The 56,555-nt window shown below is 70.3% G+C and carries 52 protein-coding genes and 1 tRNA gene (1 of these 53 running past the window's edge); 24 read left to right on the top strand and 29 right to left on the bottom strand.

Going from position 1 to position 56,555, the window contains the following annotated elements:
- The 9 genes from ACQ0O7_RS37465 to ACQ0O7_RS37425 form a co-directional block, all read right to left on the bottom strand.
- Positions 1-516, bottom strand: the 5' portion of a protein-coding gene (locus ACQ0O7_RS37465; protein ID WP_430789727.1) for a hypothetical protein. It extends 234 nt beyond the left edge of the window; 516 of the gene's 750 nt are visible here — the first part of the coding sequence; it begins with the start codon at positions 514-516; its stop codon lies beyond the left edge, outside the window.
- Between the two features lie 184 nt (positions 517-700).
- The gene (mctP, locus tag ACQ0O7_RS37460) at positions 701-2,332 is read right to left on the bottom strand and encodes a monocarboxylate uptake permease MctP (protein ID WP_430789725.1); all 1,632 of its coding nucleotides are present in this window, start codon (positions 2,330-2,332) and stop codon (positions 701-703) included.
- Complete coding sequence (locus ACQ0O7_RS37455) at positions 2,329-2,544, bottom strand: DUF3311 domain-containing protein (RefSeq protein ID WP_430789723.1); 216 nt, start codon at positions 2,542-2,544, stop codon at positions 2,329-2,331. Before ACQ0O7_RS37455 ends, mctP begins: the two co-directional genes overlap by 4 nt.
- 128 nt (positions 2,545-2,672) lie before the next feature.
- Complete coding sequence (locus tag ACQ0O7_RS37450) at positions 2,673-3,953, bottom strand: glycoside hydrolase family 18 protein (protein ID WP_430789721.1); 1,281 nt, start codon at positions 3,951-3,953, stop codon at positions 2,673-2,675.
- 80 nt (positions 3,954-4,033) lie between these two features.
- On the bottom strand, positions 4,034-5,140 hold the full coding sequence (locus ACQ0O7_RS37445) for a bifunctional RNase H/acid phosphatase (protein ID WP_430789719.1): 1,107 nt from the start codon (positions 5,138-5,140) through the stop codon (positions 4,034-4,036).
- Entirely contained in the window at positions 5,137-5,871 is a 735-nt protein-coding gene (locus ACQ0O7_RS37440) for a zinc ribbon domain-containing protein (RefSeq protein WP_430789717.1), read from the bottom strand. Before ACQ0O7_RS37440 ends, ACQ0O7_RS37445 begins: the two co-directional genes overlap by 4 nt.
- Positions 5,868-6,707: a Nif3-like dinuclear metal center hexameric protein gene (locus ACQ0O7_RS37435; RefSeq protein ID WP_430789715.1), complete on the bottom strand. Its 840-nt coding sequence runs from the start codon at positions 6,705-6,707 to the stop codon at positions 5,868-5,870. The genes ACQ0O7_RS37440 and ACQ0O7_RS37435 overlap by 4 nt, the downstream gene beginning before the upstream one ends.
- 19 nt (positions 6,708-6,726) lie before the next feature.
- Positions 6,727-7,314 carry a flavoprotein gene (locus ACQ0O7_RS37430; protein ID WP_430789713.1) on the bottom strand — a complete coding sequence of 196 codons (588 nt, stop codon included), beginning with the start codon at positions 7,312-7,314 and terminating at the stop codon, positions 6,727-6,729.
- 16 nt (positions 7,315-7,330) lie between these two features.
- The gene (locus ACQ0O7_RS37425) at positions 7,331-8,560 is read right to left on the bottom strand and encodes a helix-turn-helix domain-containing protein (protein ID WP_430789711.1); all 1,230 of its coding nucleotides are present in this window, start codon (positions 8,558-8,560) and stop codon (positions 7,331-7,333) included.
- A gap of 223 nt (positions 8,561-8,783) precedes the next feature.
- Here ACQ0O7_RS37425 and ACQ0O7_RS37420 point away from each other — a divergent pair, with 223 nt between their 5' ends.
- Entirely contained in the window at positions 8,784-9,422 is a 639-nt protein-coding gene (locus ACQ0O7_RS37420) for a bifunctional DNA primase/polymerase (RefSeq protein WP_430789709.1), read from the top strand.
- A gap of 178 nt (positions 9,423-9,600) precedes the next feature.
- Here ACQ0O7_RS37420 and ACQ0O7_RS37415 read toward each other — a convergent pair whose 3' ends face one another.
- The 5 genes from ACQ0O7_RS37415 to ACQ0O7_RS37395 form a co-directional block, all read right to left on the bottom strand.
- On the bottom strand, positions 9,601-10,497 hold the full coding sequence (locus ACQ0O7_RS37415) for a hypothetical protein (protein ID WP_430789707.1): 897 nt from the start codon (positions 10,495-10,497) through the stop codon (positions 9,601-9,603).
- Between the two features lie 1,079 nt (positions 10,498-11,576).
- Positions 11,577-11,648: transfer RNA gene (locus tag ACQ0O7_RS37410), tRNA-Val, on the bottom strand.
- 23 nt (positions 11,649-11,671) lie between these two features.
- Positions 11,672-12,157, bottom strand: coding sequence for a peroxiredoxin (locus tag ACQ0O7_RS37405; protein WP_430789705.1), 486 nt, complete (start codon positions 12,155-12,157; stop codon positions 11,672-11,674).
- Positions 12,158-12,229: 72 nt separating this feature from the next.
- Complete coding sequence (locus ACQ0O7_RS37400; RefSeq protein ID WP_430789703.1) at positions 12,230-12,661, bottom strand: DUF3052 domain-containing protein; 432 nt, start codon at positions 12,659-12,661, stop codon at positions 12,230-12,232.
- Between the two features lie 113 nt (positions 12,662-12,774).
- Positions 12,775-14,970: a transketolase C-terminal domain-containing protein gene (locus ACQ0O7_RS37395; RefSeq protein ID WP_430789891.1), complete on the bottom strand. Its 2,196-nt coding sequence runs from the start codon at positions 14,968-14,970 to the stop codon at positions 12,775-12,777.
- Between the two features lie 204 nt (positions 14,971-15,174).
- Here ACQ0O7_RS37395 and ACQ0O7_RS37390 point away from each other — a divergent pair, with 204 nt between their 5' ends.
- Positions 15,175-15,579 (top strand): YjbQ family protein, encoded by a 405-nt coding sequence (locus tag ACQ0O7_RS37390; protein ID WP_430789701.1) that lies wholly within the window; start codon positions 15,175-15,177, stop codon positions 15,577-15,579.
- Here ACQ0O7_RS37390 and ACQ0O7_RS37385 read toward each other — a convergent pair.
- Together ACQ0O7_RS37385 and ACQ0O7_RS37380 are read right to left on the bottom strand one after the other, a co-directional pair.
- Positions 15,566-16,744: a hypothetical protein gene (locus ACQ0O7_RS37385; RefSeq protein ID WP_430789699.1), complete on the bottom strand. Its 1,179-nt coding sequence runs from the start codon at positions 16,742-16,744 to the stop codon at positions 15,566-15,568. The genes ACQ0O7_RS37390 and ACQ0O7_RS37385 overlap by 14 nt on opposite strands.
- Positions 16,745-16,794: 50 nt before the next feature.
- Positions 16,795-17,373, bottom strand: a complete 579-nt coding sequence (locus tag ACQ0O7_RS37380; RefSeq protein ID WP_430789696.1) for a TetR/AcrR family transcriptional regulator — start codon at positions 17,371-17,373, stop codon at positions 16,795-16,797.
- Positions 17,374-17,626: 253 nt separating this feature from the next.
- Between ACQ0O7_RS37380 and aceE the strand changes: the two genes are divergently transcribed.
- Complete coding sequence (gene aceE, locus ACQ0O7_RS37375) at positions 17,627-20,365, top strand: pyruvate dehydrogenase (acetyl-transferring), homodimeric type (RefSeq protein ID WP_430789694.1); 2,739 nt, start codon at positions 17,627-17,629, stop codon at positions 20,363-20,365.
- A gap of 47 nt (positions 20,366-20,412) precedes the next feature.
- On the opposite strand, the gene ACQ0O7_RS37370 is transcribed toward aceE, so the two are convergent.
- On the bottom strand, positions 20,413-20,946 hold the full coding sequence (locus ACQ0O7_RS37370) for a dihydrofolate reductase family protein (protein ID WP_430789692.1): 534 nt from the start codon (positions 20,944-20,946) through the stop codon (positions 20,413-20,415).
- A 107-nt stretch (positions 20,947-21,053) separates the two neighbouring features.
- Here ACQ0O7_RS37370 and ACQ0O7_RS37365 point away from each other — a divergent pair, with 107 nt between their 5' ends.
- The 3 genes from ACQ0O7_RS37365 to ACQ0O7_RS37355 all read left to right on the top strand — a co-directional run bounded on the left by ACQ0O7_RS37365 (position 21,054) and on the right by ACQ0O7_RS37355 (position 25,567).
- Positions 21,054-23,171, top strand: a complete 2,118-nt coding sequence (locus ACQ0O7_RS37365) for a Cache 3/Cache 2 fusion domain-containing protein (protein WP_430789690.1) — start codon at positions 21,054-21,056, stop codon at positions 23,169-23,171.
- Positions 23,172-23,215: 44 nt separating this feature from the next.
- Positions 23,216-24,622: a glutamate--tRNA ligase gene (gene gltX, locus ACQ0O7_RS37360; RefSeq protein WP_430789688.1), complete on the top strand. Its 1,407-nt coding sequence runs from the start codon at positions 23,216-23,218 to the stop codon at positions 24,620-24,622.
- A 282-nt stretch (positions 24,623-24,904) separates the two neighbouring features.
- Entirely contained in the window at positions 24,905-25,567 is a 663-nt protein-coding gene (locus ACQ0O7_RS37355; protein ID WP_430789686.1) for a hypothetical protein, read from the top strand.
- On the opposite strand, the gene ACQ0O7_RS37350 is transcribed toward ACQ0O7_RS37355, so the two are convergent.
- Together ACQ0O7_RS37350 and ACQ0O7_RS37345 are read right to left on the bottom strand one after the other, a co-directional pair.
- On the bottom strand, positions 25,548-26,150 hold the full coding sequence (locus ACQ0O7_RS37350; RefSeq protein WP_430789684.1) for a TetR/AcrR family transcriptional regulator: 603 nt from the start codon (positions 26,148-26,150) through the stop codon (positions 25,548-25,550). The genes ACQ0O7_RS37355 and ACQ0O7_RS37350 overlap by 20 nt on opposite strands.
- A 226-nt stretch (positions 26,151-26,376) precedes the next feature.
- A complete protein-coding gene (locus tag ACQ0O7_RS37345) occupies positions 26,377-26,601 on the bottom strand; it encodes a hypothetical protein (protein ID WP_430789682.1) in 225 nt (74 codons plus the stop codon).
- Positions 26,602-26,900: 299 nt separating this feature from the next.
- Between ACQ0O7_RS37345 and ACQ0O7_RS37340 the strand changes: the two genes are divergently transcribed.
- The 5 genes from ACQ0O7_RS37340 to fabF all read left to right on the top strand — a co-directional run bounded on the left by ACQ0O7_RS37340 (position 26,901) and on the right by fabF (position 31,618).
- A complete protein-coding gene (locus ACQ0O7_RS37340) occupies positions 26,901-28,055 on the top strand; it encodes a PucR family transcriptional regulator (protein WP_430789889.1) in 1,155 nt (384 codons plus the stop codon).
- 159 nt (positions 28,056-28,214) lie between these two features.
- Positions 28,215-29,144 (top strand): ACP S-malonyltransferase, encoded by a 930-nt coding sequence (locus tag ACQ0O7_RS37335; protein WP_430789680.1) that lies wholly within the window; start codon positions 28,215-28,217, stop codon positions 29,142-29,144.
- A complete protein-coding gene (locus ACQ0O7_RS37330; protein ID WP_430789678.1) occupies positions 29,141-30,091 on the top strand; it encodes a beta-ketoacyl-ACP synthase III in 951 nt (316 codons plus the stop codon). Before ACQ0O7_RS37335 ends, ACQ0O7_RS37330 begins: the two co-directional genes overlap by 4 nt.
- Before the next feature lie 56 nt (positions 30,092-30,147).
- Positions 30,148-30,390: an acyl carrier protein gene (locus ACQ0O7_RS37325; RefSeq protein WP_430789676.1), complete on the top strand. Its 243-nt coding sequence runs from the start codon at positions 30,148-30,150 to the stop codon at positions 30,388-30,390.
- Between the two features lies 1 nt (position 30,391).
- Positions 30,392-31,618 carry a beta-ketoacyl-ACP synthase II gene (gene fabF, locus ACQ0O7_RS37320; protein WP_430789674.1) on the top strand — a complete coding sequence of 409 codons (1,227 nt, stop codon included), beginning with the start codon at positions 30,392-30,394 and terminating at the stop codon, positions 31,616-31,618.
- A 395-nt stretch (positions 31,619-32,013) separates the two neighbouring features.
- Here the strand turns inward: fabF and ACQ0O7_RS37315 are convergent, their stop codons facing one another.
- Positions 32,014-33,750 (bottom strand): glycoside hydrolase family 3 protein, encoded by a 1,737-nt coding sequence (locus ACQ0O7_RS37315; RefSeq protein ID WP_430789672.1) that lies wholly within the window; start codon positions 33,748-33,750, stop codon positions 32,014-32,016.
- Positions 33,751-33,800: 50 nt separating this feature from the next.
- On the bottom strand, positions 33,801-34,292 hold the full coding sequence (locus ACQ0O7_RS37310) for a DUF3145 domain-containing protein (protein WP_092547091.1): 492 nt from the start codon (positions 34,290-34,292) through the stop codon (positions 33,801-33,803).
- Between the two features lie 245 nt (positions 34,293-34,537).
- Here ACQ0O7_RS37310 and ACQ0O7_RS37305 point away from each other — a divergent pair, with 245 nt between their 5' ends.
- On the top strand, positions 34,538-34,864 hold the full coding sequence (locus tag ACQ0O7_RS37305) for a hypothetical protein (protein ID WP_430789669.1): 327 nt from the start codon (positions 34,538-34,540) through the stop codon (positions 34,862-34,864).
- Positions 34,865-34,925: 61 nt separating this feature from the next.
- On the opposite strand, the gene ACQ0O7_RS37300 is transcribed toward ACQ0O7_RS37305, so the two are convergent.
- Complete coding sequence (locus ACQ0O7_RS37300) at positions 34,926-35,543, bottom strand: carbonic anhydrase (RefSeq protein WP_430789667.1); 618 nt, start codon at positions 35,541-35,543, stop codon at positions 34,926-34,928.
- Between the two features lie 183 nt (positions 35,544-35,726).
- Here ACQ0O7_RS37300 and ACQ0O7_RS37295 point away from each other — a divergent pair, with 183 nt between their 5' ends.
- Both ACQ0O7_RS37295 and ACQ0O7_RS37290 read left to right on the top strand, forming a co-directional pair.
- Positions 35,727-36,653, top strand: a complete 927-nt coding sequence (locus tag ACQ0O7_RS37295) for an alpha/beta fold hydrolase (protein WP_430789665.1) — start codon at positions 35,727-35,729, stop codon at positions 36,651-36,653.
- A gap of 178 nt (positions 36,654-36,831) precedes the next feature.
- Positions 36,832-38,961 (top strand): HelD family protein, encoded by a 2,130-nt coding sequence (locus ACQ0O7_RS37290; RefSeq protein WP_430789663.1) that lies wholly within the window; start codon positions 36,832-36,834, stop codon positions 38,959-38,961.
- 51 nt (positions 38,962-39,012) lie between these two features.
- On the opposite strand, the gene ACQ0O7_RS37285 is transcribed toward ACQ0O7_RS37290, so the two are convergent.
- Positions 39,013-39,882: an SMP-30/gluconolactonase/LRE family protein gene (locus tag ACQ0O7_RS37285; RefSeq protein ID WP_430789661.1), complete on the bottom strand. Its 870-nt coding sequence runs from the start codon at positions 39,880-39,882 to the stop codon at positions 39,013-39,015.
- A gap of 153 nt (positions 39,883-40,035) precedes the next feature.
- Here ACQ0O7_RS37285 and ACQ0O7_RS37280 point away from each other — a divergent pair, with 153 nt between their 5' ends.
- The 3 genes from ACQ0O7_RS37280 to surE all read left to right on the top strand — a co-directional run bounded on the left by ACQ0O7_RS37280 (position 40,036) and on the right by surE (position 42,834).
- Positions 40,036-40,965: a cation diffusion facilitator family transporter gene (locus ACQ0O7_RS37280; RefSeq protein WP_430789659.1), complete on the top strand. Its 930-nt coding sequence runs from the start codon at positions 40,036-40,038 to the stop codon at positions 40,963-40,965.
- Between the two features lie 61 nt (positions 40,966-41,026).
- Positions 41,027-41,971 (top strand): PfkB family carbohydrate kinase, encoded by a 945-nt coding sequence (locus ACQ0O7_RS37275; protein WP_430789657.1) that lies wholly within the window; start codon positions 41,027-41,029, stop codon positions 41,969-41,971.
- Between the two features lie 26 nt (positions 41,972-41,997).
- Positions 41,998-42,834 carry a 5'/3'-nucleotidase SurE gene (gene surE / locus ACQ0O7_RS37270; RefSeq protein WP_430789655.1) on the top strand — a complete coding sequence of 279 codons (837 nt, stop codon included), beginning with the start codon at positions 41,998-42,000 and terminating at the stop codon, positions 42,832-42,834.
- A gap of 72 nt (positions 42,835-42,906) precedes the next feature.
- Here surE and ACQ0O7_RS37265 read toward each other — a convergent pair whose 3' ends face one another.
- Positions 42,907-43,248 carry an STAS domain-containing protein gene (locus ACQ0O7_RS37265; RefSeq protein WP_430789653.1) on the bottom strand — a complete coding sequence of 114 codons (342 nt, stop codon included), beginning with the start codon at positions 43,246-43,248 and terminating at the stop codon, positions 42,907-42,909.
- A gap of 296 nt (positions 43,249-43,544) precedes the next feature.
- On the opposite strand from ACQ0O7_RS37265, the gene ACQ0O7_RS37260 reads away from it, so the two are divergent.
- From ACQ0O7_RS37260 to ACQ0O7_RS37250, 3 genes are all read left to right on the top strand, one after another.
- Positions 43,545-43,889, top strand: a complete 345-nt coding sequence (locus tag ACQ0O7_RS37260; protein WP_430789651.1) for a hypothetical protein — start codon at positions 43,545-43,547, stop codon at positions 43,887-43,889.
- A 100-nt stretch (positions 43,890-43,989) separates the two neighbouring features.
- Entirely contained in the window at positions 43,990-45,525 is a 1,536-nt protein-coding gene (locus ACQ0O7_RS37255; protein ID WP_430789649.1) for a serine/threonine-protein kinase, read from the top strand.
- 67 nt (positions 45,526-45,592) lie between these two features.
- Positions 45,593-46,192, top strand: coding sequence for a hypothetical protein (locus tag ACQ0O7_RS37250; RefSeq protein WP_430789647.1), 600 nt, complete (start codon positions 45,593-45,595; stop codon positions 46,190-46,192).
- Between the two features lie 9 nt (positions 46,193-46,201).
- Here the strand turns inward: ACQ0O7_RS37250 and ACQ0O7_RS37245 are convergent, their stop codons facing one another.
- Together ACQ0O7_RS37245 and argS are read right to left on the bottom strand one after the other, a co-directional pair.
- A complete protein-coding gene (locus ACQ0O7_RS37245) occupies positions 46,202-47,977 on the bottom strand; it encodes a bifunctional metallophosphatase/5'-nucleotidase (protein WP_430789645.1) in 1,776 nt (591 codons plus the stop codon).
- A gap of 98 nt (positions 47,978-48,075) precedes the next feature.
- Entirely contained in the window at positions 48,076-49,725 is a 1,650-nt protein-coding gene (gene argS, locus ACQ0O7_RS37240; RefSeq protein WP_430789643.1) for an arginine--tRNA ligase, read from the bottom strand.
- A gap of 159 nt (positions 49,726-49,884) precedes the next feature.
- Between argS and ACQ0O7_RS37235 the strand changes: the two genes are divergently transcribed.
- The 3 genes from ACQ0O7_RS37235 to ACQ0O7_RS37225 are packed head-to-tail and all read left to right on the top strand — an operon-like array spanning position 49,885 to position 50,900.
- A complete protein-coding gene (locus ACQ0O7_RS37235; RefSeq protein ID WP_430789641.1) occupies positions 49,885-50,316 on the top strand; it encodes a protein-tyrosine phosphatase family protein in 432 nt (143 codons plus the stop codon).
- A 39-nt stretch (positions 50,317-50,355) separates the two neighbouring features.
- Positions 50,356-50,640, top strand: a complete 285-nt coding sequence (locus ACQ0O7_RS37230; RefSeq protein ID WP_430789639.1) for a type II toxin-antitoxin system Phd/YefM family antitoxin — start codon at positions 50,356-50,358, stop codon at positions 50,638-50,640.
- Positions 50,637-50,900 carry a Txe/YoeB family addiction module toxin gene (locus ACQ0O7_RS37225; protein WP_430789637.1) on the top strand — a complete coding sequence of 88 codons (264 nt, stop codon included), beginning with the start codon at positions 50,637-50,639 and terminating at the stop codon, positions 50,898-50,900. Before ACQ0O7_RS37230 ends, ACQ0O7_RS37225 begins: the two co-directional genes overlap by 4 nt.
- Here ACQ0O7_RS37225 and ACQ0O7_RS37220 read toward each other — a convergent pair.
- The 3 genes from ACQ0O7_RS37220 to ACQ0O7_RS37210 are packed head-to-tail and all read right to left on the bottom strand — an operon-like array spanning position 50,860 to position 54,968.
- Complete coding sequence (locus ACQ0O7_RS37220; RefSeq protein WP_430789635.1) at positions 50,860-51,264, bottom strand: hypothetical protein; 405 nt, start codon at positions 51,262-51,264, stop codon at positions 50,860-50,862. The genes ACQ0O7_RS37225 and ACQ0O7_RS37220 overlap by 41 nt on opposite strands.
- Positions 51,261-52,448, bottom strand: a complete 1,188-nt coding sequence (locus ACQ0O7_RS37215) for an ABC transporter-binding protein (RefSeq protein ID WP_430789633.1) — start codon at positions 52,446-52,448, stop codon at positions 51,261-51,263. Before ACQ0O7_RS37215 ends, ACQ0O7_RS37220 begins: the two co-directional genes overlap by 4 nt.
- A 57-nt stretch (positions 52,449-52,505) precedes the next feature.
- On the bottom strand, positions 52,506-54,968 hold the full coding sequence (locus tag ACQ0O7_RS37210; RefSeq protein ID WP_430789631.1) for a DUF6250 domain-containing protein: 2,463 nt from the start codon (positions 54,966-54,968) through the stop codon (positions 52,506-52,508).
- 279 nt (positions 54,969-55,247) lie between these two features.
- Here ACQ0O7_RS37210 and urtA point away from each other — a divergent pair, with 279 nt between their 5' ends.
- Positions 55,248-56,543: an urea ABC transporter substrate-binding protein gene (urtA, locus tag ACQ0O7_RS37205; protein WP_430789629.1), complete on the top strand. Its 1,296-nt coding sequence runs from the start codon at positions 55,248-55,250 to the stop codon at positions 56,541-56,543.
- Positions 56,544-56,555: the final 12 nt, after the last annotated feature.

Below are 56,555 nucleotides of genomic sequence, written 5' to 3'. Positions count from 1 at the left end.
CTTGGCGGCGCGGGCGCGGGCCACCTCCGGGTCCAGTTTGCCCTTCGGGCGGACCTCGGTGATCACCTCGACCTCGTGGGCCTCGATCGCGGCGAAGTCCGGGCGGATCTTGGCGGCTACCCATTCGACGCCGGCTACCAGGCCGACCACCAGGGCGAAGATGATCCGCAGGCCGAGAGGGCCGGGGGCGGCGAAGTTCACCGCCGCCGAGATGACCACCACGATGGAGAGGATCTTCATGGCGGCGCGTTTGGCGTCGACCGCCATGCCGGGGGTCTGGGTGATGGTCAGCATGGAGAGCATGGCCAGGTCGAAGACGGCCGGCACGATCCAGGCGAACATGCCGGCGCCGAGCGTGGCCAGGTAGTGGGCCTGATGCAGGTAGCTGGCGGCGAGCGCGCCGATCAGGATCAGGTTGTTGGCGCGTTTGATGGTCCGGATGGCCCTGATCATGCCGGGTACCGCGCCCTTGGCGTATTCGGTGGCGAACTGCTGCGTCAGGGTATGAGTCGGCAACGCTGTAGCTCCTCCGCGGTGACGGCCGGGGCAGGGCGGCCGTCCGGGGCAGGTGGGGCGGCGCCGGACACGACGCTACCGGAGCATCCGTACGATCCGGGCGAATACCGAAATTCATCTCGCGTCCGAAAAGTCCGGAAATCGGAGAGAAGGGCCGGGCACCATCGTGCCCGGCGCCAGGACCTCAGGTAGAGGACACGCTGTCGATCGGCTTGACCCGCGGATCACCCTCGTCGGCGAAGTAGTCGTCGGGAGCCGTACCGTCCGTGCCCTCAGGTGTCTTCGCGGCCCGCAGGGCGAGTGTGACGACCACCGCGACCAGCGCGTTGACCAGCACCGCGACGAACCCCACGTAGATCGTCTTGGTGGTGTCGAAGCCGAACTCGGCGAGCGGGAACGCCGATCCCCCGAAGTGCAGCCGCCCGGTGGCCGCGTTGGGGATCTGCCACAGCATCCAGAATCCGAGCCCCATCCCGGCCGCCCACCCGGCGATCAGCGCGCCCCGGTGCAGCCAGCGGGTGTAGAGCCCGACCACCACGGCCGGCGCCGTCTGCAGGATGATCACACCGCCGATCAGCTGGAGGTCGATGGAGAACTGCGGGTCGAGGAAGACGATGCAGGCGACCGCCCCGATCTTCACCACCAGTGACGTGATCTTGGCGATGTTGGCCTCCTGCGCCGGGGTGGCGTCCTTGCGCAGGTACTCCTTGTAGATGTTGCGGGTGAACAGGTTGGCCGCGGCGATCGACATGATGGCGGCCGGGACCAGCGCGCCGATGCCGATGGCGGCGAAGGCGACGCCGGTGAACCAGGCCGGGAACTGCTGGTCGAACAGCAGCGGCACGACGGTGTTGCTGTCCACGCTGCCGGGGCTGTTGCCGGGCAGCGGTTTCACCCCGGCGGCGACGGCCATGTAGCCGAGGAGCGCGATCAGACCCAGGAGCAGGCTGTACGCCGGGAGAGCGCTCATGTTCCGCTTGATCACGTCCCGGTTCCGGCTGGCCAGCACACCGGTGATGCTGTGCGGGTAGAGGAACAGGGCGAGCGCCGACCCGAGGGCCAGGGTGAAGTACTGCACCTGGTTGTTGGCGTTGAGGATGATCCCGTCGTTGGGGTTGGGACTGGCCTGGAACTTCGCGTCGGCGGCGTCGAAGATGGCACCCCAGCCGCCGAGTTTGTACGGCAGCCAGAGCACCGCCACCAGGATCACGATGTAGATCAGGGTGTCCTTGACGAACGCGATCAGGGCGGGCGCCCGCAGCCCGGACTGGTAGGTGTAGGCGGCCAGGATCGCGAACGCCACGATGATCGGCAGATGCCGCGCGAAGGCGCTCTCCCCGGTGACGCCCATCGTCTTGAGCACGGCTTCGATGCCGACGAGCTGGAGCGCGATGTACGGCATCGTCGCCACGATCCCGGTGACCGCGATGACCAGGGCGAGGGTCGGCGAGTCGAACCGGGTGCGGACGAAGTCGGCGGGGGTGACGAAGCCGTGCCGGTGGGACACCGACCAGAGCCGGATCAGGATGAGGAAGAAGAGCGGATAGATCACCACGGTGTACGGCACGGCGAAGAACCCGGCGGCCCCCGCCCCGAAGATCAGCGCGGGCACGGCCACGAAGGTGTACGCGGTGTAGAGGTCGCCGCCGACCAGGAACCAGGTGATCCAGCCGCCGAAGCTGCGACCGCCCAGCCCCCACTCGTCGAGGTGGGCCATGTCCTTGGGCGCCCGCCACTTCGACGCGACGAAGCCCATCACGCTGACCAGCAGGAACAGGAAGGTGAAGACGACGATCTCGGTGATGTGATCGCTCATGACCGGCCCCGCTTGGTCATCTGATAGACGATCGTCGTGGTGGTGACGCCGAGCAGGATGAAGGCGAACTGGAGCCAGTAGAAGAGCGGGAAGCCGCCGATCCGCGGTTCGTCGTGATTGAACAGGAAGGTCATCAGCGGTACCACGATCGGCACCACCAGCAGCCAGTTCCAGGGGCTGCTGTCGCTACGGGGCTGTTGCGGTTCAGTCATGAGAACTCCAACATTTCGTGTGCGTTACGTCACGCTAACGAGACATTGGACGGTCGGGCGATCCCAAGTGCGCCGAACGGGTGCGGCGGTGCGCCGAACGGGCACACCGCCGCGGAGATCGACGTATGTCAGCGCAGACCGGTGGCGATGGTCCTGGTGAGCGTGGCCTTCTCGTCATCGCCGTCGAGCGACCACATCATCGCGCCGCCCAGTCCCTTGGCACGGATGTAGAGGGTCTTCTGGAGCAGGACCGCGGGGTCGTCGTACGTCCAGAAGGTGGTGCCGTCGAACAGCCACGCGTGCCCGTTACGCAGGTCCCGGTGCACGGTGAAGCCCTGGGCCGGAAGTTTCCTGAGCGTCTTCCAGTCCTCGGTGCCGGCCGCGAAGACACCCGGGGCGGGACCGGCGGCCGACTGGAACAGGCCCCGGCCGCCGCCGGTGACCCCGGTCCAGCCCTGGCCGTAATACGGCACACCGAGCACCAGTTTGCGCTTCGGGGCACCCCCGGCGATCCAGGCGTTGATGGTGTTCTCCACCGAGAAGTCCGGGTTGTCCGGCGCGCCCGCCGGTACCCGCAGCGCCGACTGCTGATTGGTGCGCGGCTCCCAGGTGCCGTGGAAGTCGTACCCCTGGACCGTACCGAAATCCAGGTATTTGAAGATCTTGTGGGCCTCGAATCCCGCCTCGATCTTGGCGGGGGCGGCCGGGAGGAACGCGGTGAGCAGGTACTTCTTCTTGTTCCGCTGACCGAGCTGGTCGAGCTGCGTGCGGAATTCGGCGAGTGCCAGGGTGAAGTTCCGCTTGTCCTCGGGGCGGATCACGTTGCCGTCGTTGCCGGACGAGCCGGGCCACTCCCAGTCCAGGTCGATGCCGTCGATGATGCCGGCCGCGACGCCCTCGGCCAGGCCGGGCAGGTTGCCCTTGATCCAGAGGTCGAGGCAGGAGCTGACCAGCTTCTTGCGGGAGGCGCTGGTGAGGACCGCGTCGGAGAAGTACGCCGATCCGGTCCAGCCACCGAGCGAGATCAGCACCTTCAGCTTCGGGTTCTTCGCCTTGAGTTCGGCGAGCTGGTTGAGATTCCCGGCGATCGGCTGACCAGCCTCGTCGGCGACGCCGTCCACGCTGTTCGCCGCGGAGAACGGGGTCTGCCAGTCGGCCCATGGGTCGGCGGAGGCGCACACGCCGTCCGCGGTGACCGGCCCGAACGCGTAGTTGAGGTGGGTCAGCCGGGCCGCGGCGCCGGAGTTCTGCACGTCGGCCAGCTGGAAGTCACGGCCGTAGATGCCCCACTGGGTGAAGTAGGCGACCTTGGTGTACGACGAGTGTGCCTGTGCGGGAGCGGGTGCGGCCGTCCCGACGACCGAGGCGGCGGCGGCCACGGCGACGAGGCGGCGGGTGATACCGCGCATGAGCCCTCCAGGGCGAAACGTTGAAGAAAGTTTCCTAATCGAGGAAGCTAAACGTCCCGCCCTGCGAGGGTCAATATCTATCAGCGAAGATGCGCGGTCTCGTTCACCGAGCGGACCGCGATGTTGCCGTCCGGCCACACGTCCATCGTCGACACCCCGGCCGCGTCCAGGAACAGCCGGTGCAGGAACGCGTCCCCGGCGGCCAGCGCGTCCCGCAGGATCAGCTTGATCGGCGAGACATGCGAGACCAGGACGACAACCTTGCCCGGGTACGCCTGAAGCACGGTCGCCAGAGCACCCCGCACCCGTTTCGCCACCGCCTGGAACGACTCCCCCCGCGGCGGGGCGACACTCGTCGACGCCAGCCAGGCGGCCATCTCGTCCGGCCAGCCCTCCTGCACCTCGGCGAACGTCTTACCCTCCCAGACGCCGAAGTCGCACTCGATCAGGTCCTCCATGACCGTCACGGGCAGGCCGCCGGCCGCGTCGGCGATGTGCTGCGCCGTGCGCCGGCACCGCAGCAGCGGCGAACTCAGCACCGCGTCGATCCGCGGCGAGATCCCGGACACCCGGCCGGCCGCCGCCATCGCCTGGGCCTCACCCTCATCGGTGAGCGGCACGTCACCACGTCCCGAGTAGCGGCCCGCCGTGGTCATCGGCGTCTCACCGTGCCGGACCAGGATGATCCGGGTGGCGTCGGTCAGCGAGGCCGGCGGGGCCCACGACTTCGGGGCCGCCTGCACGGTCTCACCGGCGGTCGCCTCGGGGGTGATCCCGGCCGCCTCGTCCATCGCCCGGTTCGCCAGCGCGTCGGCCGCCTTGTTCCGCTCCCGGGGGATCCACTCGTAGGTCACCCCGGCGAACTTGCCGACCAGCCCGGCCGCCTCCGCCGCCAGCGGGCGCAGACCGGCGTTCTTGATCTGCCAGCGGCCGGACATCTGCTCGATGACCAGCTTCGAGTCCATCCGGACCGCGACCCGCTCGGCGTTCAGCTCGGCCGCCGCCGCCAGCCCCGCGATCAGCCCGGAATACTCGGCCACATTGTTGGTGGCGACACCGAGCGAGTCGAAACGCTCGGCCAGCACCTCACCGGAGTCCGCGTCCAGGACCACCGCGCCGTACCCCGCCGGACCGGGGTTGCCCCGGGAGCCCCCGTCCGCCTCGACGACGACCCGGAGACCCGTCACAGGCCCGACTCCGCCGTACGCACCATGATCCGCCGGCACTCCTCGCAGCGGACCACCTCGTCCTTGGGCGCCGACTTCACCCGGTGCAGATCGGCGCCGTACAGCTCGATCCGGCAACCGCCGCACCGGCCGGCGTAGAACAGCGCCGCGCCCAGGCCGGTGTCGGTGCGGATCTTCTCGTACAGCTCGACCAGGTCGGCGGGCAGATCAGCGGCCAGCGGCTCCCGGGCCTTCGTCTTGAACTCCAGCTCCTTGCCGATCTCGTCGTTCGCCTCGTCCCGGCGGCGCTCGGCGTCCGACCGGCGGGCGACCGCCGCGGAGATCCGGCCCTGCACCTCGGTCAGCGCCGCCTCCGCGGTCTCCCGCTGCTCCATCAGCTCCAGCTCGGCGTCCTCCAGCTCGGACTGCCGGCGGTTCAGGGTGGCCAGCTCGTGCTGCAGCCCCTCCACCTCGCGCAGCGAGCCACCGGCGTCCAGGCGCTTCTGGTCCTTGTCCTTGCGCTGGCGGACCTGATCGATGTCCTTCTCCAGCCGGGCGATGTCCCGGTCCAGGTCGTCCACCACCACCTGGGCGCGGACCCGCTCGTCCTCCATCGCGGAGATCTCCCGCGCGACCGCGTCGATCTCGGCCAGTTCGGGCAGCGACTTACGCCGGTGGGCGAGCTGAGCCAGGGTGGTGTCGACGGACTGCAGGTCGAGCAGACGGCGCTGCGCTTCCGGGGCGGCCTTCACGGGCGGATCTCCAAATCATCGCGATTCGCATGGACGGTCCAGGGGTCGGTGTCCAGGTCCGACACCAGCACTTCGACGCCGTGATCGGCGCGCAGCCAGGCCGCCACGTCATCCAGCCAGGGCCGCTCGCTCGCCCAGTGGGCGACGTCGAGCAGGGCCGGCCCACCGGCCGCGAGATGCTCGCTGACCGGATGGTGACGAAGATCGGCGCAGAGATAAGCGTCGGCGCCCGACCGGGCGGCGACGGCCAGGAACGAGTCGCCCGCGCCACCACACACCGCGACCGTGCCGATCAGGCGGTCCGGGTCACCGGCCGCGCGCACCCCGGCCGCGGTCACCGGCAGGCGGCCGGCGGCGAACCGGGCGAACCTCGCCAGCGTCATCGGCGCCGGCAGCGTGCCGATCCGGCCCAGGCCACGGCCCCCACCGGCGGCCGCGCCCTCGGCCGGCGCCAGCGGGCGCAGGCCGGTCAGCTCCAGCCGGGCGGCCAGCGCGTCGGACACACCGGGGTTGGCGACGTCGGCGTTCGTGTGCGCGGTGTAGAGCGCCACCCCGGCCCGGATCAGCCGGTGCACCAGGGCGCCCTTGAACGTGTCGGGCGCGATCGACGACACCGGCTTCAGGAAGAGCGGGTGATGGGCGACGATCAGGTCGGCGCCGGCGTCCAGGGCCTGCTCCACGGTCTCCGGGACGCAGTCCACGACGCACAGGACCCGGGTCACCGGGGCGTCGAACTCACCGAGCACCAGCCCGACCCGGTCCCAGGACTCCGCCCAGTCCCGCGGGTAACGCGAGTCCAGGGCATCCACCAGGGTTCGGACGGTGCAGTCGGTCACGAGTAGGAACCCTATACCGCTAGGAAACCGCCCCCGGCTCGACTCGGCTCGCCGCCGCTGCCATCGGGTTGCTGACCGCCTGCAACGCCCGGCGCCAGGGGAAGGTGGGCCGGTACCGGTCGGTCTGACCGGGCAGGCCGAGACGGCACACGTCCTCCCCGTAGAGGACGTGCACCCCCCAGTCCCGCAGTTTCCCGAGGCTCTCGTGCAGCGCCGGGTGCAGCGCCATCACCTTGTTCGTGTACGGCACCACCGCGATCGGTACGCCGTACCCGTACGCCTCGACCAGCAGCCCCAGCACCAGCGTGTCGGTGATCCCGGCCGCCCACTTGTTGACCGTGTTGACCGTGGCTGGGGCGACGATCATCGCGGTGGCCTCGGGGAGCACGTCCGGGTCGCCGGGGCTCTTGTAGTCGGACCGGACCGGATGCCCGGTCATCGCCTGCAACATGTCCACGTCGACGAACTTGCGGCCGTCCGGGGTCGTGATCACGCAGACCTCCCAGCCCTCGCTCTGCGCGAGGCCGACCAGGATGCCCACGTCCCGAGCCATCGACGAACCGCACACCAGGACGTACAGCACACCGGGTGAGGGGTTACCAGACATCACTCGAGAACCCACCTCATACGCCGACTCCCATCTGTTCGGCCAGCTCCGCAATGGGTGCCGGCGGCGTGCCACGGGTACGCCGGAGCACGTCGGAAAGAACTTCGTGGGCGAGTGGCCGGCAGCGGATCTCGGACGGGGCCAGACGGTCCCCCTCCAGCAGCATCTCGCCCGCTTTCTCCACATCGCCGATCTGCGTGTAACCGCGGGCGATGTCGAGGTAGTGATGCGCCCGGCGTTCCGGGAGCATCGCCTGGAACCCGGCCTTGTCCATGGTCTCGTGCGCTTCGACGGCCATCCGCCCGTCACCGAGCTCGACCGCCGTCGCACACCGGTGCAGCTGCACGTTGGTCGGCCCGAAGCTGGTCCAGTAGTGGTTGAAGTCGCCACCCAGCTCCAGGGACGCCTGGTCGGCGCCACAGATCAGGTCCCGCACGGTCGCGGCGTCACCGATCCGGGCCGCCGACATGGCTCCGTTGAGCAGCAGCATCCCGTACACCGAGAGCTGCTCCGCCCGGGGCCGTTCCGGGCCGGCCGGCGCCAGCCGGTTGGCGATGTTGACGTTGACCTCCAGCGACGGCCGGACCCGGCCGAGCGCCAGCAGCGCGCTGCCCACCCGGTAGCTGGCCAGCCCGGCCAGCAACTGGTCGCCGGCGCGCTGCGAGACCGCGATCGACCGGTCCGCGGCCAGCCAGGACAGCTCGTGCTCACCGACCTTGCGCAGCGCCGACGAGGCGATCTGGTAGACCTGCCCGAGCAGGTGCGCGGCGTGCGGCGCGTCGTCGCTGTTCGCGTGGGCGCTGTCCGCCGCCTGGGCGTCACGCAGCAGTTTGGGAAGGGCCCGGGCCAGTACGCCGTACTTCGCGTGCTGGTAGGTCAGCCACGCGTGACTGACCGCTTTGCGCATCTCCGGCAGCGGTGGGGAATGTGGCACCGCTTGGAAGAACGCACTCATCTGGTCATAGCGCTCCAGAGCCGCCCGAATCTCCTCGACCTCGACCTGGTCGATGCAGTTCTGCGCCTCCGGCTTACGTTCCACTTCCTTGCCCAGCAACAACGTGACATCGACCTGGAGCACGTCGGCGATGTCGTAGACAACGGAGAACTTGTCGAGCCGGCGAACCCCGCGTTCCACCTTGTCGACCCAGCTCTTGGATTTGCCCAGCCGGTCCGCGAACACCTGCTGGGACATCTTGCGTCGGCCCCGCCAATAGGCGACGCGGCGGCCGATCGGCAGCTCGTCCACGGTGCCTCCCCCACTCAACCGGCGGCCCTTCCGCCGATGAGCCATCCGGTGTCGATCGCAGTGTGGACCGCTCACGTGCGCGCAGATCGCACAGCGTGTGTGATCGCCTGCTCACCGATGCTCGTATTTTTCTTGCAAGTTGCAAAGGGTGGATCTGCCGAGCCCAACGACGACCGTCGGGACGGGATACGGCCCTCCAGCCCGATCCCGGGGGTATCGAGCTATGCAGTGGACCAACCGTCAACCGTTCGTCCCATCGTCAATCCTCGACCGGGCACTCTTGCGCCGGGCCGCCCTGCGCTATGCCGCGCACGGCTGGCCCATCACCCCCGGCTCCTTCCTCACCGGACACCGGTTCGACTGCGGTCGACCGGAATGCCCGATAACCGGATGCCATCCGGCCCTCGAAGGCGGGGCCGCTTCGGCGACCGGCGATCCCGTACGGATCGCCGCGTGGTGGCGGCGCCTGCCGCACACCGTGCTGTTTCCCACCGGACAGGTCTTCGACGTCCTCGACGTGCCCGCCACCATCGGCCGGCACGGCCCCGACTTCGGACCGGTCGCGGTCACCGCCGCCGGGCGGTGGATGTATCTGATCCAGCCCGGCGGCACCCTGCACCCCGAACTGGACCGCCGCGTGGACGTCGTCCTGCACGGCGACGGCTCGTGGGTCCCCGCACCACCCAGCCGACTGCCCGAAGGCCCGGTGCGCTGGGCGATCCCACCGGCCCGCACCCGGTGGCGCCTGCCCGCCCCCGCACTGGTGCAGGAGCATCTGGTGGCGACCCTGGACACCGACCGCCCACCGACGGCGGCGGCCCGGGTCCCGAGACAACTGTCGACCGCCCGCCGAGCGGCCTGAACGCGAGAACACGTGGCACGGGACTAGATAACCCCATCGAACGCGATGATCGCATCCCCCGCCAGGGGGAAACACGCATGAGTGAACTGTTTCCACCCGTTCGCTCCGCCCGGACTGTCCCGCCGGGGCCTGCCTCCGGTGGCCGGGCGGCCTCTCCCCGGCTCTCCCCCGCACGGCCTCAGTGGGACGGCGTCCCGGAAGCCAGCTCGCGATAGGCGGCGATCACAGCCTCGGTGCGATCGGCCAGCTCGGGACCGCTCTCCAGCGGCGCACCACCCCCGGCCACCCGGGCCAGGGTCCGCTCGGCGTGCCGAGCCGTAGCGGCGACCTGCCGCTCACGGATGAACCCCTCCCCCGCACGAGCGGCCGCGTCGATCCCCCGCAGAATCCGGTTGGCCTCCGCACCGGCCTCCCGCCAGGCCTGCTCGACCCGCTCCCGCTGGGTGTCAGCGGCCAGCCGCGCCGGGCTGTCCACCGGAATGTCGGCGTCCCGCACCCCGGCCAGACCCTCCCGCAGTCGGCGCAGCTCCTGCCGCCGCACGAGGACATCGGCCAGCTCCGCCAGCGCACGAGTCAGCGCCCGGTCAGCGAGAACCGGATCGACCATGCCGCCGAGAGCACCCCAGGTGCGCCGAACCCGCCGCGACCCGTCGAGCGCATCAAGCATCGCCGCCCGCTCAGGAAGCGTCCACAGCACCCGAGCCTCCGCCGCCCCATCCCGGGAACCGGTCTCACCGTCCGCGTCACCACCGCGGGGAATCGCGAAGACGGCGGGCTGGGCGGCCCGAGCCTGCCGTCGCCAGACCGCGGCCACGGCGGCCACGCACCCGGCGGCGGCCAGCCACCAGCTGATCCCGGCCGCGCTCAGCACAGCGGCGGCGAGCACCAGCGGCAGAGCCACCCGGGACACCAGGACGACCCGGGCTTCCCGGTCACGCCCGTCCGGCGCCCGGGGCACGAACTCGACAACCGACCCGGCGCGTTCCCGGCGAACCCGCCCACTACGCACCCGAAGCGGACACGACGACACGACGACCTTCTCACCGTCGGCCCCGACATGCAGCTCCGTGGTCACGCCGCCTCCAGCTCAGTGCCTGCTCTCCCCGGACCGTCCGGGCGGGCCCAGACCGCCGAGGGGAAACCGGCCGGGACCCGCCCACCGCCGGGTCTCCCCGCCGGACACCAGTGAATTCGGAATCCCACGGTTCCCGAATGAGCCCATCCCCGGTGCACCCCGGTTGCACGGAAACCCACGAGATTCCGAGAACACCATCTGATGTGGGCGCCACACCAGATCCGCGCGATCAGGGACGCGCTCGGGCTCCGGTCCACGGCATGGCAGCCCTCGACGGGAAGTCATCGGTCAGGACAAAAACCCAAAAAGGGGTGCCATGATCTGCGGCCCGCACCGACCGCCGACACCCAGCGGCAGACCTCAATGGATACGCCACCGAATGAGGCGTTTCGCGCAGTCCACCACCACGCTCAGGTCAACCTCTCGCCAAAGTCACCGCGAGATGTGCGACCTCGGTCGAACCACCACCGATTCGAGTCCTGCCCTCGACCACCGACCCGCTTGCGGCCAACCCTCGATCGGATGTCCGCTTCCCGCCCAACCCCAAGCCGATCTTGGCGGATTCACCACCAAAATGAGCCTTGCTCGCGGCTGCCGATCACTTGCGGCCAATCCCTCGTGCAGACAACCCGCCCAGCCAAGATCTTGGCAGATTTACCACCGGAAACAGTCTTGTTCTCGGCCGCCTGATCACTTGCGGTCAATCCCTCGCGCGGGCGACCCGCTCACCGGAAATCTTGGTGGATTTACCACCGGAAACGGTGGTAAATCCACCAAGATCGACCAGAGCGGGGCCGAAAGGCGGACACCCACGCGAGAAATTAACCGCGAGCGGGCCAACAACCGCAAAGAAGGCCCTACCCGATGGAAAATCCACCAAGATCGGCCAGGGCAGGCCGGAAGGCGGGCACCCGCGTGGGTAATTGACCGCGAGCGGGCCAGCCATCGGGAAGGCCGGCGAACCGACCGCCGACGCCGAACCGACCGTGATGCGGGGCTTCCGGGGGCTCGGCCCCCGGAGCAGACAAGACGTGAGGCCCCGGTCCGCGCTTTCCGCGGACAGAGGCCTCCGACTCACGTGGGCGCGGTAGGTTTCGAACCTACGACCCCTCGCTTGTAAGGCGAGTGCTCTCCCACTGAGCTACGCGCCCGGCACGGCACGCTGCCGGAGCAGTCATCCTACCTTGCCGCTGATCGTGGCCTGAAGGCCGGCGAGGGCCGACCGCCACGCCGACTGGTCGCGGGTCTCGCCGGGGCCGGTCTCCTCGGCGAAGCGGATCACACCCGCGGTGTCGATGAGGAAGGTGCCCCGGTTGGCGATGCCGCGGTCGGGGTCGAAGACGCCGTACGCCTGGGCCACCGCGCCGTGTGGCCAGAAGTCGGCGAGCAGCGGGAAACTGAAGCCTTCCTGGTCGGCCCAGACCTTGTGGCTGTACGACGAGTCGACGCTGACGGTCAGCACCTGGACGGCGTCGTTGGCGTACGCCGGCAGGTTGTCCCGGATCTCGGTCAGCTCGCCGTGGCAGCGGCGGCTGAACGCCAGCGGGTAGAACACCAGCAGGACCGCTTTGCGACCGTGGAAGTCGGCGAGGCGGACCTCCTGGTTGTTCTGGTCCTTGAGGACGAAACCGGGGGCTTCGGCACCGACGTCGATCCGCATGCGTCCACCCTAACCGTGTGCCGATGGGTCGGCGCCCATCGGGCGCCGACCTGGGGGTGAGGGACCAGTGAGCTACTTCTTCTTGGTGCCCCGGGGGGTGGCCAGGCGTGCCCCGGTCCAGTCCTTGCCGGCATTCAGCGTCGAGGTCTGCTGCAGGCCCGCGGTGGGGGCCGATTCGCTGATCTCGCTCGGCTCGACGTGTCCGTCGCGGCCGGCTTTCGGGGTCAACAGCCACACCACGCCGTTGTCGGCGAGGGGGCCGAGGGCATCGGTGAGAATCTCGAAAAGGTCACCGTCGCCGTCGCGGTACCACAGCAGCACCGCGTCGACCACCTCATCGGTGTCCTCGTCGACCATGTCACCGACGCGTTCGGTCAGGGCGTCACGGAGTGTCTCGTCGACGTCGTCGTCGTAACCCATCTCCATGACCACCATGTTCGGCTCCAGGCCGAACCGGTCCGCCAGGCTGCGTACGCCGTCGGCCTGACCCGCGGTCGCGCTCACTGTCCAAATCCTCCTAGCCGTCGAGAAAAATATCGTCGAAATGCACCGGAACCTGGGGGTAGTCCACACATTCCGGGGCCGGTGCGCAAGTGGCGCACCGAGTGTGTGGCAATTTACCGTGCCAGCAGCGTGTGGGCACCCTGTGTGATGGCATCTTCTCCCACCAGCACGTGCTGGGCCGCCGGACCCAGCGGAACGGGGGTGTCGGCGGCGGCCACCCGGCGCACCGAGCCGACGAACGACCCGTCCACCAGGGCCGCGAGGACTCCCTCGCCGACGCCTCCGGAGCGCCGGGTCTCGTCCACGATCAGCACCCGGCCGGTCACCCCGGCCTCGCGCACCAGATCGGCTGTGGGCAGCGGATTCAGCCATCGGAGGTCGACCACACGGGAACCGTACCCGTCGGCGGCCAGTTGGGCGGCGACACGCAGCGACATCCGGACCCCGTTGCCGTACGTCACGATGGTCAGATCCTGGGCGGTGCCGAGTCCGTAGGTACGGGCCCGGCCGATCGGGACGTGGTCCTCGGCCCATTCACCGGGCGCCGGGTAGGGGGCGAGCCATTCGTTGTCGCCTTGTTGATAGAGGTCCCTCGTCTGGTAGAGGGCCACCGGTTCGAGGAAGACGCTGACGGTGCCGTCCACGACCGCGGCGGCCAGGCAGGCGCGGAGCATGGGCGCGGCGTCGGCGGCGCGGGCCGGGACGGCCACCACCAGGCCGGGGATGTCGCGCAGGGCGGCCACGGTGTTGTCGTTGAGCTGGTGGCCGCCGGCGCCGAACGGCTGGGCGAGCCCGGGCACCCGCAGCACCATCGGGTTGCGGTAGGCGCCGGACGACAGGTGGCCCATGGTGGCCGCCTCGGCGCGCAGCTGCTCCAGCCCGCCGTAGAGGTCCGCCAGGCCGTCCAGCTCGGCGACGGGCAGCAGTCCGGCCGTTCCGGCGCCCAGGGCCAGCCCGAGGATCGTGGTGGTGTCCGGGGGGCTGTCGAAGACCCGGTCGGCGTCGCGCAGCCCGGCGGTGACGCCGAACCGGCCGCCGCGGATGGTGGCCGGGCCGAAGACGAGCATCGACGGGTCGGTGGCGAGCGCGTCGGCGAGGGTGGCTCCGATGGTCTGGGCGAGGGTGAGCGGCCCGGCGTGTTCCGGCCGCCGGTCCGGGAGGAGACGGGCCTGGCCGGCGGCTTCGGTGACCGCGTCGGTGACCCGCTGCGGCCGCCGGGGCGCCAGGGTGGCCGCGACCTCGCCGAGGGACGCCAGTTTGGGCTCGCCGAGCACCTCCTCGGCGGCTTTGCGGACCTGCCAGCCGACCTCGTCGTACCGGGTGAGCACCTCGTCCGGCGTGTACAGCCCGGCGGCGACGAGCAGCCGGGCGGTGACGGTGAGCGGGTCCCGGTCGATCTCGTCCGGTTCCGGGTCGCCGGCCTGCCCGAGGAGCCGGACGGTGGACAGGTGCAGGACGGCGGGCCGGCGTTCGGTACGGACGAATCCGGCCGCCTCGGTGACCGCGTCGTGGACCGCGGCCAGGTCGCAGCCGTCGGCCGAGGAGTAGCGCAGCCCGGGGCGGCCACGGAGCACCTGAGCGGTCCAGGTCTCCGGACCGGGGGTGTCGTCCTCGCAGATCAGCAGCAGCGGCATCGGGCGGCCGGCGGATTCGATCCGGCCGGCCACGTCGAGGGCGGCGATGCCGGGGGCGCGCCCGGCCGCGCCGTCGCCGAAGGTGGCGACCACGATGGCGTCGTCCGGCCAGGCGGTGACGCCGGGGCGGGTGAGGGCGTGGGCCAGGCCGGCCGCGCGGGGCAGGTGGCCGCCGCCGCCGGAGAGGGCCGGGATCAGGTGCAGGGCCGGGTTGCCGAGGATCCGGTCCCGGCCGCCGGTGATCGGGTCGCGGACCGAGGCGACGACACCGCGCAGGATGTCCCGGGCGGCTTCTTCGAGGCGGCGGCCCCGGTCGGTGGCGGGGTCGGCGGGGCTGTTCGCCGCCCGTACGCAATAGAAGGCCGCGGAGCGGTGATGGAGCAGGGCCGGGTCGTCGCCGCGCAGCACCGCGGCGACCGCGGCGTTGCCCTCGTGCCCGGACGAGCCGGTGGTGTGGAAGCCCTCGTTGAAGCTGCGCAGCCAGCGCGCGGCGAGGTCGAGGTGGCGGCTGGTCAGCTGGGCGTCGAAGAGGTCCCTGGCCTGGGTCCCGGTCAGGCCGGCGCCGTCCCGGACCGGATCTTCGGGGGCACGCCCGGAGTCCGGTGGCCGCAGGGCCGAGACCGCATCGCGGAACCGCTCGTCGAGGTTTTGCGGGGTGGTCACGAGATTCAGCATTCCCGACGCGGGCCAGGAGTACCACTGCGAGATGGTTCGATCTGACACACACGACTGGTGACGTGGTGGTCTACTCAGAGACATGATCTTGCGGTACGCCGTTCTGCGCCTGGCTCAGTGCCTCGGCTGGCTGACCGGCACCGCGACCGTGTTCCTGCTGCTCGATCTGTACACATAGGCTCGGACGGCACATAGGCTCGGGCGATGCGTACCGAGCTGATCAACGTACGGACCGGCGGCTCCCCGGTGGTCGTGGACATCACCCGGGAGGCGGCCCGGTTCGCCCGCTCCGAGAAGGACGGCCTGCTGCACGTCTTCGTCCCGCACGCGACGGCCGGGCTGGCGATCATCGAGACCGGCGCGGGTTCCGACGACGATCTGCTGACCGCGATCGACGATCTGCTGCCCACCGAGGACAAGTGGCAGCACCGGCACGGTTCGCGCGGGCACGGCCGGGATCACGTGCTGCCGGCCTGGATCCCGCCGTACGCCACCCTGCCGGTGATCGGCGGCGAGATCGCCCTCGGCACCTGGCAGTCGATCTGCCTGGTGGACCCGAACGGCGACAACCCGGTCCGTCAGGTCCGCTTCTCGTTCATCGCCGGCTGAGCACGATCCTGGCCACCCCGGCCGGGGTGGTCCCGCGGCCGGGCGAGCCGCTGAGCACCACGTTCTCCGGGTAGAGCCGCCCGAGCAGCGCGAGCAGCACCAGGTCGTCGCCGGCGGGCAGCAGGGCGTCGCCGTCGTCGTTGTGCACCAGGCCGGGCGCGGTCAGCACCGGCCAGGCGCTCACGGTCCGGCCGCCGGGTGAGGCCGGACCGCCGCCGGCGAACCGGTGCCCGCGCAGCGCCTGGCCCAGGTCGACGCGGGCCGTCGCACCGTCCCGGGTGACCTCGATCACCGCGGTGCGGACGCCGTCGTGTGCGGGGTTCGCGGTGATCCGCGCGGCGAGCGGTCCGTCCCCGGTCACCGCGATCAGATCCCCGATTGCGGTACGCCGTTCGGCCGCGTAGTCGGCGGAGGCGGGCACCCAGGTCACGTCTTCGCCCCCGGTGGCCGGCCGCCAGCTGAGCAGGTGGCGCGGCGCGTCCCGGACGCTCCCGCCGACGACGGCCGGCAGGACGGTGCCGCCGTCGTGGTCGAACCCGTATCCGGCCGGCCCGTCCGCGCCGGCGATCACCCGCCGGGCGTACCCGACGACGCTGGTGTGCCGGACCCGCCGGAACAGCAGTTCGGCGAGGAACCGCTCACGGGCCTCCTCGGCGTGCCGCAGGCCGCGTGGGGTGACCAGCAGCGGCGTCTCCCGCCAGCCGGCGAACGGCAGCAGCGCGTCGCGGAGCAGGACGGTCTGGTGCAGCCACTCGTTGTAGAGCTGGACGGCGACCGGCCCGCCCCGCCCGCCCATCAGCATGTCGGCCGCCTCGGGGGTGAGCAGGTGCCCGTCGCAGCGGCTGCGGACGCCGAGCGGCCCGGCCGGGAACCCGATCCGCCGGGTGGCCGTCCGCTCCAGGGCCCGGCCGGCCCATCCGGCGATCTCGGCGCCGATCGTGGCGGCCTGGGCGGTGAATTCGCCGGCGCTCTCCGGCAGCGGCAGCGAGGTCTCCCGGCCGGTGGTCGCGAGGGTGGCCCGGATCTGGGTGTCCAGCACCTCGGGCGAGAACCCGTCGACGGCGTCGGCCACCCCGTGGAGCAGGGGTTCGAGGGTGGCGGCGACGGCTTCCGCGGTCATCGTGGAGCGCTCCGGGAGCGTGTTCCAGCGGGATCCTCCGAGCATGACGATCTCCCATTCTTGATCGAGTGTTACAGAATTTCGGCACGAGAAGATCAATCCAGCACCGTCAGGGCGACCTCCACGTGACCGGCGAGCACCCGCTCGTCCGGGGTCACCTTGCCCGACACGAGCAGACCGTTGAGGAAGGTCACCAGGAAGCCGGCGAGGGCGGCCGGCTCGCGCGCGGTGGAGATCTCGCCCCGGGCGGCCGCGGCGGCCAGCAAGCCGGTCAGGGCGGCGGTGGAGGCGGCCATGGCGTCGCGGACGAACCGGCCGGTGGCGGCGTCGCCGGGCAGCCGCTCGGCCGCGGCGTTGACGAGGAGGCAGCCGCGGCCGCCACCGCCGGACGCGATCCGCACCCGCTCCAGCAGCATGGCCCGCAGCACCGACCGGACCTCCCCGCCGGCCTCCAGCTCGGCCAGGGCGGCGGCGGCCAGGTCGTCCCGGTAGCGCTCCAGGGCCGCCCGGTAGAGGCCCTCCTTGCTGCCGAAGGCGGCGTAGAGCGAGCCCTGCCCGACGCCGAGCCGGTCGGTCAGGTGCCGCACCGAGGTGGCCTCGAAGCCGCGCTCCCAGAACAGCTCCATGGCCTGCTGGACGGCGCGGTCGGTGTCGAACTCCCGGAGCCTGGCCATACCCCGTACCGTAATCGTTCTGGATCGGTCGTTCAAGAAAGTCCGGTCACGGCGTTGTTTCAGCATTTTTTCAACAAGCCCTCAAAGTTACCGGCCAGTACATGTGTCGCGCATCGCTGAGAGCCCGGGTAGGCGTGACGAGGCGCACGCCAAGGGGGCAGGATGGAGGCCTATTCCGAGCGATTCGCCACCAACTGGTTCTACAAAAGCCAGGTCGCCCGGAGGTCCGACACTCACACCAAGAGGATTGCCTGTGGCCACGGAGCGCAAGCGCCCGGTGATCAGCGATGGCCTGCCGAGCCAGCTTCCTGACATCGACCCCGAGGAAACAAACGAGTGGGTCGAGTCGCTCAACGGAGTCATCGACGAACGAGGCGCCAAAAGAGCCCGTTATGTGATGTTGCGCCTGCTCGAGCGGGCCCGGGAGCGACAGGTCGGCGTTCCTCCTCTGACATCCACGGACTACATCAACACCATCCCGCCGGAGCGTGAGCCCTGGTTCCCCGGCGACGAGTTCGTCGAGCGGCGGATCCGCGCCTACATCCGGTGGAACGCCGCGATGCTGGTGCACCGGGCACAGCGCCCGGAGATCGGCGTCGGCGGGCACATCTCGACCTACGCGTCGAGCGCCAGCCTCTACGAGGTGGGCATGAACCACTTCTTCCGGGGCAAGGACCACCCGGGCGGCGGCGACCACATCTTCTACCAGGGGCACGCCTCCCCCGGCATGTATGCCCGCGCCTACCTGGAAGGCCGGCTGACCACCCACCAGCTGGACGGCTTCCGGCAGGAGCTGTCGCACCCGGGCGGCGGTCTCCCGTCGTACCCGCACCCGCGGCTCATGCCGAACTTCTGGGAGTTCCCGACGGTCAGCATGGGCCTCGGCCCGCTGAACGCGATCTACCAGGCGCGGTACAACCGCTACCTGCACAACCGCGGCATCAAGGACACCAGCCAGCAGAACGTCTGGGCGTTCCTCGGCGACGGCGAGATGGACGAGGTCGAGTCGCTCGGCGCGATCGGCCTGGCCGCCCGCGAGGAGCTGGACAACCTCACCTTCGTCATCAACTGCAACCTGCAGCGCCTCGACGGCCCGGTGCGCGGTAACGGCAAGGTCATCCAGGAGCTGGAGTCCTTCTTCCGCGGTGCCGGGTGGAACGTCATCAAGGTCGTCTGGGGCCGGGAGTGGGACTCGCTGCTCGCCGCGGACACCGACGGCGCGCTCGTCAACCTGATGAACGTGACGCCCGACGGTGACTACCAGACCTACAAGGGCGAGTCCGGGGAGTACGTGCGCGAGCACTTCTTCGGCCGGGACCCGCGCACCCGCAAGCTCGTCGACGGCATGACCGACGACGACATCTGGAACCTCAAGCGCGGCGGGCACGACTACCGCAAGCTCTACGCGGCCTACAAGGCGGCCACCGAGCACACCGGCCAGCCGACCGTGATCCTGGCCAAGACCGTCAAGGGCTGGACGCTGGGCTCGCACTTCGAGGCGCGTAACGCCACGCACCAGATGAAGAAGCTGACCCTGCCCGACCTCAAGGGCTTCCGGGACCGCCTCTACCTCGACATCAGCGACAAGCAGCTGGAGGAGAACCCGTACCTCCCGCCGTACTTCCACCCCGGTGAGAAGTCCGACGAATACCAGTACATGATGGAGCGCCGTCGTGACCTGGGCGGCTCGATCCCGAGCCGGCGGACGAAGTCGAAGTCGCTGGCCATCCCGGAGCAGAAGGCGTTCGACGGGCTCAAGGCCGGCAGCGGCAAGCAGAAGGTGGCCACCACGATGGCCTTCGTCCGCCTGCTCAAGGACCTGATGAAGGACAAGGAGTTCGGGGCCCGCTGGGTGCCGATCATCCCGGACGAGGCGCGGACCTTCGGGATGGACTCGCTCTTCCCGACCAAGAAGATCTACTCGCCGCACGGCCAGACGTACACCTCGGTGGACCGGGAGCTGTTCCTGTCCTACAAGGAGGCGACGAACGGCCAGATCCTGCACGAGGGCATCAACGAGGCGGGTTCGACGGCGAGCTTCATCGCGGCCGGCACCTCGTACGCCACGCACGACGAGCCGATGATCCCGCTCTACATCTTCTACTCGATGTTCGGGTTCCAGCGGACCGCCGACGAGCTGTGGGCGGCCGCCGACCAGATGACCCGGGGCTTCCTGCTCGGCGCCACCGCCGGCCGGACCACGCTCAACGGTGAGGGCCTGCAGCACGAGGACGGGCACTCGCTGCTGATCGCGGCGACCAACCCGGCGGTGGTCTCCTACGACCCGGCGTTCGGCTTCGAGATCGCGCACATCATGCGCGACGGTCTCCACCGGATGTACGGGGAGAAGCAGGAGAACATCTTCTACTACCTCACCATCTACAACGAGCCGGCGATCCAGCCCGCCGAGCCGGCCGACCTCGACACCGAGGGCCTGCTCAAGGGCATCTACCGGTTCAGCGAGAGCTCGGTGAAGGACGGTCCGAAGGCGCAGATCCTGGCCTCCGGCACCGGCATGCGCTGGGCCCTGAAGGCGCAGGAGCTGCTCGCCCAGGACTGGGGGGTGAGCGCCGACGTGTGGTCGGTCACCTCCTGGACCGAGCTGCGCCGGGACGCGATCGAGGCCGAGGAGCACAACCTGCTCCACCCGAGCGACGCGCCCCGCAAGCCGTACATCCAGCAGAAGCTGGAGGCGACCGAGGGCCCGTCGGTGGCGGTCAGCGACTGGATGCGGGCGGTGCCCGACCTGATCAGCCGCTGGGTTCCGAACGGGTACACCTCGCTCGGCACCGACGGCTTCGGCATGAGCGACACCCGGCACGCGCTGCGCCGCCACTTCCACGTGGACGGCGAGTCGGTGACCGTGGCGACGCTGCGTGAGCTGGCCCTGAAGGGCCTGGTTCCGGCGCACGTGCCGGGCGAGGCGGCCAAGAAGTACGCGATCGACGACGTCAACGCCGCGCCGGTGGGCGAGACCGGTGGCGACTCGTAAGAGCCGGTAGTGGAAAGGGGGGCCCGCAGGCCCCCCTTTTCGCGTCGTCAGGCCGGCACGTAGCTGATGACCTCGACGCCTGTCGCGGACCGCCAGCTGCCGATGTGGGTCAGCGCGATCTTCGTGCCCGGCTCCCACAGCTTGACGCCCTCGCCGGCGACCACCGGATAGATCATCACCCGGTACTCGTCGATCAGGTTGTGCCGGGTCAGATAGTTGACCAGCGATCCGCTGCCGTTGATCATCAGGTTGCCGGGCTCGGTCTTGAGCTTGGCCACCGCCTCGGCCACGTCACCCGCCAGGAAGGTGGCGTTCCACTCCGGCTCGGTCAGCGTGGTGGTGGCCACGTGCTTGGGCATCGCGTTCATCTTCACGCCGAAGTGCCCGGTCTCGGCCTCCATCCGCGGCCAGGCCGCCTTGAAGCCCTCGTAGGTCTTGCGGCCGAGCAGCAGCGCGTCGGCCTCCTGGAGGTTCGCGTCCTGCCAGGCGCCGAGTTCCTCGTTGAAGTACGGCCCGCTCCAGACCGGCTCCTCGAACACCCCGTCGAGGGTCATGTACTCCACCGCGACGATCTTGCCCATGGCTCTCTCCCCTTGTCTCAGCCGTTTCCTCCGCAACGAACAGGTACCCGGCTGAGTAGCGGGACCGCTCTTCTCATATCCGGTCATTCCCCGCCGATGTGCAGTTCGTGGGATTTCGCATCAGTCACAAGCTGCTTCTCCTCGGCCTCGGTAGCGTCCTGATCACCGCTGTCGTGCTGGTCGCCGTCGGCGCCTGGCAGAGCGGTCGCTTCGCCGACAACACCGAGCGGGAGGTGCTGCGACAGAACCAGGCCTCGCTCGCACAGACCGCCGCCGATGTCAGCGCGCTCGTCCGCACCGTCGGTGACGAGGTGCAGGAGGGCGTCGACAAGAGCATGAACAGCGCGTCGTCGTATCTCTCCCAGAACGGCGGGATGCGGACCACCGGCGGCCGGGCCACCTGGACCGCCACCAACCAGGTCACCCAGGAGACCACCCAGGTCACCCTCCCCCGGGTCACGATCGGTGGCGACTGGCTGGGCCAGAACACCAACCTGAAACGGACGACCCCGTTCGTCGACGACGCCAAGGAGCTGTCCGGCGCCGACGTCACCGTCTTCCAGCGGATGAACGCGGCCGGTGACCTGCTGCGGGTCGGCACCACGGTGAAGTCCGCCAAGGGCACCCGGGCGATCGGCACCTACATCCCGGCCGAGGCGGACGGCAAGCCGAACGCGGTGGCCGCGGCGATCCTGGACGGCAAGACGTTCCGCGGGGTCGCGGCGGTCGTCGGCACCCCCTACATCACCGTGTACGAGCCGATCAAGAACTCGGCCGGGGACGTGATCGGGGCGCTCTTCGTCGGTGTGCCGCAGGCCGACGCGCTGTCCACACTGACCGAGGCGATCGCCGAGACCAAGATCCAGACCAATGGCTGGGTCGCCGTCTTCAGCACCGCCGCCGCCGACAAGGGCCGGATCGTCGCCTCCAACCTCGACGGCATGGTCGGCGAGATCGCGCTGGACGCCACCGACGGCAGCGGCGCCCGCTACGTCGAGGAGATCGTCGCCAAGGCGCCGGAGCTCACCGACGGCAACACCTGGCAGGCCAAGTACCAGCTGGCCGGCGCCGCCGGAGCCCCCGCCGCGGACACCACCACCACGGTCGCCTTCTACGGGCCGTACCAGTGGGCGGTCACCATCGGCGGGTACGACGCGGACGCCGCGGGCGCGGTCACCGTGGTCCGCGACGGCCGCGGGACGATGCTCCAGTGGTTCATGATCGCCGGGCTGCTGCTGGCCGTGGCCGGTGCCGCGCTGGCCTGGTTCCAGGCCAGCCGGATCTCCGGGCGGATGGCCGGGCTGACCGGGGCGCTGCAGCGCCTGGCCGCCCACGACCTGACCGTCCGGGTGGACGACCAGGGCCGGGACGAGATCGGCGAGGCCGGCACCGCGCTCAACACCGCCGCCACCGAGCTGCGCTCGGTGATGCGGGAGGTGACCAGCGCCTCCGACGCGGTGGCCGGCACCGCCCAGCGGGTGACCGCCACCGGCGGTGAGATGTCGGCCGCCGCGGACACCGCCGCGGACCGGGCCGGAGCGGTCAGCTCCTCGGCCGAGACGGTGTCGCACGTGGTGCAGACGGTGGCCGCCGGCGCCGAGGAGATGGGCGCGTCGATCAGCGAGATCTCGCACAACGCCCAGGAGGCCGCGCAGGCCGGGCGGGACGGGGTCGGCCTGACCGCGGCCGCCGCCGGGGTCATCGAGGAGTTGCGGGCCTCGACCGGGAAGATCTCCGACGTGGTCCAGCTGATCGCCACCATCGCCGAGCAGACCAACCTGCTGGCCCTGAACGCGACCATCGAGGCCGCCCGGGCCGGCGAGACCGGCAAGGGCTTCGCCGTGGTCGCCGGTGAGGTCAAGGAGCTGGCCCAGGAGACCGCCCGGGCCACCGAGGACGTCACCGAGCGGGTCGCCGCGATCAACGCCGACACCGCCCGGGCGGTCCAGGCGATCGACGCCATCACCGAGCGGATCGCCCAGGTCAACGACTACCAGACGGCGATCGCGGCGGCGGTCGAGGAGCAGGCCGCCACCACCGCGGAGATGGCCCGCAACATCTCCGAGGCGGCCGGCGGCAGCCGGGACATCGCGGACGGCATCGGCACGGTCAGCGGGGCGATGCAGAGCACCCGCGAGTCGGTGGCGTCGTCGCACCGGGCCGCGGACGAGCTGACCGCCACCGCGCACCGGCTGACCGACCTCGTCGGAAGGTTCACGGTGTGACGGCCGGGACGATATCCGGTTCCGGCCGTCGGTACGCTGGGGCGGTGACTGTTCGCGTACGTTTCGCCCCCTCACCGACCGGCATGTTCCACGTGGGCGGTGCCCGCACGGCCCTGCAGAACTGGATCTACGCCCAGCAGCACGGCGGTGTCTTCGTGCTCCGGATCGAGGACACCGACGCGGCCCGGAACAAACCCGAATGGACCGAGGGCATCCTCGCCGCGCTCGACTGGATCGGCATCGAGCGCGGGTCCTACGAGGGCCCCTACTACCAGTCGTCCTACGCCGCCGACCACACCGCCGCGGCCACCCGGCTGTACGGCGAGGGCAAGGCCTACTACTGCGACTGCACCCGGGACGACGTGCTGGCCCGGGCCGGCAACAAGCACTCCGGCTACGACGGCTTCTGCCGCGACCGCGGGCTCGGGCCGGGTGAGGGCCGCGCGCTGCGGTTCCGCACGCCCGACGAGGGCGAGACCGTGGTGGTCGACCTGGTCCGGGGCAAGCCGACCTTCGAGAACAAGCTGATCGAGGACTTCGTCATCGCCCGCTCCGACGGCTCGGCGGTGTTCCTGCTGGCCAACGTGGTCGACGACATGAGCATGGGGATCAACCACGTGTTCCGCGCCGAGGAGCACCTGCCCAACACGCCGAAACAGCAGCTGCTGTGGGAGGCGCTCGGGCACACCCCGCCGGTCTGGGGCCACGTGCCGGTGATCGTCAACGAGAAGCGGCAGAAGCTGTCGAAGCGCCGCGACAAGGTCGCCCTGGAGGCGTACCGGGACGAGGGTTACCTCGCCGCCGCCATGCGCAACTACCTGATGCTGCTCGGCTGGGCGCCGACCGGCGACCGGGAGATCGTCCCGTGGTCGGTGATCGAGGAGGAGTTCCACCTCGACCAGGTCAACCACGCCCCCGCCTTCTTCGACGTGAAGAAACTGCGGGCCTTCAACGGGGAGTACATCCGCGCCCTCTCGGTGAGCGAGTTCACCCAGCTCTGCGCGCCCTGGCTGACCGGCACCGACACCATCGCGGCCCCGCCGTGGGCGCCGGCCGCCTTCGACGCGGAGACCTTCGCCGCGGTCGCCCCGCTCGCCCAGACCCGGATCGCGGTGCTGTCCGAGATCGTGGACAACGTCGACTTCCTCTTCCTGGACGAGCCGGTGCGTGATGAGGCGTCCTGGGCGAAGGCGATGAAGGAGGGCGCGGCGGACATTCTGGACGACACGGCCACCGCTTTCGCCGCCCTTCCGGACTGGACCGCCGACTCCCTGAAGGCGGCGCTCGAGGCGGTCGGCGAGGCCCGAGGTCTCAAATTGGGTAAGACCCAGGCGCCGGTACGAGTGGCGGTGACCGGTCGGACGATCGGTCTCCCCCTGTTCGAGTCTGTCGAACTGCTCGGCCGGGACCGTACGCTGGCGAGGATTTCCGCAGCTCGCGCGCGTCTCTGAGAGATCCGCGGCGACGTCTCGGGCACCCTGGTGACGTTCTCGGTCACCAGGGTGACCGCCGCCCCGGCCGTTTGCACGGGGTGGGTACTATTCGCCCGCTGATCATCGGCCGTTGCGTCCTCACGGTCATCCCCCACATGGTTGCAATTCACCCGGCCTCCAGATGCGGGCGGGACCATGTCAGGGAAGGCTGGAGGCACGAGGTCGTGTAACCGGTGTCACCACCGGGTAGGACCAGCGCGGTTTATCAGTCCATGTCCATCCACGGGCGGGGGAGGTCGGATGGTGCGGGGGACAATCAAGAGGATGGTGTCGGTGACGGTGGCCACGACAGTGGCGCTGGCACTGACTTTCGGGGCGGCTCCGGCCGTTCAGGCGGCACCCAAGTCGGCACCGAAGCCGACCGCGGTCTCGGTGGCCGGCAAGGACATCGCCGAGACGATCGTGGTGCGGCAGGAGGAGCGTCCGAAGCTCTTCCAGATGCTGATGACCGAGGTCAACTGGCTGGGCACGGCGACGTCGACGTCATCGGCGCCGAAGTCGGCGAAGCTCGGCCCGAAATACACGGTGACGCTTCTGGTCAAGGACGCGCCCAACGCGGTCTACGACCTGTACCCGATGGCCGCCGGTGGCCCGCGGGCGCACCGCCCGGCGAAGCAGCCGGGTGGCAAGAAGCCGGAGGGCTGGTTCTACGGCCGGCTCTCGATGCCGGAGGCGCTGCGGCTCAGCGGCGCCCCGCTGGAGGAGGGCCCGCCGGATGTCGTGAGCAGCGGCATCGGTGGTGGGGTCGGCACCGACCTGGAGACCGACGAGGTCAGCGCGATGACCGAGGTCTCCGCGGCGTTCGGTGAGTTCCGGCGGCTGTTCCTGCTCAACGGAGCCGTCCTGCTGGTCATTCTGACCGGTCTGGCCGGCATGGCGTTCCTCATCCGCCGGCGGGTCTGACACCCTCCGGCAGTTCGGCGCTCGACGAGGGCGCCGCCGCGTTCTCGACCAGGCGGACCAGATCCTCCAGGTCGGCATCGAACTCGGCGGCGCCCTCCAGCGTCTCCGGGTTCGAACCGGGCAGCCCGCCGGTGACCTCACCGGTCGTGTAGCCGAGAAGGAAAGCGCAGATCAGCCGGGCGATCCGGGTCACCTCGGAGCCGGGCACCCCGGCGTCGGTGAGGATGCCCTGCAGCGCCCCGGCCAGCCAGGCCGCCGAGGGCCCGGCCGCGGAACGGTTCAGCAGCAGCGGGAAGGCGCTCGGGTGGGCGTGGGCCAGCGAGCGGACCGCCCGGCCGACCGCGCACAGGCGGTGCTTCCAGTCGATGTCCGCGGGGTCCCCGCCGACGGCGGTGCCGAGTTCCAGGTGCAGCAGGTCGACCAGGCCGTCGAGCAGGGCGTCCTTACCCCCGACGTACGGGTACAGCGCCATCGAGGTGAGCCCGACCCGTTCCGCGACGGCCCGCATCGACATCGCCGCGAGCCCGCGTTCGTCCACCAGGGCCAGCGCCTGATCGAGGATCTGCCGTCGTTTGTCGTCCACCACCCCAACCTGACCAGCAAGGCCGTCGCAGGGTGGCGAAACGCGCCCGTAGCCCACCGCCACTCACCCGTTCGGGGAGGGAACCGGCTCGGACCGCGCCCCACACGCATGGCGCCGCCGGTGTCGAGGGCCCTGAAATCGGCCACGGCTCCGCCCCGCCGATTTCGGCGTCCTCGGCATCAGCTTGAGGGCGCCATGCCGCCGAGCGACAGCGAAGGCCGGAAACTCAGCACCAGCGGCCGGGCGGGCGGCCCCGGCCGGCGGCGCGGCGGCGAGGGCGGACGGCGCCGTGCAGGTGGGCGCCGGCCCAGCCGCGCAGATCGGTGCGGCAGCCGACGCGGCCCACGGTGCCCGGGTCGGCGGGCTGCTCGTCGTCGGCCGGCGGCGCTGCCGGGTCGTCGACGGCGGGATCCCTGTCGGTGCGCGCGAACGCGTCGTCCCGTTCCATCATCTCGCCTCCTCGATCCGTGCCCTCGGCACCGACTCCTCATCGGCACCGTGCCGCCCGGTGTTAACACCCGTCCACACCGCCGTTCGACACCTTGCCAGGTCACCGACCGAAATCACGGGAGAGGCGCACCGCTACAGCGGTCAAAAGTCATAAAAACTCCCAAACCGTACGGCGTTCCGGGTTTCCGCTCCGTGTCATCCGGATGCCGGACCCTCGCCACGGCGTGAAACGCTGTGCCGGTGGCAGAAACCGACACCGGAACCACCCCGGCCGGCCGTCCGGACAGCCCGGCCCAACCACTGCGCCCGGGCACCCTGCGCCGCATCGAACGGCACGCGGGCGCCCTGGCCAGCTCGGCTGTGGCCCGGATGGACGAGACGCTTCCCTGGTTCCGGGCACTGCCCGCCGATCAGCGTTCCTGGGTGATGCTCGTCGCACAAGCCGGCGTCCGGTCCCTCGTCGAGTGGCTGCGTTCCGGCGGCACCGTCGCGGCCAGCACCGAGATCTCCGACGAGGTGTTCGCCGCCGCTCCGCGCGCCCTGGCCCGGGTCATCACGCTCACCCACACCGTGCAGCTGATCAAGGTGACGATCGACGTCGCCGAGGCCGAGGTGCCGGGATTCGCCGAGGAGGGCGAGCACGAGGCGCTGATCCAGGCGATCCTGCGGTTCTCCCGGGAGATCGCCTTCTCCGCCGCCCGGGTCTACGCGCGGGCCGCCGAGTCCCGCGGCGCCTGGGACGCCCGGCTGCAGGCGCTGCTGGTGGACGCCCTGCTGCGCGGCGACTCCTCGGATGTGCTGGCCAGCCGGGCCGCCGCCCTGGGCTGGGCGGACGCGTCACCGGTCGCGGTGGTGGTGGGCCGCTCCCCCGGTGGCGACATCACCGCGGTGCTGCACGCGGTCTACCGGGCCGCCCGGCGCGCCCGGCTGGAGGTGATCGCCGGAGTGCACGGAGACCGTCTGGTGGTCGTGGTCGGCGGGGCCACCGATCCGGTCGCCGCCGCCACCGCGCTCAGCGGCGGATTCGGCGAGGGACCGGTGGTGGTCGGGCCGGCGGTCCCGTCGCTGGACCAGGCCACCGAGTCGGCGCGGGCCGCGCTGGCCGGGTTCCGGGCGGCGCAGGCCTGGCCCGGCGCGCCGTCCCCGGTGGCCGCCGACGACCTGCTGCCCGAGCGGGTGCTCTCCGGGGACATGGACGCCCGGCGCAAACTGCGGCACGACGTTTTCGGGGCACTGACCCGGGCCGGGAGCGGACTACTGGAGACGCTGGACGCCTTCTTCGCCTCGGGCGGGGTGCTGGAGAGCGCGGCCCGCGAACTCTATGTCCACCCGAACACGGTCCGTTACCGTCTGCGCCGGGTCTCCGAGGTGACCGCACTCTCCCCGCTGGACGGCCGGGACGCCTTCGCCCTGCGGATGGCACTGACGGTGGGGCGCCTCGACCCGGCGACGTGACCGGGATCTCTCACCATTCGTCACCGCGCGCGGCTGCATGAATAGGGCGGAAATCCCCCAAGCTCACCCCTGTTTTGTAGGAACCCTACAACCCTGGTCGTAGGGTTTCGTCGTGCCCGGCTACCGCAAAGACCCCTCGGATCCGGAAGAGTCAAGGGCGTGCTCGCCGTACTCTCGCCCGGCCAGGGCTCCCAGAAGCCCGGCTTCCTGACCCCCTGGCTCGACCTTCCCGGCACCGGGGCCCGCCTCGCCGAGTGGTCCACCCTCGCCGGTGTCGACCTGCTCCACCTCGGCACTCAGGCCGACGCCGAGGAGATCAAGGACACCGCCCGGACCCAGCCGCTGCTGGTCGCCGCCGCCCTGCTCGCCGCCGAGCAGCTGTCGCTCGGCGACACCGCCGTGATCGCCGGTCACAGTGTGGGTGAGCTGGGCGCGGCCGTCGTCGCCGGGGTCCTCTCGCCGGAGGCCGCGATCACCCTCGCCGGGATCCGCGGCCGGGAGATGGCCGCCGCCTGCGCGATCGAGCCGACCGGCATGAGCGCCGTCCTCGGCGGCGACCCGGACGAGGTGGTCGCCACCATCGAGAAACACGGGCTGGTCCCGGCCAACCGCAACGGCGCCGGCCAGATCGTCGCGGCCGGCTCGCTGCCCGCGCTCGCCGACTTCGCCGCCGCGCCCCCGGCCAAGGCCCGGGTCATCGCGCTCAAGGTGGCCGGCGCGTTCCACACGCCGTTCATGGCCCCGGCCGAGACCGCGCTGGCCGCCGCCGCCGGCGACGTCACCGTCAGCAACCCGTCCCGCACCCTGCTGTCGAACCTGGACGGCACCGCCGTCACCGACGGCACCGAGATGCTGGGGCGGCTGATCCGCCAGGTCACCGCTCCGGTCCGCTGGGACCTCTGCATGCGCACCCTCAAGGACCTCGGTGTCACCGGAGTCGTCGAGCTGCCCCCGGCGGGCACCCTCGCGGGTCTGATCAAGCGTGAGCTCAAGGGCGACGGGGCTCCCGAGATCGTCACCCTGAACACCCCGGACGACCTGCCCGCCGCCCGCGATCTGATCGCCCGCATCCAAGGAGAAGAACGATGACCGCGGGTTCCCGCATCGTCGCGATGGGCCACTACCAGCCCTCGCGTGTGGTCACCAACGACGATCTGGCCAGCACCCTGGAGACCAACGACGCGTGGATCCGGGACCGGGTCGGCATCGCCGAGCGGCGGATCGCCGACAACGAGTCGGTCGCCGACATGGCCGTCTTCGCCGCGGAGAAGGCACTCGCCACCTCCGGCCTGGCCGCCGCCGACATCGACATGGTCGTCGTCGCCACCTGCTCGGCGGTCGACCGCTGCCCGAACGTGGCGACCACCGTCGCGGCCCGGCTCGGCATCGCCGCCCCGGCCACCTTCGACCTGAACACCGCCTGCTCCGGGTTCTCCTACGCGCTCGCCACCGTGGACCACGCGATCTCGGCCGGCGCCTCCCGCAACGCCCTGGTGATCGGCGCGGAGAAGCTGTCCGACGTGGTCGACTGGACCGACCGCACCACCGCGGTGCTCTTCGCCGACGGCGCCGGCGCGGCAGTGGTCAGCGCGGTCGCCGAGGGCGAGGAGACCCAGATCGGCCCGGTGCTGTGGGGATCCACCCCGGACAAGGGCGACGCCCTGACCATCGGCGGCTGGCAGCCGTACATCAAGCAGAACGGTCAGGCGGTGTTCCGCTGGGCCACCACCGCGCTGGCGCCGTTCGCGGCCGAGGTCTGCAAGCGGGCCGGTGTCGAGCCGTCCGAGCTGGCCGCCTTCGTCCCGCACCAGGCCAACACCCGGATCATCGACGGCATCGTGAAACGGCTCGGCCTGAGCCCGGACGCGGTCGTCGCCAAGGACCTCGTCGAGTCGGGCAACACGTCCGCGGCGAGCATCCCGCTGGCCCTGTCCAAGCTGATCGAGCGCCGGGAGGTGCCCTCCGGGGCGCCGGTGCTGCTCTTCGGCTTCGGCGGTGGCCTCACCTACGCCGGCCAGGTCATCCGCTGCCCGTAAGCAGCGGTTCACCCGGCCGTCGACAATCCGCACCATAGAGAAGAGAGATTCCCACAATGGCAACTCGCGCAGAGATCACCTCCGGCCTCGGTGAGATCCTCGAAGAGGTCGCCGGGGTGAACCCGGACGACGTCGCCGAGGAGAAGTCCTTCACCGACGACCTGGACGTCGACTCGCTGTCCATGGTCGAGGTCGTGGTGGCCGCCGAGGAGAAGTTCGGCGTCAAGATCCCGGACAACGAGGTGCAGAACCTGAAGACCGTCGGCGACGCCGTCAGCTACATCGAGGCGAACCACTGACATGAGCACCGTAGACGTCGTCGTCACCGGGCTCGGCGCGACGACCCCGCTCGGCGGGGACGTCGCGTCCACCTGGGACGCCATGCTCGCCGGACGCTCCGGGGTGAGTCCGCTCACCCAGGAGTGGGCCGGGAACCTGCCGGTCCGGATCGCGGCCCAGCTGGCCGTCGACCCGTCCGAACTGATCGACCGGGTCAAGCTGCGCCGGATGGACCGCGCCGAGGCGATGGCCGTCATCTCGGCCCGTGAGGCCTGGGCCGACTCCGGTCTGGCCGAGGCCGGGTTCGACCCGGAACGGCTCGCCGTCAGCTACGGCACCGGCATCGGCGGTGTGCTCACCACACTCGGCCAGAACGAGATCCTGGAGAAGTCGGGACCGCGGCGGGTCAGCCCGCACACGGTGCCGATGCTGATGCCGAACGGTCCGGCCGCGTACATCGGCCTGGAACTCGGCGCCAAGGCCGGCGTCCGGGCCATGGCCAGCGCCTGCGCCACCGGCGCCGAAGCCGTCGCGCTCGGACTCGACCTGATCCGGCTCGGCCGGGCCGACGTGGTCGTGGCCGGCAGCACCGAGGCCGTCGTGCACCCGCTGCCGATCGCCGGATTCGCCTCGATGCGGGCCATGTCGACCCGCAACGACGACCCGGAACGGGCCTCCCGCCCGTGGGACCAGAACCGGGACGGCTTCGTCCTCGGTGAGGGCGCCGGCACGCTGGTGCTGGAGCGGGCCGACCACGCGGCCGCCCGTGGCGCCCGGGTCTACGCGCGTCTCGCCGGCGCCGGCATCACCTCCGACGGGTACGACATCGTCCAGCCCGACCCGGAGTGCGCGGGCGGCATCCGGGCGATGCGGATGGCGATCCAGGACGCCGGACTGACCGGCGCCGACATCCAGCACGTGAACGCCCACGCCACCTCGACCCCGGTCGGCGACATGGGTGAGATCAAGGGCATCAAGGCCGCCCTCGGCGACCACCCGATCCTGACCTCGACCAAGTCGATGTCCGGGCACCTGCTCGGCGCGGCCGGCGCGCTCGAGTCGATCGCCACCATCCTGGCCCTCCGGGACGGCGTCATCCCTCCGACCATCAACCTCGACGACCCCGACGAGCGTCTCGATCTCGAGGTCGCGGCCCACAAGGCGCGTCCCGCCGAGCTTCAGGCGGCGATGAACAACTCGTTCGGCTTCGGCGGCCACAACGTGGCGCTGATCTTCACCAGGCCCTGATCCCCCGGGACCACCTGGATCACCGTGCCGGGACGACTCGGGAAAGCGTCCCGGCACGGCCCCCACCGCGTGGCCCCTTGCGGCGCCCTCCACACCACAGCGCGGCACACGGGCACGACCGGACAACCGCGTGGACCCTTCCGGCGCGCTCCGCACCACAGCGCGGCACACGGACACGACCGGACAACCGCGTGGACCCTTCCGGCGCGCTCCGCACCACAGCGCGGCACACGGACACGACCGGACAACCGCGTGGACCACTGCGGTGCGTTCCGTACCGCAATTCGGCACGCATTTTTGGTACCGGCGGATTCGCCCGGCGGACGCGTTTCGGTCCGGGGTGCCGCGGACCTCGCGCGGTGGGCATCGAGCTTTGCCCACCCGTACGAAATCGGTTATTTGCAGGCGGTCCGCGGCAGGTTGCCGACCGCGATGGGTGACCGGCCGGACGCCTTCGTCTTTCCGGCGATGACGCCGGCGAGTGCGGTGAGTGACAGCTGGCTGGAGGAGTACGTCGCGATCAGTGTCGGCGTCTGTGCCTGGGCGAGCAGCCCCGGCGAGTCCATCATGACCGTGATCGCGGCCGAGTCGTCCAGGTCGATCCGCTGGTCGCCGTAGCCGACCAGGTGGATCACCGAGCCGCCGGACGCCTGCACCTGGACCCCGGCCGCCTGCAGTGCCTTGACCAGGTTGACCCGGGCCACCTCGCGGCTGGCCGGTGCGGTGACCGAGACCGGGCCGGTGAGCAGCGGGCCGGTGCACTTGCCGCGCAGAACGGTCACGGCGGCGGCGTTGAGTGCGGTGACACTCTGTGCGTGGGCTTCGGAGCCGACCACGGAGAGTTCCGGCTGCGGGATCGCCTCGGTGGTGAACTTCAGCGTCAGGATGCGGGTGACCGCCTCGGTGAGGCGCTCGCGCTTGAGCGAGCCGTCCTTGAGCCCGGCCAGGATGCCGTCCCGGGCGGCGCCGATGTCCGGCGGCATGAGCAGCATGTCGTTGCCCGCGTTGAGGGCCCGGACGGCGGCCTCCCCGGACGGCCACTTCTTGGCGGGCGCCATGTTCATCGCGTCGGTGACCGCCACCCCGGTGAATTTGAGCTGACCGCGCAGCACGTCGGTCATGATCTTCTTGGAGAAGGTGGCGGCCACCCCCTTGTCCACCGACCGCAGGTCGAGGTGGCCGGACATCACCAGGCCGGCGCCGGCCCGCACCCCCGCCTGGAACGGCGGCAGGTCCTGCGTCTCCCAAGTCTTCCGGTTCTGGCCGATCACCGGCAGCTCGTCGTGGCTGTCCGCGGTGGTGTGGCCGTGGCCCGGGAAGTGCTTGATCGCGGCGGCCACCCCGGACTCCTGCAGGCCCCGGACGGCGGCCGCGACCTGATCCGCGTTGACCTTCGGGTCGGCGCCGAAGGAGCGGGAGCCGATCACCCCGCCGCCACGCGTGTTGAGGGTGTCGGCGACCGGGGCGAAGTCGACGGTGACGCCCATCGCGGCCAGTTCCGCGCCGGCCGCGCGCCAGGCCGCCTCGGTCAGCCCGGGCTTGCGGGCGGCGCCGAAGGCCATCGCGGACGGGAGCATGGTGACGCCCTCGGTGACCCGGGTGACCACGCCGTACTCCTGGTCCATGCCGATCATCAGCGGGGCCGCGGCGGGCAGTCTCCGGGACGCGTCGTGCAGGCCGGTGGTCAGGTCCCGGACCTGCTCCGGGTTCTCCACGTTGGTGGTCGGGTTGGTCTTGCTGGTCGGGTCGTCGACGGTGAAACCGACCAGGATCATGCCACCGAGGCGGTATTTCTCGACCATCTCGGCCGGTGTGTTCACCCCGGCGAGGCCCTGGTTGGCCTTCGCGTTGTCCGCGTCGACCTTGGTGGCGGAGCTGCCGTAGGCATAGGGCATGAGGACCTGACCGGCCAGGTCCTCGTCGCTGAGCCGGGCCACGATCTCGGCCGCGCGGGTGGCCGGGTCACCACTCGCGGTGACCGGTGGCGCACTCGCCGGAAGGCTGGCGGCACCGCCCGTGGAGGCCGCGCCGGCCGTGGTCGGCGCCGGAGCCGGTTCGTCGCCGCAACCCCCGAGGAGCAGGACCAGGGGTACGGCGACAAGCGCCCGCTGCAGGTTTCTCACGATCGCCATCGAACCAGTTCACGGCAAACGTCGCTACTCGGACCCCCAAGGGCGAATTGTCATCCGACCCGGGTGAGCAGCGTCACCGGAGCACCGTCGCCGGCGTAGCGGAACGGCTCCAGTTCGACGTCCCAGGCGGTGCCGAGCGCCTTCTCCAGCGCATGCGACAGCGCCTCGGGCGCACGGGCCGAGGACATGATGGCGCGCAGCCGGTCCTCGCCGATCTGGATGTCGCCCGACGCGCCCATGACCCCGTGGAACAGCCCGCGACCGGGAACGTGCATGAACCGTTCCCCGTCGACACCCGGACTGGGTTCCTCGGTCACCTCGAACCTGATCATGGGCCACTGTCGCAGGGCAGCAGCCAGCTCGGCGCCAGTGCCGGCCCGGCCGGTCCAGCTGCACTCGGCTCGGCGCATGCTCGGATCGACCGGTTGCACGGTCCATTGCAGTTTGACCGGCGCGGTCAGGACGCGCGCGATCGCCCATTCGACGTGCTGGCACACGGCGAGTGGGGTCGAGTGGACGTATACGACGCCACACGTTGGCACGGTGACCTCCCGGAGACCGAGGTGCGTCTTCCCCTACGACCTCGACCGCGGTTGATCGTGTCCCATGATGCCGGGTGGTACGGATGGTGCGCCAGAGAATCGGCAACATCGACTATTGGGCCCGCCGTAGTGGCATACCCTGCCCAACGCCCTTACCTGCTCCGACGGTATGGTTGCCGTTCGGTCGTGTAGAGTTGCCACGGCCTTTTTTCTACTCTTCTCAGCTTTCTCCAAGGAGTACCGCCGTGGCGAGCAACACTTCAAAGACCGCCCGCGCATCAGTCCGCGCCGGCCAGGGCAGCGGTGGCGCCCTCAGCGTGCTCGGTGAGTACAAGTACCTCATCCCGCTCGCCAACGGCACCTTCGCGTACGTGCGCAACCTGACCAACGGCAAGACCGCCCACCTCAAGACCGACTCGGACGCCTTCGTCGAGGAGATCCGGGTGCTGTCGGCGGCCGGTCACGGTGCCAAGATCCGCACCGAGCTGACCAACCTGCACAACACCAACCCGGAGCACGGCTGGGCCGACACCGAGAAGCGTCTCGTCGACGCCGGCGTGTTCGAGGGCTGAGCTCACGCGTAGCGAAGGCGCCTTCCGGTCATGACCGGAAGGCGCCTTTTCGCATGATCGATCAGTCCAGGAATTCGACCCAGCCGCTGTCCAGGTCGTAGACCGCGCCGACCACCCGCACCCGGCCGGCCTCGATCTCCTCGCTGAGCCCCGGGACGTCCTGCAGCCGGGCCACGGTCCGCACCACGTTGGCGCGCACCGCCTTCTCCGGCGCGTCCTCGTCGGTCAGGCCCACCTCGTGCACCGCCGGGGCCAGCTCGTCCACCAGATAGCCCACGTAGCCGACGTCGCCGCCCACGGTGGCGCCGCCACGCAGCGCCTCCACGGTGGCGTGCACCGCCCCGCAGCGCTTGTGACCGACCACCAGCACCAGCGAGACGCCCAGCTCGGCCACCGAGAAGTTGATCGAGCCGATCAGTGAGCGGTCCAGCACGTGCGCGCCGGAGCGGGCCACGCAGATCGCGCCGAACGACTGGTCGAAGATGGCCTCCAGGGGCACCCGCGAGTCGATGCAGCCGAAGACCAGCGAATGCGGTTTCTGCCCGTTGGCGGTGGCGGCCGCCTGCGCGACGTCGTGGCCGTACCGGGGGCGGCCGTAGACGAAACGTTTGTTGCCCGCGATGAGTTCACTCAACGCGGCTGCCGGGGTGCTGATCTGTGCGTCGCGCGTGGCCGTCATGGTGCACATTTTCGCTGCCCGAGGCGGCCGCGAAAGTGACTGCGAGCTAACTCACTGTCCCGAGGAAATCCGGTCCGCCCGGGGCGGAAGTCCCGCCGAAACATACTGGTAATAATCGGGATCACGAGTGATGCTTATTACCCGCGGGTACTGCGGGGACCGTGACCCCGCACGGAGGTACCCATGATCACGCTTGCTGACGGCGTGCGCCTGCACGTCTCCGTAACCGGCCCCGAGGACGCTCCCGTCACCGTAGTGCTGTCGCACGGCTGGTGCCAGGACCGGCGTACCTGGCGGCACCAGATCGAGGCACTCGGCGGGATGGGCCGCCGGGCGCCGCGGGTGATCGCGTACGACACCCGGGGGCACGGCCGGTCCAGCGCCACCGATCTGCGCTCGGCCACCCTCGACCAGCTCGGCGACGACATGCACGAGGTGATCCGGCGGTACGCCCCGAGCGGCCCGGTGGTGCTGGCCGGCCACTCGATGGGCGGCATGACGATCATGGAGTACGCGCACCGCCACCCCACCGAGTTCGCCGGGCGGGTGGCCGGCCTGCTGCTCGTGTCGACCACCGCCGAGGGCCACACCCACACCCGGTACGGCCTGCCCCCGCAGCTGGCGAACGTGCTCCGGCTCGGTGAGACCCTGGGCGCCGGACTGCTCGCCCGCTCCGGCGCCTGGTGCCCGCACCGAGTGGTGATGCCCGCGCTGCGCCCGGCTCTGCGCTGGCTGCTCTTCGGCGACGAGTGCGGTGACGACGCCATGCTGCTGACCATGCGGGCGCTGAGCCGGGCCCCGCTCAGCTCGATCGGCGGGTTCCGCGGCTCGATCGGGGCGCAGCGGCGGCTGGACACCCTGGCCACGCTCGGCGATGTGCCGGCCGCGGTGCTGGTCGGCGCCCGGGACCGGCTGACCCCGCCGGCGTGTGCCGAGTCGATCGCCGGCGCGCTGCCGTTCGCCGACCTGACCGTGGTGCCCGGCGCCGGGCACATGCTGCCCCTGGAGCGGCCGGCGGAGGTCTCGGCGGCGCTGCTGTCCGTGGTGCGCCGGGTCATTCGTCAGCAGAAGCGGATCCCGGCCGTCACCCGAGCCCGCAAGGCCGCGTAGTCGTTTCGTTTTCCGGGGAAATGCACACCTCGCGGTGATTCGCGGACAACCCTGGGAAGTTCGCACGTCCGGGTGCGTTCGACTCGGATGTGCGGGCAGGAGTAAGTTCGATTGCCCCCTTCGTGCGAGCACGTTCGCGCGACCGGTGGTGCGCGCCATGAGAGGGAGAGCAACGGACTTGAGCGACACGACCGTCCTGGAGCAGGAGATCGCGGTCGAGCAGCAGCACGTGGACCGGGTGTACGCCCGTCTCGCCGAGCTGCGCAAGGACGCGTCACGGGCCGAGAGGGAGGGCTACCAGATGGCTGGGGTCGGCACCTTCGGCGCGCTGGTGGAGCGCGACGCGATGGTCTTCCACGCGGCCCGCCGCCGGCACGCCCTGGACACCGAGCACGAGGGGCTGGTCTTCGGCCGCCTCGACCTGACCACCGGGGCCACCCACTACGTCGGCCGGATGGGCATCCGCGACGACGCGTCCAAGCCGCTGGTGGTGGACTGGCGGGCGCCGGCCGCTGCCGCGTTCTACCGGGCCACCCCGGCCGACCCGCTGGGGGTGATCCGCCGCCGGATGATCCAGTCGACCCGTGAGCGGGTCACCGGCATCGAGGACGACCTGCTGGACCCGGAGGCGGCTCCGGAGGACATGCGGGTGGTCGGCGACGGGGCGCTGCTGGCCAGTCTGGCCAAGGCCACCGGCCGGGGCATGCGCGACATCGTCGCCACCATCCAGCGCGAGCAGGACGACGCGATCCGCTCACCGGCCGGCGGCGTCACCATCGTCACCGGCGGGCCGGGCACCGGCAAGACCGCGGTGGCCCTGCACCGGGCGGCCTACCTGCTGTATTCGGACCGGTCCCGGTTCGCCGGCGGCGGCGTCCTGGTGGTCGGCCCGTCCGGCGTCTTCGTGGAGTACATCGCGACAGTCCTGCCGTCGCTCGGCGAGGACACCGCCACCCTGCGGTCGCTCGGCTCGCTGGTGCCCGGCTGGGACTCCACCCGCGTCGACTCCGGCGAGGTCGCCGCGATCAAGGGTTCGCTGCGGATGCGCCGGGTCCTGGAGCGCGCGTCGCACGACGCGGTGCCGGGCGCCCCCACCGAGCTGCGGCTGCTCTACCGCGGCACACTGCTGCGCCTGGGCGCCCCGGAGCTGGACCAGATCCGGCGCCGGGTGCTGCAGCGGGGGGCCCGCCGCAACGAGGTTCGCGGCCAGGGCTTCGACCGGATCTTCGACGCGCTCTGGGCGCAGGCCCGGGACGCGAGACTGAGCGGGCTGCCGGAGAAGAAGGAGTTCGAGGCGGAGCTGGCCGACCGGACCGACTTCCGGGAGTTCCTGAAGGCGTGGTGGCCGCGGTTCACCCCGATGCGGGTGCTGCGCTGGCTGGCCGACCCCAGGCGCCTCCGGGCGTACGCCAACGGGGTCCTGTCCCGGGACGAGATCGCCACGCTGCAGGGCTCGTTCGACGCCCTGGACACCGAGGGGCCGTCGATCTCCGACGTCGCGCTGCTGGACGAGCTGGACGAGCTGATGGGCCGTCCCCGCAAGCCGCAGAAGAAGTCGAAGAACCCGTTCCACGTGCGGGACGGGATCCAGGAGGTCAGCACGTTCGCCGACCGGCAGGCGGCCCAGCGGGTCCAGCACGCGCAGCGCGAGGAGGACTACCGGGACTACGCGCACGTGGTGGTGGACGAGTCGCAGGACGTGTCGCCGATGCAGTGGCGGATGATCGGCCGGCGCGGGTCGTACGCGTCCTGGACGATCGTCGGCGACCCGGCGCAGACCGCGTGGTCCGGTGACCCGGACGAGCTGGACCGGGCCCGGGAGCGGGCGCTGGGCAGCCGCAAGCGCAACAGCTACGCGCTGACCACCAACTACCGGAACTCGTCGGAGATCTTCGAGGTGGCCGCCCGGGTGATCCGGACGATCATGCCCGATCTGCCGCTGCCCTCGGCGGTGCGCAGCACCGGTGTGGTCCCGGCCGATGTGGTGGCCGGTGCGGCGGCCCTGCCGGAGACGGTCCGGGAGCTGACCGAGAAGCAGCTCGCCGAGGTGGACGGCACGATCGGCGTGATCATGCCGGTGCCCCGGCAGGCCGAGGTGGCCGGCTGGGTGGCCGGGCTGCCGGAGCGGGTGCGGGTGGTGACCGCGCTGGAGGCCAAGGGCATGGAGTACGACTCGGTGGTCCTGGTCGAGCCGTCGCAGATCGCGACCGACCCGGCCGGGGTCCGCACCCTGTACGTGGCGTTGTCCCGCGCGACGCAGCGCCTGACCACGGTGGGCACGAACCCCGGCTGGCTGCCGGCTTCCTAGGTTCCGTGTGGCGGATCGCGTGGGAGCGCGGCGAGGCCCACCACACGGAACCTAGGGGATCGGCACGGAGACCGCGTCGTACGTGGTCTCCGGTGTCGGTGTGGTGGTGAAGCGCGCGTTCGGCAGGTAGAACCGCTTGCCGTACTCGGCGATGGTGGTGGGCACGTCGAACGACGGGTCGGTGGTCAGGCCCCGGAGGACACCGGCCGTCCCGGACCGGTTCAGCTTGATCTCGGCGATCCGGTTGAGCCGGTTCTGCACCACGTAGAGGGTCCGGCCGCGCAGCCAGAGCCCGTCGCCGTTGGTGAGCAGGGTGTCGCCCAGGTCGACCCGGCTGGTGACGCCGGACGGGGTGACCCGGAACAGGAACCCGGTCCCGGACTGGACGATCAGCAGGCCCCGGCCGTCGGGGGTGGCGCTGATGCCGTTGGCGTTGATCACCCCGGGCTGGAGTTCGATGTCGCCGGTGAGCGGCACCTCGGTCACCGCGCCCCGGGTGTCCAGCGGCACCTTGAACAGCACCAGGCCGCGGGAGTCGGTGAACCAGGCGGCGCCCCGGGTGATGACCACGTCGTTGATGAACGTGTCCGGGCCGGCCGGGCGGAGCTGGTAGGACTTCAGCACCCGGCCGGTGCGCAGGTCGATCACCCGGGCGTCACCACCGGCGCCGCCGGCCACGTACAACCGATTGTTGTGGATCTTGAGACCGAGTGAGGCGGTGCCCGGCCCCTCGGAGAGGACCGAACCCGCGCCGGTCCGCAGATCCGCGCGGTAGATGTCGCCGTCGACGCGGGAGCCGAAATACGCGAACGGCTTGTCACCGATCGCGATGCCCTCCGGCTGGAAACCGCTCGGCAGGGTGATTGTGGCCGGGAGTGTGCCGGTCGGGGCCGCGACGGCGGGCGCGGCGGTTAGCGTCACCGCGAGGGCGGTGAGGCACAGAGCGTTAGCAAGGGTTCGGGAGAGCACGAAACTTCCTTTCCGTTGCATATGGATCTTTCACGGTACCCAGTCATCGATGGCAATGTCCGCATAGCCCGGCGGCGGCACCGCGGACGACGGAAGGTGAACGGCATGGGAGCCGGACACGACCACGGGACACGCGCCTTCTTCGACGGAGGCGGCGCGGACGGCGGCGGGCACCGGCGCCGGCTCTGGTGGGCGGCCGGACTGCTGACCGTCTTCATGCTGGTCGAGGCGGTCGCCGCGGTGATCACCGGATCGCTGGCGCTGCTCTCCGACGCCGGGCACATGTTCACCGACGTGCTGGCCATCGGGATGACCCTGGCCGCGATCACCGCCGCGCGCCGGGCCGGCACCGACTCCGGCCGCACCTATGGGCTGTACCGGCTGGAGGTGCTGGCCGCGCTGGCCAACGCCGCCCTGCTCACCGGGGTCGCCGGGTTCGTGCTGGTGCAGGCGGCCCGCCGGTTCACCGACCCGCCGCACGTGCCGGCCGGGTGGATGCTGCTGGTCGCGGTCGGCGGCCTGGTGGCCAACCTGATCGCCTTCGCGCTGCTGCGGTCCGGGGCGAAGGAGAACATCGGGGTACGCGGGGCGTACCTGGAGGTGCTCGGGGACATGCTCGGGTCGGCCGGGGTGATCCTGGCTGCGCTGATCATCTGGGCGACCGGCTGGACGTACGCGGACCCGATCGTCGCCGTGCTGGTGGCCCTGATGATCCTGCCGCGGACCTTCGCGCTGGGCCGGTCGGCGGTCCGGATCCTGGTGCAGGCCGCGCCCGAGCACGTGGACGTGGCCGAGGTGCGGGAGCGGCTGGCCGCGGTGCCCGGTGTTCGCGATGTGCACGATCTGCACGTCTGGACACTCACCGAGGGCATGGACGTGGCGTCCGCGCACCTGGGCCTGGACCCGAAGGCCGAGCTCGGCACGGTCCTGTCGGTGGCCCGGGAGGCCTTGCACGAGGACTTCCACATCGATCACGCCACGCTCCAGCTGGAGCCGGCCGGCGAGGGACGGCAGTGCACTCCTACTAGCTGGTGAGGCTATAAACGTCATCTGTACTTTTTGCGAACCGCCACGCCGGTTGTGCAAAAAGATAAGAATGCGAGACATGAGTGACGGGCGGGTCATGGTCTTCGCGCCGGCCCCACAGCTGACGGTGACCATCGAGCAACACCACGACGAACCGGAACTGCACGTCCATCCGGGCGGCCAGGGCATCTGGCAGACCCGGATGATCACCGTTCTGGGCGCGAAGGTGACCCTCTGCACCGCGGCCGGCGGGGAGGTGGGACGGGTGCTGAGCCCACTCCTCAGCGAGCTTCCCGGCGTGACGCTGCGCCTGGTCAACCGCGAGCACGGCAGCGGCTGGTATGTGCACGACCGCCGGGGCGGCAGCCGGCAGGAGATCGCCGAGCGGCCCGGCAACCCGCTGTCCCGGCACGAGCTGGACGAGCTCTACAACCTGACCCTGGCCGAGGGACTGCGGGCCGGCATCGCGATCCTGAGCGGCCCGGCCCACCCGTCGGTGATCAAGCCCGAGGTGTACGGCCGGCTCGCCGCCGATCTGCGGGCCAACGGCTGCCAGGTCATCGCCGACCTGTGCAGCCGCCACCTGGCCGCGGTCCTGGAGGCCGGCATCTCGGTGCTGAAGATCAGCCACGAGGAGCTGATCGCCGACGGGCTGGCCGCCGACAACAGCACCGAGTCGCTGACCCGGGCCCTGATCAAGCTGCACGAGAACGGCGCCGAGACGGTGCTGGTGTCCCGGGCCGACATGGGGGCGCTGGCGCTGTTCAACGACGCGATCTACTCGGTGGCGCTGCCCCGGCTCACCCCGGCCGAGCATCGCGGCGCCGGCGACTCGATGACCGCCGGGGTGGCGGCCACCCTGGCCAACGGCGGAGCGATGGACGAAGCGGTCCGGACCGGCGCGGCGGCCGGCGCCCTGAACGTGACCCGGCACGGTCTGGGAACCGGCCACGTGGACGCGGTCCGGGTCCTGACCGAACGGGTCCGGTTGACCCCGATCGAAGGTGCATCATGACCCGGACAGCGGGCAATCAACCCCGAATGCGAATCCTCATCACGAACGACGACGGCATCGAATCCCCCGGCATCCGCTGGCTGGCCCGGACCGTGGCACACGCCGGATACGACGTGGTGGTGGCCGCGCCGCTGAGCGAGTCCAGTGGCGCGAGCGCCTCGATGACCGCCGTCGTCCAGGACGGCCGGATCGTCTCCGAGCCGCGGGAACTGACCGGCGGACGCAACATCCCGGCCTACGGGGTGGCCGCCTCCCCCGCCTACATCGTGCTGCTGGCCCTGCGCGAGGCCTTCGGCCCGGTCCCCGACCTGGTGGTGTCCGGGATCAACCGGGGCGCCAACGCCGGAGCCGCGGTGGTGCACTCCGGGACCGTCGGGGCCTGCCTGACCGCCGCGCACGCCGGGCTGCACGGGCTGGCGGTCTCCCTGGACGTGCTCACCCCGGCCGCCGCCAGTGCCGCCAGCGGGGGCGCCGCGATCGCCGCCCTGGACGAGCTGGACGACGAGCAGCACCACTGGATCAGCGGCGCCGAGCTGGCGGTCCGGCTGCTGCCCGCACTGCTGCACACCCCGGCCGGCACGGTCTTCAACCTGAACGTCCCGGATCTGCACATGGACGGGATCCGCGGACTGCGGCAGGCGCACCTGGCCCGGTTCGGCCAGGTGCAGATGAGCATCGCCGAAGCGGGCGACGGTTACGTCCGGACCGCGGTGCAGGCCGCCGAGGAGACCCTCGAGGAGGGCAGCGACCTGGCCGCCCTGGCCGAGAACTTCGCGGTGGTCACCCCGATCCGGGCACCGCACGAGGACACCGACGTCCGGGTGAACGTCGAGTCGGTGCGGCTGCACGCACCGCCGATCTAGGTTCTGGGTGGCGGATCGCGCGGGGCTGCGGCGTGGCCCAGCCGGCGCCTGACGGCATCCGCCCCACCGAACCTAGGCGGTGATCGTCTCGTCGAAGGGCTGTGGGTTGCCGAAGAGGCCGAGCAGGCCGGTCACCCACAGCTGGCGGTGCGCGAACCGGCTGGGCCGGGTGACGACCAGCTTGACGTCACTGACCCCGGCGAGCTGGAACGCCGCCACCAGGGCACTGATCCCGACCGAGTCGATGAAGGTGACATGCTGCATGTTGAGCTCGATGCGGGTGGGACACCCGGCGGACAGCTGGGTCTGCACAGCTTCCCGGATCTCGTACGCGTTCTCGACATCGATCTCGCCTCGCGGTGAGACCTCAACCGCACCGTCGGCCAGCGTCGACGTCGTTATCGACAGCGTCACGCCTCTTCCCTCCACCCACCCGGCAGGTCCGGGTGCTGTTCCTCTTACTACTGCGAGCGGCGGCCCGCCGGCCCCGGGTGGGACGACGTGATCTGCCCCCGGAAGGTTCGGTGAAACTGCCCGAAAGGTTAGGCCCCGAACCTGTTAGCCACCTGAGTGGCTCGTGTGAACCTGGTCAACAGTACTGTGGCGCGTCAAATCGTTTTCGAACCGTGATGACGTCCACACCGGACGTTTGCGGCGCCGGGGTCGGGGAACCGTCCCGAGGACGACCGCACTGCTGGAGGTGGCAGACGATGTTCTCGAGGAAGAACCGGGCCGAGAAGACCGCCGACGAGGCCTGGGAGCACCTGTCCCACGCCTGGGCGTCGGCCGGGGAGAGCGCCGGCCGGGCCGGCGAGCGGGTGAGTTCGGTCACCGACGAGGCCCTGGCGCGGGCCGGGGCGGCCGCCGACGCGCTGGCCGGCCGGCGCCCGGCCCGCCCCTGGGGGTTGATCGCCGTCGTCGCCCTGGCCGGGATCGCCACCGGCTGGGCGGTCGCCACCGCCGCCCGCGCCGCACTGGAACGGCAGGCCGAAGAGGAGGAGGCCGAGCTGGCCGAGACCGCCGTGGTGGTCACCCCGACCTACGATGACCACTGATTTGGTCACGGTCGCCATGCGCATCATCGCCGATCTCCCGCAGGAGGCTCGGGCTCTGTACAGTTGAGCGGCCACGAACTCCGACAGATAAGGTCCGCTGGTGCTCAGTGCAGGAAGTCTCCTGGACAACCGCTACCGGTTGGACGACCGCGTCGCCACCGGCGGCATGGGTGACGTCTGGCGCGGCACCGACGTGGTGCTCGGCCGGACCGTAGCGATCAAGGTGCTACGGACGGCGATGTTGGAGGACCCGGAGTTCGCGGCCCGGTTCTACGGCGAGGCCCGGATGATGGCCGCCTTCCGTCACCCGGGCGTGGTCGAGGTCTACGACTACGCGAGCGACGGCGACTACGAGGGCCCGGAGAAGGTCGCCTATCTGGTGATGGCCTTCGTCGAGGGCGAGCCGCTCTCGGCCCGGGTCAAAGAGGGCCCGATCAGTGTCACCGACACCATGTCGATCGTGGCGCAGGCCGCCGACGCGCTGCACGCCGCCCACGAGAACGGGATCGTCCACCGCGACGTCAAGCCGGGCAACCTGATCGTCAAGCCGACCGGCGCGGTGATCCTGGTCGACTTCGGCGTGGCCCGGTCCACCGCGATGACCAGCGTGACCGGTCTCAACGCGATCGTCGGCACCGCTCTCTACATGGCCCCCGAGCAGGTCGCCAAGGGCAACCTGACACCGGCCACCGACATCTACGCGCTCGGCGCGGTGGCCTACCACTGCATCGCCGGCCGCCCGCCGTTCGACGGTGACAACGCTCTCCAGGTGGCGCTGCGTCACCTGGAGGACGAGCCGGACCCGCTGCCCGAGCACGTGCCGTACGAGGTGCGTGAGCTGATCGGCCGGGCGATGGCGAAACAGCCGGCCGACCGGTTCCAGAGCGCGTCGGAGTTCGCCGAGGCGGCGTTCGCGGTGGCCGGGCCGATCGACTGGAAACGGATGACCGGCACCACCATGGTCGCCCCGGTCAGCCCGGCGTCCCGGGGCGGCACCACCCAGTTCCAGCACCCCGGCAACCACCCCAGCGGGCAGTTCGCCCAGCCCGGCTACGCCAGCGGGCAGTACCCGCAGCACACCGGTCACCCGAGTGGGCAGTTCCAGCAGCCCGGCTACCCGACCGGCGCGACCCGGCCGATCAGCCCGGCGGCACCCCGGCCGATGCCGATGCAGCGCAGTGTGGCCGCCGCGCCACCGGCCCGGCAGTCCGGGGCGCAGCGGGCCCTGATGTTCGCGATCATCGGGTTGTTCCTGGTCGCGGGTGGTCTGGGCGTGGCGTTCGCGATGTCCGACCCGGACGACGCCGCCAAGTCGAAGGATCCGGGCACCACCACCGCCCCGGCTCAGCAGCCCGAACCGGAGATCAGCGAGGAGCCCTCCGAGGACGTCTCGCCGTCGGCGGAGGTGTCCGAGTCCGAGGCCGAGCCGACCAGGACCCAGACCAACAAGACGTCGGCGCCGCCGAGCCCGAAACCGAGCAAGTCGTCGCCGTCGCCCACACCGTCATCACCCTCACCGACCCCGTCGTCGCCGTCGCCCACGCCGTCGTCGCCCTCACCGACCCCGCCGGATCCCGACGACGACGGACCGACTATTCCGACCATCCCGCCGATCGGTGGCGGCGGAGAGGGCTGATCCGCTGATCGGCGGCGAGCAAGGCTGGTCTCCTCAGGCCGGCCGGTCGCCGGCCGATGGTCGCTCCATGAGCGTTCAGACTCCGCAGGAGCCGGGCCACTACCCGAGCGCCCCACCGTGGGCGAGCTCCCCGGAGCCGGAACCACCGGTGCCCGCGCCGCACCCCTACCCCGCGTACAAGCACGGTCAGCTGCTGGTCCAGTTCCCGGGTGAGGTGCACGCGGCGGCCCGCCCGGCGGCGCCGTCCTGGCGGCCGGTGGTGGCCTGGACGTTCTTCTTCAGCGCGCTGGGCGTGCTCTCGGCGCTGCGCCGGTCGGGGACGGCCCGGTTCTACGGGCGGGCGCGGCGGCCGTACTGGATCGCGTTCGGCGTCACCCTGGTGGCCGGCGGCGCCTTCTGGTCGCTGCTGACCACCTCGGTGGCGATCCCGTACTACCACCACTGGCAGGAGGACGGGATCACCACGGTGGTGCAGGACACCCTGCAGGGCGACCGGCGGATCATCAAGAAGCTGGGTGCGGTGGACAGTGTGGCGTGCCGCCCGGAGACCGAGCGGAACGCCGACGACGTGCGCACCTATCTGTGCACCTTCCAGCTGGCCACCGGCAAGAGCAGCGGGATGTACGTGGAGGCCGACTCACACGGCAACTGGCTGGAGAAGGAATGACCGGGCCGGTCAGAAGGTGACCGGCACACCCTCCCGGACCAGCTGCCAGTTGGGTACGAAGAAGTCCGCCGGGTCGATGGCGCCCTTCGCCTGCGCCCAGTCGATCAGCAGCTGGCGGATCTCCTGCTGCTCGTTGTAGACCTGGGTCTTGACGATGCCGGGGAAGCTGCCGCCGCCGGAGCGCCGGTAGTTGTTCACCGCGACCACGAACTCGGCGCCGGCCGCCACGTCCACCCCGCCGATCTGGAACCGGGTGATCCGGCTGCCGGCCGGCTTGCTGATGTCGATGTCGTAGTCGACGCCGGAGAACACGTCGTAGTTGTAATCCGGGATCGCCGGGTCGGCGATGGTCTCCGGGTCGACCGGGGTGCCGGGGGCGTGGGTGCGGAAGTACTTCGCCGAGTACTCCAGGTACGCCTTCACCTCGGCGCCGGTCATCACGACCGCTTCCAGGGTGTTGTCGTAGATGTAGAGCCCGGCCACGTCCTTGATCTTCACGTCGCCCCGCGGGAAGACCGCGGTCCGGCTGAACGGCGCGGCGATCGACAGCACGGGCAGCCCGGCGTAGGCGGTGCCGGCGAGCGCCGCCGTGACGGTGTCGGTCTGCACCCTGTTGATGTAGTCGAGGATCGGGGTGTCCTGGTACCTGCTGGTGGCCGCGGACAGTTCGGTGGTGGAGGCGGCGACGACCTGGTTGACGTACGCCACGGTCTTCTCGTGCTGTCGCCGGACCACTGCCAGGACCAACGGGTCGGCCTCGACCGTGTTGGTGTTGAGTGACGCGGCCGCCTTGGTGGTGATCTTCCACTTGCCCTTGACCCGGGTGAGTGTGAAGTCCATCTTCGTCAGCCGCTGGCCCCACTTGGACGGTTCGGAGAGCAGCACCCGCTCGCCGGTGACGAGGTTGGTGACGAACCGTTCCGGCACCTCCCGGTGCGCGTGCCCGAACAGGATCGCGTCGATGCCGGGGACCTGTTCGGCGATCAGCGCGGTCGGGTTCTCGTTGGGCAGTTCCGGCCCGTAGCTGGAGGTGCCGCTGTCGCCGCCGTGCGCGGAGATCAGCACCACGTCGGCGCCGCGGGCCCGCATGATCGGCACCCACTTGGCGGCGGTGGCGATCATGTCGGTGAACTCGATCCGGCCTTCGACGTTGGCCCGGTCCCAGATGGCCGATCCGGGGTTGGTGAGTCCGAGGATCCCGACCCGCAGCGTCGGCGCGCGGCGCCCCAGAGAGACCTTCTTGATGATGTACGGGGTGAACGCCGGCTTGCCGGTCCGGGCGCTGATCGCGTTGGCGGCCAGGGCGGGGAACCCGAGCTGCCGGATCCACAGATTCAGCAGTGGCAGACCGTAGTTGAACTCATGGTTACCCAGTGTGATGGCGTCGTAGTTCAGCACGTTCATCGCCCGCGCCATCGGGTGCTTCTCGCCGGTCGTGGTGATCGGCTCCTGCTTGGCGTAGTAGGTGGCGAGCGGGGTGCCCTGGATGGTGTCACCGGCGTCCAGCACCAGGACCGGGCCGGCCGCCTCGGCGCGCAGCCTGGTCACCAGCGCGGCCAGTTTGGCCACGCCGACGTCGTTGTGGGCGCTGTCGTCGTACTCGGCGTCCCGGTAGTAGTCCCAGTTGTAGACGTTGCCGTGGGTGTCCGAGGTGCCCAGCACGGTGAGCCGGTAGGTGGGTTCCGGCTTGGGGGAACCGGCCTGGGCCGCCTCGGAGATCATCAGGGGTGCGGCGACTCCGGCCGCCGAGGCGGCAAGGACGCTACGCCGGGATACGCGGGTCATCGCGGGGGCCTTTCGACGTCGTACGGTGGGGGTACCGAACCAGAGCACCCTAACCACAGGGAACGCCGCCGGTCGATCGATCGCGGATTGCGTGGAGATCAAATCTGGTCGGGGGCCTCGATACCGAGCAGAAACATTCCGGTGTGGAGGGTCCGCGCGGTCAGGCCGGCCAGCCCCAGCCGGCTCGCCCGGGTCGCGTCGTCGCCGGCCCGCAGCACCGGGCACCGCTCGTAGAACACCGAGAACGCCGCGGCCAGGCCGTGCAGATATCCGGCCAGCCGGTGCGGTTCGGCGTGCCCGGCAGCCGCCCGGACGGCCGGTTCGAACCCGAGCAGGGCCAGTGCGAGGGCCCGTTCGGCGGGTGCGGCGACGGTCACCGCCCCCGGTCCCCGACCGGCCTTCCGGAAGATCGCGCACACCCGGGCGTACGCCATCTGCAGGTACGGTCCGGTGTTGCCGGTGATGGCGAGCATCCGGTCCCAGTCGAAGACGTAGTCGCCCCGCCGGTCGCTGGACAGGTCGGCGTACTTGATCGCGCTGATCGCGATCTCCGGCGCGGTGGCCCGGGACTCGGCCTGGTGCAGCAGGTCGGCCAGCTTGACCGCGTCACCGGCCCGGCTCTTCAGCATCCGGCCGTCGGCGCCCAGGATCGACCCGAACCCGATGTGCTCGGCGTGCACCGTCTCCGGCAGCCAGCCGGCCGCCCGGGCCACCGCGAAGACCATCGCGAAATGCGTCCGCTGCGGACTGCCGACCACGTAGAGCATCCGGTCCGCGGCGAGGTCCCGGACCCGGTGCCGGATCGCGGCCAGGTCGGTCGCGGCATAACCGAAACCCCCGTCCGCTTTCCGTACGATCAACGGCAGCGCCGCCCCGTCCCGCCCGGTGAAGCCCGCCGGAAACGCACAGAGCGCTCCGTCACTCTCCACCAGCAGCCCCCGCGCGGTCAGGTCGGCCACCACCCCGGCGAGATCGTCCTGGTACCGGCTCTCCCCGGCGAAGTGCTCCGGCCCCAGGGTGACGCCGAGCCGCCGGTAGACGTCCAGGAAATACCGCTCGGACTGGCCGACCAGGGTCCGCCACAGCTCCCGGGAGACCGGGTCGCCCGACTGCAGCGCCACCACCCGCAGCCGGGCCCGGGTCCGGAAGCCGTCGTCGCCGTCGAATTTGGCCCGCGCCGCCTGATAGAACCCGGTCAGGTCCCCGATCGAATGGCCGTCGCCGCTCCGCTCGCCGTCCAGCAGGTGCTCGATCAGCATGCCGAACGGGGTGCCCCAGTCGCCGAGATGGTTCACCCGGATCACCTCGTGACCCAGCCAGTCGTACGTCCGGGCCAGGGCGTCCCCGATGACGGTCGACCGCAGGTGGCCGACGTGCATCTCCTTGGCCGCGTTCGGCCCGGAGTAGTCGAGCACGATCCGCTCCGGCCCGGCCACCGGCGCGACACCCAGCCGCTCGTCGGCGGCGGCGGCCCGCAGCGCCCCGGTCAGGAAGGCGCCGTCGACGGTCAGGTTGAGGAAGCCCGGCCCGGAGACGGCGACGGCGGCGATCCCGTCCAGATCGGTCTCGGCGGCCACCTCGGCGGCGATCTCCCGGGGCGGCCGTTTCAGCTCGCCGGCCAGCGCCAGCGCGGCCCCGGACTGGAAGTCGGCGTGCGGGGAGGCCCGCACCGCCGGATCGACGTCCCGGCCGGCCACCGTGGCGAAGGCGGAGGCGAGCCGGTCGTGCAGCAGATCTTCGAGAATCATCGGGTCCATCCCGTCGGTGGTGGTGACGGGTCGAACCGGTGCCCTGATCCGGCTCCGGCGGGTGACGACCCGCCGGGCGAAGGCACAGCTTCAGCGGCGGTCCGAGGAACGCCGGCGTCGCATGGTGAAGCTGTGCATGCGGCGACTATAACGGAACACATGACCGGATGGGACGAGAGCGACGAGAGCGTGCTGCGGTTGCCGTCCGGGCGGCTGGTCCGCGGGCGGGGGCTGCGCCGGCCGATGCCGACCGGTCACGCGCCGCACTTCGGGGTCTATCTGCTCGGCGCCCCGCCGCCGGAGTTCGGGTGGACCAGCCGATGGGTGCGGTGGCCGGACTTCTGGCTGCCGCGCGACCGGGCGTACACCGCGATCGTCTTGTCGGAGGCCCTGACCCGGGCCGGCGGTGAGCGGGTCGAGATCGCCTGCCACGGCGGGGTGGGCCGGACCGGGACGGCGATGGCCTGCCTGGCGGTCCTGGACGGTGTCCCGGCCGCCGAGGCGGTGGCGTATGTCCGCCGGCACTACCACCGGCAGGCCATCGAGACCCCCTGGCAGCGGCGGTTCGTCAAACACTTTCAGGCGCCCTGACTCGTCCAGGATTGTCGTACGAGTGGGTATCCTGAAAGCATGGTCGCCGTGAGCATCAGTCAGGCCCGAGAGAATCTCTTTCCGCTGGTCCGCCAGGTCAACGAGGATCACACCGTCGTGGAGATCGTGGCGCGTAACGGCGGCAACGCCGTCCTCATGTCTGCCGAGGATTACGAGTCGCTGCAGGAGACGCTCCATCTCTTCTCCACCCGGGCCAACGCCACTCATCTGCTCCAGGGCCTCGCCGAGGCACGAGACGGATCGGCGGAGATGATCGACCCCGATGCGCTGGCTGAGCGGTTCAGGGCCGAGTCCGGGGCATGAAACTGTCGGTCGCCTCCGGTGCGATGGCGGACCTGGAGTTCTGGGCGACGAGTGATCCCCGGGTGCTGGCCCGCACGGTCCGGTTGATCGCGGAGGTCACCCGCAGCCCGCGAAGCGGAACCGGTAAGCCGGAGCGGCTCAAACACGTTTCCGGCGAGGTCTGGTCCAGGCGGATCACCGAGAAGGATCGCCTCGTCTACGACATCAGCGGCGATGTCATCACGGTGATCGCCGCCCGGTTCCACTACGACGATCACTGACCTGCACCAGGTAGGAGACCAGTTTCTTCGACTCCTTGTGGGTCTGCCAGGCCAGCCACAGGGTGAGGCCGCCCAGTCCGGTCCCGGTCGCTCCAGCCAGTTGATCGGCCAGGGTCGGACCGAGGAAGCTGATCCCGAACAACGGCACCGCGATGCAGCCCAGCGCCACCAGCACGGTGACCCGCAGCCGCTTGCCGGCCAACCGGCGGTTCACCGCGTCGGGGCGCGAGTCCTCAGCCGCGGGCTTGGCGTCCTTGTCGGTGTAGAGCCGTTTCAGAACCTGATCGACGACGAGCTGGATCACCAGGATCACGACGGTGACGTACAGCGAGATGTGCCAGCCTTGCAGGCCCGACGAGGTCATTTCAGGATCTCCTGGATGTCCTGGACGAAACGCTGGGTCAGCGGGTCGCCGCGGTACAGGTAGGCGTGCGTGTGCTCCTTGAACCGCTGCGCGAAGTCGGCGTACCGGTGGTGTATGGGACGAGGCCGGGAATCGTTGACCGCGTTACGGACCATGGCCAGATGCGGCGCCGCCGCCTGCACCCCCGCGTCGATGTAGGCGTCCAGTCCGGTGGGCGCGAACCCATAGGTCGCCAGCAGCTTCTGTGCCGAGGTGTCGGTGAGGAAGTGGATGACCTTCTCGGCGGCCTCCCGATGGCGGGTGTCGGCGGCGACGGCGAGGCTCTGACCGCCGAGAATGCCGATCGGCAGGCGGCTCAGCCGGATCTCCGCCGTGTCGGGCTTGGCCCTCTCCTGCCGGTCGACGCCCGGGTACCAGACCGGCCAGTTGCGCATGTAACGAAGGTTCTCCTGGCTGAACTGGCGTACCGTCGCCTCCTCGTCGGGATTGGCCTTGAGCCGCTTGGCGCGCATCACGTCGGCGAGCGGCTTGAGAGCGCCCTGCCACTGGGTGAGGCTGCTGGAGAGGATCCCCTCCTGGTCCAGGATCAGCGGGTCCTGGGCGAGGGCGTGTTCCAGCACGTTGACCACGAACGCCTCGTCGGTCTGCGGGCCGACCGTGTCGAGCTGGCCGATGAATCCGTCGAGTTCGAGGATGTCGCGCAGGACCGGGTCGGGGCCGGCGTCACGTTTGTCGGTCACCCGCCGGAACAGCATCCCGACGTCGCTGTTGAACGGGACCGCCCAGAGCCGTTCCGAATCGCCACGGACCTGGCAGGCCAGACGGATCGGGTCGAGCAGGGAGGCCTCGTTGCGCGGGACGACCGGCACGATCCGTTCCGCCCTGACGAACCGCGGGATGTGGATCAGGTCGAGGTTGTAGATGTCCGCGGGGTTCTCGGTGAACTTCTCGAACTGGTCGTACGTGGTGCTGGTGATCACCCGGGTGCGGACCTCGATGTCCGGGTTCAGCTCGTTCCAGAGGGTGATCAGCAGATCGCGCCCACCTCCGGTCGGCTCACCGCCGGTGGCGAGGGTGAGTTTGACCGGCTCGTGCCGGGTGAGCAGATAGCCGGCCGCGGAGGAGAGCAGTCCGGTGCTCAGTGCCCCGACCATGAACGACCGTCGCGAGTAGACCTCCGCCATGTGATTTACGTTACTCGATTTGAGCCCGGCGGGCGGTCCCGCCGGGCTCCCCGTCGATCAGACGGTGACCGGCGGACGCCAGACCGTGAAGTCCGCGATGTGGAAGTGGCTCGCCACGGTGCGGAAGGCGAACCAGCCGTCGCGGTACGGGGTGGCGTCGGCGTGGTCGAACACCAGCCGGTCGTCACTCCAGTAGCGGATCCGCTCGCCGTCCACCTGGATCCGAACCCGGACCGGCACGTTCGCCTCGATCAGCGGAGCCGTGTAGTCGTAGAGCAGCGGGCGGTTGCCGGGCTCCCCCACGTACTTGCGGAACCGGGTCGTGGTGTTGAGGTTCGCCCCCTGGCCGACGTAGTAGGTCTTCAGGTGGTCGTACTGCGCGAACGCCCCGGTCCGGGTGGTGGCGAAGATGTCGTCCGGCGAGCGCGCGTCGCGGGCGTTCCAGAACGTGTTGAGGTCGGTCACGTGGTCGTTCGGGCCGCCCGCGGACACCGGGGTGGCGGTGAACTCGATCTCGTACGGTCCCTGGAGTTCCTGTTTGAGCCAGACGGTCGCGCCGTTGGGGACGTCGATGTCGAGGATGCCGTCGGTGGCGTCGACGGTGCCGCCGCTCTGGAGTTCAGCCGACCATTTGCCCGAATTTTTCGTGAAATTGTCGTACGCAATGACCGACCATGCGCTCTTCCTCGCCGTCGTGATCAGCGGCTTGGCCGGAGGCCTGCCACCGAAGCCCAGGTAGAAGTCGGTCAGTGTGGACTGGAGGTAACCCCGGACGGTCCAGCCCAGGCGGTACGCCGGATCGTGCGCCAGGGTGTGGAGCTTGACGCTGGTCGGGATGTTGGTGGTGAACAACCGCAGCGCGGTGTGGTCGGCGGTCTCGGCGAAGTACTCCTCGCGCCAGTCGCCGAGGATGTCACCGTAGAAGGGGACCGCGTTACGCCACGACGAGACCACACCGGACGGCTCGAAGATCCGCGAGGTGGTCCGCTTCTTGTGGTTCCACTTCTCGACGTAGGTGTCGTCGAGCAGTTCGGAGCCCTCGTCGCCGTCCCACCAGATCCGGAAGTTCACGCTCGGTGTGGTCGCGCTCAATCGCTGTCCGTCGACGCCCCACACTCCGGCGCCGGGCAGATCGGGGCTCGCGGTGGCCGCCCAGAACTCGTAGCCGGGCCGGGTCGGGTCGATGTCGGCGACGGTGCCGCGCGGGACGTCCCAGAGCGCGGCGTCCGGCGGCACGTCCGGGTGCGCGCCGGTGATCAGGCGCTCGCCGGTGGCCGCGTCGTAGTAGTACCAGGGGAAGTTCGTGACGACGCCGCCCTCGGTCTGCTGGATGGCGTACCCCTCCAGGCCGGGGCGGGCCGGGTCCAGGTCGCCGATGTGGAACCGGTCGCCGTGGGTGGAGCCGTCGACGACGTAGCGGAACGTACCGTCACTGTTGATCACGTAATTACCGTCGGCGATGTCGTCGCGGCCGTCCCGGTCGACGTCGACGATCCGCAGCTGGTGGAAGCTGGTGCCCTCACCGGCGCCCCGGACATACTTCCACCGCCGGGTCAGGTCGCGACCGTCGAAGTCCCAGGCCACGAAGAGGACCCGGAAGTCACCACGCCGGGCACCGGCCCGGACCACCTGCTTGGTGATCAGGCTGGGGTGCACGCCGTCCAGGTAGCCGATGCCGTACTGCCCGCCGGAGGGCCCGTCGGCGGCGAAGTCCGCGGCGACCGGGACCCGTTCCCGTTCCACCCCGGTCCAGCCGTCGATCACCGAGACGAACTGGTCCAGCTCACCGGCTGACCGGACCACCGCGCCGTCCGCGAAGGTCGTACCGTTCGCGGTCTTCACCAGCACCTCGGCCCGGCCGTCGCTGTCCAGGTCGTACACCGTGACGTTGTCGTCGTTGCGGTAGCCGGCCACGTCGCCGTACCCGCTGATCGCGGCGAGCGGCGGATCGTTGGCGGCGTTGCCACCGGCCCGGGTGTACGAGTTGACGCCCAGGTCGACCCGCCACAGATTCGCCCCGGCGAGGGTGTACGCCTCCAGATAGCCGGGCTGGTCCAGGGCGTACGACAGCCGGGCGACGACGATCTCGTAGCGCCCGTCCCCGTCCAGGTCACCGGGCCAGGCGTGGTGCACGTAGTAGTTCTCGGCGGGCAGCAGCGGGATGTCGCCGGGCGTGAACGCCGGACCGCCGGCCGCCTGCTCCCGGTTCTTCACCACCGCCCGGACGGTGTAGACGCCCGTACCGGCTGTGGTGTCGGTGAAGTTCGTCGACTCGCTGATCGGCTTTCGGTTGAGCCGCTTCGCGCCCTTGTAGACGTTGAACGCGACGTTGCCGCCGTATTCGGTGCCGAGCAGGCGCCAGCTCAGGTAGGTGCCGCCGTGCTGGGCGGGCACCGCGACGAGCCCGCGGTCCAGCGACTCGACGATCCTCCGGGGATGGGCGGCGCCGGCGTGTGCCGGTGTCGCGAGGAAGCCGGCGGCCAGACCGAGTCCGGCCGCGGCGGCGATGATCGCTCTCATCGTCGGGAAGCTAGCGGACGAGTGTGTATCGACGTTTGCGAGATCTTGAATCCCCCAGCGCCGCCCCAGCATGTCAGAAGTGCGCCATGCCGACCACACCACACGTGGGTGATGGCAGAACTCTGACATCAGAATTCGCTTTCTTCCAGGGCATTCATGCTCGATCCACTTCGGCGGCTACAGAGTTGGAACAGTCAAGAAATGTCAGAGCAATGACGCGGAGTCAATCTGCTCTCACCTGAAGCAGCCGGTTCACTCCCGTACGAACGGAGCTCTCATATGTCCACCTCCAGCAAGCGCCTGCGCACGCTTGTGGCCACGGGTGCCGCGACGGCACTGGCCCTCGCGCTCGCCGGCTGCGGCGCCCGAGCCGGCGACGAGACCGCCAGCGGTGCGACCTCGGCGGCTCCCAGCTGTGTCGACACCTCCGGCAGCAGCGTCAAGCTCGGCTTCCTCAACTCCCTCACCGGCGGCATGGCGATCTCCGAGAAGACCGTCTCCAACGTGCTGCACATGGCCGCCGACGAGATCAACGCCGACGGCGGCATCCTCGGCAAGAAGATCGAGTACATCCAGGAGGACGGCGCCACCGACTGGCCCACCTTCGCGGAGAAGACCGAGAAGCTACTCACCCAGGACTGCGTCGCCGCGATCTTCGGCGGCTGGACCTCGTCGTCGCGCAAGGCCGTCAAGCCGGTCGTGGAGAAGCACAACGGGCTCTTCTTCTACCCGGTGCAGTACGAGGGCCTGGAGTCCTCGCCGAACATCTACTACACCGGCGCGACCACCAACCAGCAGATCATCCCGGCGATGGACTACCTGGCCTCGCAGGGCGTGAAGAAGCTGTTCCTGGCCGGCAGCGACTACGTCTTCCCGCGCACCGCGAACGCGATCATCAAGCTGTACGCGGCCAAGCTCGGCATCGAGATCGTCGGTGAGGAGTACGTGCCGCTCGACAAGGACGACTGGACCAGCCAGGTGGCGAAGATCGTGGCGGCCAAGCCCGACTTCATCTTCAACACCATCAACGGCTCGTCGAACGTCGGCTTCGTCAAGGCGTACTACGACGCCGGCCTCAAGGCCGAGACGACGCCGATCATCTCGGTGTCGATCGCCGAGGAGGAGGCGCCGGCGATGGGCCACGAGGTGACCGGCCAGTACGCGTCCTGGAACTACTTCCAGTCGCTCGACACCGAGACCAACCCGAAGTTCATCGAGAGCTGGAAGGCGTACCCGAACAGCAGTGGGGTCACCTCCGACCCGATGGAGGCGGCCTACATCTCGCTGTACCTGTACAAGGCCCTGGTCGAGGCGGCCGGCTCGTTCGACGTCGACGCGGTGAACGCGGCGGCGAAGGCCAAGCCGATCACGTTCGACGCGCCGGAGGGCACCGTCACGCTCGACGGCGAGAACCACCACATCTCCAAGCCCGGCCACATCGGAAAGATCAACTCCAGCAACCAGTTCGACATCGTCTGGGCCTCCGACGAGTTCATCAAGCCCGACCCGTACCTGGAGGGCTACGACTGGTTCCCGGCCGACATCCGCAAGCAGCTCACGGACGCGGCGGGCTGATCAGCTGTGGGG

The organism is Actinoplanes sp. G11-F43, assembly GCF_050589265.1.
Taxonomy (GTDB): Bacteria; Actinomycetota; Actinomycetes; order Mycobacteriales; family Micromonosporaceae; genus Actinoplanes.
This window is presented reverse-complemented; position numbering and strand designations above follow the sequence as displayed.

Excerpts from the sequence above, each read along its gene's own strand:
- ACQ0O7_RS37420 (WP_430789709.1), top strand. The coding sequence starts at position 8,784 with ATGCAGTGGACCAACCGTCAACCGTTCGTCCCATCGTCAATCCTCGAC.
- ACQ0O7_RS37325 (WP_430789676.1), top strand. The coding sequence starts at position 30,148 with ATGGCAACTCGCGCAGAGATCACCTCCGGCCTCGGTGAGATCCTCGAA.
- ACQ0O7_RS37315 (WP_430789672.1), bottom strand. The coding sequence starts at position 33,750 with ATGGCGATCGTGAGAAACCTGCAGCGGGCGCTTGTCGCCGTACCCCTG.
- ACQ0O7_RS37210 (WP_430789631.1), bottom strand. The coding sequence starts at position 54,968 with ATGAGAGCGATCATCGCCGCCGCGGCCGGACTCGGTCTGGCCGCCGGC.
- ACQ0O7_RS37385 (WP_430789699.1), bottom strand. The coding sequence starts at position 16,744 with ATGCTCGGAGGATCCCGCTGGAACACGCTCCCGGAGCGCTCCACGATG.
- ACQ0O7_RS37235 (WP_430789641.1), top strand. The coding sequence starts at position 49,885 with ATGACCGGATGGGACGAGAGCGACGAGAGCGTGCTGCGGTTGCCGTCC.
- ACQ0O7_RS37355 (WP_430789686.1), top strand. The coding sequence starts at position 24,905 with ATGGTGCGGGGGACAATCAAGAGGATGGTGTCGGTGACGGTGGCCACG.
- fabF (WP_430789674.1), top strand. The coding sequence starts at position 30,392 with ATGAGCACCGTAGACGTCGTCGTCACCGGGCTCGGCGCGACGACCCCG.
- ACQ0O7_RS37220 (WP_430789635.1), bottom strand. The coding sequence starts at position 51,264 with ATGACCTCGTCGGGCCTGCAAGGCTGGCACATCTCGCTGTACGTCACC.
- ACQ0O7_RS37330 (WP_430789678.1), top strand. The coding sequence starts at position 29,141 with ATGACCGCGGGTTCCCGCATCGTCGCGATGGGCCACTACCAGCCCTCG.
- ACQ0O7_RS37275 (WP_430789657.1), top strand. The coding sequence starts at position 41,027 with ATGCGAGACATGAGTGACGGGCGGGTCATGGTCTTCGCGCCGGCCCCA.
- surE (WP_430789655.1), top strand. The coding sequence starts at position 41,998 with ATGCGAATCCTCATCACGAACGACGACGGCATCGAATCCCCCGGCATC.
- ACQ0O7_RS37430 (WP_430789713.1), bottom strand. The coding sequence starts at position 7,314 with ATGTCTGGTAACCCCTCACCCGGTGTGCTGTACGTCCTGGTGTGCGGT.
- urtA (WP_430789629.1), top strand. The coding sequence starts at position 55,248 with ATGTCCACCTCCAGCAAGCGCCTGCGCACGCTTGTGGCCACGGGTGCC.
- ACQ0O7_RS37395 (WP_430789891.1), bottom strand. The coding sequence starts at position 14,970 with ATGCTGAATCTCGTGACCACCCCGCAAAACCTCGACGAGCGGTTCCGC.
- ACQ0O7_RS37215 (WP_430789633.1), bottom strand. The coding sequence starts at position 52,448 with ATGGCGGAGGTCTACTCGCGACGGTCGTTCATGGTCGGGGCACTGAGC.
- ACQ0O7_RS37245 (WP_430789645.1), bottom strand. The coding sequence starts at position 47,977 with ATGACCCGCGTATCCCGGCGTAGCGTCCTTGCCGCCTCGGCGGCCGGA.
- ACQ0O7_RS37450 (WP_430789721.1), bottom strand. The coding sequence starts at position 3,953 with ATGCGCGGTATCACCCGCCGCCTCGTCGCCGTGGCCGCCGCCGCCTCG.
- argS (WP_430789643.1), bottom strand. The coding sequence starts at position 49,725 with ATGATTCTCGAAGATCTGCTGCACGACCGGCTCGCCTCCGCCTTCGCC.
- ACQ0O7_RS37300 (WP_430789667.1), bottom strand. The coding sequence starts at position 35,543 with ATGACGGCCACGCGCGACGCACAGATCAGCACCCCGGCAGCCGCGTTG.
- ACQ0O7_RS37455 (WP_430789723.1), bottom strand. The coding sequence starts at position 2,544 with ATGACTGAACCGCAACAGCCCCGTAGCGACAGCAGCCCCTGGAACTGG.
- ACQ0O7_RS37250 (WP_430789647.1), top strand. The coding sequence starts at position 45,593 with ATGAGCGTTCAGACTCCGCAGGAGCCGGGCCACTACCCGAGCGCCCCA.
- mctP (WP_430789725.1), bottom strand. The coding sequence starts at position 2,332 with ATGAGCGATCACATCACCGAGATCGTCGTCTTCACCTTCCTGTTCCTG.
- ACQ0O7_RS37345 (WP_430789682.1), bottom strand. The coding sequence starts at position 26,601 with ATGATGGAACGGGACGACGCGTTCGCGCGCACCGACAGGGATCCCGCC.
- ACQ0O7_RS37295 (WP_430789665.1), top strand. The coding sequence starts at position 35,727 with ATGATCACGCTTGCTGACGGCGTGCGCCTGCACGTCTCCGTAACCGGC.
- ACQ0O7_RS37380 (WP_430789696.1), bottom strand. The coding sequence starts at position 17,373 with ATGGCCAGGCTCCGGGAGTTCGACACCGACCGCGCCGTCCAGCAGGCC.
- ACQ0O7_RS37230 (WP_430789639.1), top strand. The coding sequence starts at position 50,356 with ATGGTCGCCGTGAGCATCAGTCAGGCCCGAGAGAATCTCTTTCCGCTG.
- ACQ0O7_RS37390 (WP_430789701.1), top strand. The coding sequence starts at position 15,175 with ATGCGTACCGAGCTGATCAACGTACGGACCGGCGGCTCCCCGGTGGTC.
- ACQ0O7_RS37370 (WP_430789692.1), bottom strand. The coding sequence starts at position 20,946 with ATGGGCAAGATCGTCGCGGTGGAGTACATGACCCTCGACGGGGTGTTC.
- ACQ0O7_RS37280 (WP_430789659.1), top strand. The coding sequence starts at position 40,036 with ATGGGAGCCGGACACGACCACGGGACACGCGCCTTCTTCGACGGAGGC.
- ACQ0O7_RS37405 (WP_430789705.1), bottom strand. The coding sequence starts at position 12,157 with ATGCGGATCGACGTCGGTGCCGAAGCCCCCGGTTTCGTCCTCAAGGAC.
- ACQ0O7_RS37225 (WP_430789637.1), top strand. The coding sequence starts at position 50,637 with ATGAAACTGTCGGTCGCCTCCGGTGCGATGGCGGACCTGGAGTTCTGG.
- ACQ0O7_RS37260 (WP_430789651.1), top strand. The coding sequence starts at position 43,545 with ATGTTCTCGAGGAAGAACCGGGCCGAGAAGACCGCCGACGAGGCCTGG.